Raw genomic sequence first — 56853 nt, forward strand, 5'->3', positions numbered from 1 at the left:
GCGACCAGTGTCGATCGCCGGCCCGTCGTCGACAGTGGGGGAAACCCCACATTGCATCGGGGCGTTAGGGTCGTGGCGTCAACAACCGTCGATTACGCCGGTATCCGGCGCAACGGCGCGCCCGCCCGGCGCCGTGCCGTGCCGTGCAGCGGCACATCATGGACGGCGACGCCCGGCCGGAGCGGGCCGGGGCCGGGCACCCGCCCGGCGCACGTCCCGAAAGGATGCAGGTGTCCGATGGCGAGCCTCGACGACGACCCGGAGGGTGCCGAACCGGCGTCGTTCGTGGGCCGGGCACCCCTGCTGGCGGCGGCCCGCCGGGCCGTCACCGCGGCGGCCGACGGCACGTCCACCGTCCTTGAGCTCCCCGGCTCGCCGGGGATCGGGAAGACGGCGCTGCTCGAACGCTGCGGGCGCCTCGCCCGCGCCGCCGGACTCACAGTGCTGTCCGCGGTCGGGCGCTCCCCCGCGACGTACGCGATGCTCGCCCCGCTCTGGCGCTCCCACGACGGCACGCGCGGCACCGGCCGGCGTGACCCGAGGTCACGGCTGCTCGCGGCGCTCGCCGCCGGGCACAGCCGGCAGGGCGGCCCGATGCTGCTGGTCGACGACGCGCACCTGGCCGACGCGTCCTCACTGGAGCTGATCGGCGAGCTGGTCCGCAATCCGCCGGCCGGGCTGGTCCTCGTGCTGGCGTACCGGCTGGCCCGGATGTCCGCCCCGCTCGCCGCGGCCATGGCGGTGACCAGCGGCCGGCACGAACGCCTGGAGGTGCCGCCGCTGTCGGTGGTCGAGGTCGGGCGGATGCTGGCCCAGCCGTGTCACCGCGCGGAGCGCATCCACGCGCTGGGCGGGGGCAACCCGCTGTACAGCCAGGCGTACCGGCACCTCGACGACGACTGCCTGGACCCGAGCCGGCACCAGCCGGTCGACCTGGCCGAGGCGCTGCCGCCCGAGGTGGTTCGGGTGCTCGCACCGGAACTGGCGCTGCCGCCGCCGGAACGGGCCGTGGCCGAGGCCGCCGCGGTGCTCGGAGTGACATTCGACCCGACGCTGATCGCCGCCATGTGCGAGCTGGACCCGCAGGACTGCCAGGACCTGACCGACCGGCTCGTCGCCCGCGAGGTGCTGCGCGCCGACCTGCACGAGGAGCCGGCGCTGCGGTTCCGGCACCCGGTGCTGTGCGCCGCGGTCTACCAGCAGGTGCCGCCGGGACGCCGCCGTACGCTGCACGCCACCGCCGCCCGGGTGCTGCGCGAGCTGGGCCATCCCGCGCCCGCCTACGCCGACCACCTGGCCCGATCGGCCCGCCCGGGCGACACGGACGCCGCCCGTACGCTGCTCTCCGCCGCCGGTCATCCGTTCGTGCCGGCGGCGGACACCGTGCGCTGGCTGTCGGTGGCCGCACGCCTGGCCCCGTCGGCGTCGGCGCGCTCCGGGCTGCCCCCGGCCGAAGGGCTGCACCTGGCCGACGCGCTGGTGCGCGCCGGCCGGGTTGCCGACGGGCGGGGCGTGCTCCAGGACGTCGCGGCCCGGTCGGACGGGGACGTGCGGGCGGAGGCGGTCCTGGCCCAGGCTCGGGTGGAACGGCTGCGCGGGCAGAGCCGCCTCGGATACACGCTGCTGCGTGACCTGATGCCGGAGCCGCACACCGCGCCGCTGCCCGGACGGCTGACCGCCGCCGTCGCCGCGGAGCTGGCGATCTGCGGGGCGCTGGCCGGTGAGCGGGAGGCGGCCCGCTACGCCGCGCTGGCCCGGCGCACCGGCGGGGCGGCCGGCCGCCCGGTGGAGGCGGCGTGGTTCGGGGTGGTCTCGGCGTTCGCCGCCTGCTACGTGCCGAGCACGGTGGACGTGACGGCGGCAGTGGCCGACGCCACGGCGGCCGCCGATGCCTCGACCGACGCCGAGCTGAGCACCCACCTGGACGTGCTGGCGCTGCTCGGCTGGGTGGAGTTGCTCCAGGGCCGCGAGACGCGCGCGATCCGGCATTTCGACCGGGCGCTGCGCATCGCCACCACCGCCCGCAACGACGTGCTGGTGCCGTACCTGCGCAGCGGGCGGTCCTGCGCCGCCCGCCAGCTCGGCCTGCTGGACCAGGCGCGCGCGGACGCCGTCGAGGCCGAGCGGTACGCCGACCGGCTCGAGCTGGACACCATGCACCGGTTCGCGCGCATCATGCGTACCGCCGTCGTGTACTGGCAGGACGGGCCGGCCGCGGCGCTGCGCCTGGCCGAGCCGGTCGTGCGCAGTTCGGCAGACGACTGGTTCGGCTCGGTCGTCCAGCGCATCCACGCGCAGATGCGCGACGAGTGCGCCGATCGCGCCAACACGCTGACGTTGCTGATCCGGGCCTGCGGCGGGACGACGCTGCGCGCGGTGGACGTGTGCCACCGGCCCTACTGGGCCGCGACGCTGTCCGGCGCGGCCCGCCGGCGGGGCGACACCGAGGAGGCCCGGCGCTGGGTGCAGCAGGCCGAACGGCACGCCGGCGCGTGTGACCTGCCGGGCCAGCAGGCGCACGTGGCGCTGGCCCGGGCGCGGATCGCGATGGCCACCGACCTGCCCGCCGCGGCGGCCGGCGCGGCCGGCGCCGCCGAGGCGTTCGCCCAACTCGGCTGGCCGCTGGAGGAGGCCGCCGCGCGTCTGGTGCACGCCAAGGCGCTGGACGGGCTGCACGACTGGCAGGCCGCCGAGGCGAGCCTGGCCCAGGTGCGCCGCATCGCCGAGGCTTGCGGCGCCCGGATCCTGCACCGGGCCTCGATCAGCGCGCAGAGCCGGTTGCTGGGCCGGGCCGGTCGCGCCGGGCGGCGGACCTCCGGGCCACCCGTCGACATGCCGACGCTGACCCGCCGGGAACGGGAGATCGTCCAGCTCATCGCGACCGGCATGAGCAACAGCGAGGCGGCGGAGCGGCTCTACGTCACGGTCAAGACCGTCGAGGCACACCTGACCCGCATCTTCCGTAAGGTCGGGGTGTCGTCACGCTCCGCGCTCATCGCCTCGATGATGGATCCCGGCACCGACGAGTATTGAGTCTCTGTGCTGGGCTCCGGCGATTCCGCGTTCGCCGCTTGGTGTATTGCGTCTTCTGTTCCGCTACGATGTGTCAACCGTGCTTCGACGCAAGCCGCGCACCTTACCTCCGACGCCCGGGCCGCGCCACCGCGGGACCAGAAACTCTGGACCGCAGGTGCCCGAAGAAGGCATGACATGAACGAATACATCGTCACCATCGTCCCCGTCGTCGACGAGAGCTTCGCCAGTCCGGCGGTGCAGACGCGGGTCCGCCTCGAACTCGAGGGCGGCCGTCCGACGGTCAAGGAGGTCGTGATCCAGCCGGTCGAGGGCGCCGAGATGCGCGGCGGCGAGCTTCCGTACGTCAATCTCGAACTGCTGCTGTCCGCGTTCATCCCGGGTGCCGCCGGGGACCGGCCGGGCGTGTCGGTGACCGGTGGCGCGCTCCCCCGGGTCAGCACCGGTACGGCCGAGCCGGCGCGTGCCGAACCGGCGAGCCCGACGGCCGGCCGGTCCCGCAAGGGCGGGCTGAGCCGCAAGCCGTCCGCGACCGCCCGGATCCAGGCCGGGCGGGCGTACCGGCGGGCGCCGCAGGACGACGAGCTGGAGGCCGTCTACCGGCAGACCGGCACGATCGCCGGGGTGGCCGGGCACTTCGGAGTCCCCGCGCACACCGCGCAGGGCTGGATCACCCGGTTGCGCCGCAAGCACTCCGCGGCCACCGACAGCTGAACCCCGGGCGTCAGGCCGCGGCGAGGACCATCGCGGCCAGCTCGGCCCGCAGATCCGACGCCGTACCGGCGAAGTCCTGGTGCCACAGCGCCCGGCGGTACCAGCGATGGGCCGGGTGCGCCCAGGTGAACCCGGCCGCGCCGAGCGTCTGGATCGCGGCCTCGGTGGCGGTGAGCGCCGCCGCCCGCGCGGCCAGTGCCGCCGCGACGACCTCCGGCTCCGCGCCGGGCTCCCGCTCCGCGACGCACCAGGCGGCGCGGTAGGCGAGCGACCGCGCCGTCTCGATCCGGGCGTACGCCTGGGCGAGCGGGTGCGACACCGCCTGGTTGGCGCCGATCGGGCGGCCGAACTGCACCCGGTCGCGGGCGTGGGCGACGGCGATCTCGTGGGCCCGGCGGGCGATTCCCACCGCCTCGCAGGCGAACAGCGCCAGCGCCAGCCGCCGGGTGTCGGCCAGTACCCGGCGGGCGTCCAGCCACAGATCCTCCGCCGGCGCGCCGGCGAGGTCCACCCGGCACTCGGCGCGGGTGGCGTCCCACGGTGCCGGCAGCGGGACGCGACGGGTCGCCGCGAGGTCGGCGAGGTACAGGCCGGGGCCGTCGGGCCCTCGGGCGACCACCACCGCCGAGGTGGCGGCCAGGCCGTCGACGACGCGTTCCTTGCGGCCGTGCAGCCGGACCGCGTCCCGGTCCGGTACCGCCCTGCATCCGGGCAGGTGCGCATCGTCGAGGCGGGCCCGGCCGGCGGGTGCCTCCGCCCACGCCAGCGCCACCGGGCCGGCCGGCGGCTGACCGGCGGCCCGCAGCGCCGGGCCGGCCAGCGCGACGGTGGTCAGCCAGGGCTCGCGGTGCAGCCCGTAGCCGCACTCCTCGGCGAGCACGCCCCACTCGACCGCGCCGAGGTCGGCGTCGAGCCAGCCGAGCGTGCCGAGCGTCTTCCAGGCGGCCTCGCGCCGGGCCGGGTCGGTCTCGGGGACACCGGCGGCGTCGGAGGGCTGCTGCTCGGCCAGGTACCGGCGGGCGGTCTCGGCGAGGGCGAGTTGTTCCGGGGTGAACGCGAAGCGCACGGTCCCTCCACGGGTTCAGCGTGATCGGGGCAGGCCGAGCACCCGTTCGGCGAGGACGTCGCGCAGCACCTCGCTGGTGCCGCCCTCGATGGTGTTGCCCCGGCTGCGCAGCAGGCGGTCCCGCCACAGCGCCGTGGCGCGTTCGTCGGCCGCGGCGACCTCAGCGCCCAGGTGCGCCAGCCGCTGGTTGGCCTGCGACCAGAGCAGCTTCACCACCGAGGTACGGGGACCGGGTTCGCCGCCCTCGGCCAGCTCGGCCAGCAGCCGCAGGTTGGTCCAGCGCAGCGCGGCCAGGTCCGTCCAGACGGTGGCGAGGCGGTCGCGTACGCCCGGGTCGTCGGCCAGCGGGGAGGACCGCAGCAGCGCGACGAACTGGCGCAGGTGCTCCTCCAGCCGGGCGGTGAGGGTGAAGCCGAACGTGCCGCGCTCGTGGGCCAGGGTCGTCATCGCCACCCGGAACCCGTCACCGGGCTCGCCGAGCACCGCGTCGGCCGGCACCCGCGCGCCGTCGAACGAGATCTCCGCGAAGTCCGCGCGCCCGGTGATCTGCCGCAGCGGCCGTACCGTCACGCCCGGCGTCCGCAGGTCCACCAGCAGGCAGGTGAGTCCGCGGTGGCGTTGTCCCCCGGTACGCGCCAGCAGCAGGCAGTGGTCGGCGACGGCGGCGTACGAGGACCACAGCTTCTGCCCGTCGAGGACGTAGGCGTCGGCGTCGAGTCGCGCGGTGGTGGCCACGGCGGCCAGGTCGCTGCCCGCCTCGGCCTCGGAGAAGCCCTGGCAGAACAGCAGGTCCCCGCGCATGATGCCGGGCAGGTAGTAGGCCCGCTGCGCGGGCGTGCCCCAGGCCACGACGGTCGGCCCGACCATCCCCAGCCCGATCACGCCGGCCTGTTCGGTGGCGCCCCGGCGGGCCGACTCCTCCAGGAAGATCGCCTGGTGTCCGAGCGGCAGCCCCCGGCCGCCGTACTCGACCGGCCAGCCCAGTCCGGCGTAACCGGCGTCGTGCAGCCGGCGCGCGTAGGTGGTCAGGAACTCCCTGTCGAACCAGCGGGCCCGGGCGGCGGCCGGGTCGTCCACGGCCGGGACCGCCTCCGCGAGCCAGGCACGGGCCCGGGCCCGGAAGGCGGCCTCGTCGGGCGAGTCACGCAGGTCCATGGCCGGACGCTAGCCGACCCGCCCAGCAAAGGCGAGATACACGAAGCGACAAGGCATGACAGGCGGCACCGGCTCTCCTAGGATCACTGGCGGATCCGGGCCGCCGAACGCCCCGGTCGAGAGGAGCATCGGGTGACCGACACCGAGACCGCCGGCCAGCGCCCCGGCGCCGGAACGCTGAGCTTCGCCCGCGACATCCGGCCGCTGTTCCGCGAGATGGACGTGGCCGAGATGACGTTCCTGCTGGACCTGACCAGCCTGGACGACGTCCGGGACTACGCCGAGTCCATCCTGGAGCGCGTCGCGGACGGCTCCATGCCCTGCGACGCGCCGTGGGAGGCGGAGAAGGTGGAGCTGTTCCGCACCTGGATCGCGCAGGGCATGGCCGCCTGACCGGGCCGGAGCCGGGCCGGGCCGGCTCCGGACCGCCCTACACGAACGTGAGCAGGGACGGATCGGGCAGCATCGGCAGGATCGGGTCCGCGACCGCGGGCAGCACCCCGGCCAGGACCGGCGCGGCCGCCGAGCACCACCGCCCCACCACGTCGTCGAGCCGGTCGAACTGCGACTCCAGCACGGACAGCCCGGGCACCGGCACGCTGGCGTCCAGCGCCAGCAGCAGCGGCCGCAGGTGGCTGTCGACGGCGTGCTGGTCGGCCGCGCGCCCCGCGGTCATCACCGGCACCGCCACCGTCGCGCCCAGCGCCCGCCGGGGAAGCGGGTCCACGAACAGCTTGAGCAGCCCGGTGTAGGAACCCTTGAACGTGGGCGTGGCCACCAGCAGCAGCCGAGCCGACGTCACCTGCCGGTACGCCTCGGCCAGCGCCGCCGGCGGCGGCTGCGCCCAGTCGGCGGTGGCCAGCAGCGGGGTCAGCCCCGACAGGTCCACCACGGACGGCTCGGCCAGGCGTACGCCGCGCGCGGCCAGGCACTCCACCAGCGTGTCCGCCGCCCGGCGCGCCACGTTCGCGGTACGCGACCCGGCACGCGGGTTGCCCAGCAGGACCGTCACCGGGTGCGGCCCGTTCGACTCGATCACCACACGGCTCCCCTCGCGCCACCGGCCCGGACGGGGCGACGGCGGTCCTCCGCGCCGGTGCACCCGGCGGGTTCACGTCGCTATCCTCGCCGATGACGCATCAGTGTCGATACGAGATACGGAGTGCGAGTGCCGATCGCGCGCATCCTCCAGGCCGTCGTCCGTCCCCGCGCCGCGTCACCGGCCGGGCCCCGATGAGCGCCCCCGCTCCGGTGACCGTGCCGGTGCGTCCGTTCCGGGAGCCCGGACTGGTCACCCCCGGCCGGCTCACCGAGGTGCTGGTCGCCGCCGGCGCCGCCGCGCCCGGTGACCGGGTCGACGCGGTCACCGCCACCCCTCTCGGGCTGGGCAAGCTCGGGCACAACGTCCGGTACGAGCTGGCCTGGGCCGGAGGGAGCGGACCGGCCAGCGTCGTCGGCAAGTTCCCGGCGCTGGACGAACGCAGCCGCCACACCGGGCAGGGCAGCGACGCGTACCGCCGGGAGGTGGCGTTCTACCGGGAGCTGGCCGGCGCTCTGCCGCTGCCGGTGCCACGCTGCTACGCGGCCGGGTACGACGAGTCCTCCGGCGACTTCGTGCTGCTGCTCGGTGACGCCGCGCCGGCCCGCCCCGGCGACCAGCTCACCGGCTGCACCGTCGACGAGGTGGCGACCGTGCTGACCGGGCTCGCCGCCGCGCAGGCCGTCCACTGGGACCGCCCGGCGCCCGGCTGGCTGCCGGTACGCGGCGCGGACGGCGGACGGCGGCTGGGCGCGGCGTACCGGCTCACCGCCGGAGCCTTCACGGAACGCTTCGGCGACCTGCTCTCCCCCGCCGCGCTCGGCGTCGTCGAGGCGCTGCGCACCCGGATCCGGGGCTGGGTGCGGGCGGACCGGCCGCCGCTGACGCTGCTGCACGGCGACCTGCGGGTGGACAACCTGCTGTTCACCGACGGCCCGGAACCGGCGGTGACGGTGGTGGACTGGCAGACCGTCCAGCTCGGACCGGGGCCCAGCGACGCCGCGTACCTGGTCGGCGGCAGCCTGCCGACCGACGTGCGCCGGGCGCGGGAGGCGGAGCTGTTCGCGTCGTACCACGACGCCCTGCGCGCTGCCGGGGTGCGGTGGAGCCGCGACGAGTGCTGGCGCTCGTACCGGGTGAACACCGTCGCCGGCCTGCACATGACCGTCGTCGGGGCGATGCTCGTCGCCCGCGACGGGCGCGGCGACGCGATGTTCGTGGCGATGGCCGAACGGCACGCCGCGCACGTCACCGACCTCGACGCGCTGACCCTGCTGAGCTGAGATCGGAGCGCGATGGACATCCTCACCGCCGCGGACGAGGACTTCGTCCACTTCACCCGCCCGCCCGGCCCGCGCCTGCCCCGGGCGTACCGGCACTGGCGGGAGAGCTACTTCTTCGTGGCCCACCCGGACCGGGCCCACGGCGACGTGCTGCTGGTGACGCTCGGCCACCACCCGTACCGGGGCGTCGTGGACGCGTACGTGATGGTGCGCGTGGACGGACGGCTCCGCTTCGACAGGTTCTCCCGCCCGGCCGGCGGCGACCGGCCGGACCCGGTGGCCGGGCCGGTCGCGGTGACCGTCGAGGAGCCGTACCGCCGGGTCGGCGTCCGCGCGTCCGGTCCCGGCGTGCCGGTGCCGCTGGAGCTGACGTTCACCGCGCGGACCGCGCCGCACGCGCTGCCCCGGGGCGTGCTGGACGGCCCCGGCGGCCCGGTGTGGGACCAGCGGCACATGTTCCAGTCCGGCTGGTTCGACGGCGCCTACTGGGTCGACGGGGAACGCCGGCCGGTGCGGCGGTGGTGGGGCCAGCGGGACCACTCGTGGGGCGTACGCGACCACCGCAACGTGCCGGCCTGGATGTGGTTCGCGGTGCAGCTGCCCGACGGCATGCTGGGCCTGTGGTGCTGGGAGTACCCGGACGGCTCGCGGGTGTACACCGAGGGCTGCTGGGCGCCGGCCGGTGACGCGCCGCCGGTGCCGCTCACCTCGTTCACGCACGAGCTGGACTGGACCGGCGCGGACGGCGCCCCGGCCGGCTACGGCCGCGACGGCGAGGCGGTGACCGGGCTGGCCGGCACCGTCACCGCGGCGTTCGCCGACGGCAGCACGATCCGGCTGACCGGCGCCGGCGCGTGGTCGGCACGGTACGGCCGGCTCGGCGGCGGCCAGCAGCTGATGACGGTACGCACCGACGACGGCCGGACCGGCACGGCCATCTACGAGATCACCGGTGCGCGGCACCACCGGTTCTTCCCGGTCGCCCGGGCCACCGGGGTGCCGCAGCGGTGAGTCATCCGGCGGCGCCGGCTCCCGGGTCGGCGCCGGCTCCCGGGTCGGCGTCGGAGGTGAACAGCGTCCCGTTCGACCAGACGTACCGGACCTGACCCCAGCGCATCACCGACTCGGCGTCCGGGAAGAACCCGCTGCCGCGGAAGTTGGCGCTGGTGTTGCAGAGCACCGGCACGCCGGTGCTGCGCTCGTACGCGGTCAGCAGCCGCCACATCAGCTCGTTGTCCGGTCCGACGGTCTCCAGGCGGGCGCTGTTGTCGACGTGCGCGACCGCCGGGATGCGGGAACGCCACTGCGGCCGGATCTGGTGGTCGAACAGCATGTACGGGTCGGGTGTGCCCGGGTCGAAGACCTCCGGCGCCCGGTGCTCCAGGCAGATCGGCGCGACCGGACGGTAGGGCTCCCGGCCCTTCACCGCGTTGAGCCGGTCCTTCATCGCCGCCGAGGTGGGCGGCGCGATGATGCTGCGGTGGCCCAGCGCGCGCGGGCCCAGCTCGGCGCGGCCGCTGACGACCACGACCGGTTCCCCGTGCACCTCCAGGATCTTGGCCAGTTCCTCGATCTCGCAGGGCTGCGCCGACCACCCGGGCGGCGGCTGGCCGACGTCGCGCACGCCGGGCCCGGCGAACACCGACCACTCCAGGTCGGCCCGGCCGGTGCGGCGCACCATCTCGGTGCAGGCCGCGCCGATCGCCGAACCGCTGTCGTTGGGGAACGGCGGCACCCAGACGCCGGCGAACCGGCCGCTCGCCCGCAGCCCGGCGTTCCACTTGATGTTGAGCGCGCAGCCGCCGGACAGGCAGATCGGCAGGCCGTCCAGGTCCGGCCGCCGGGACAGCAGGCCGTCGAGCCCGGCCGCGAAGACCCGGAACAGGAACTCCTGGATCGAGCCGACGAGCGCCGCGTCGGACAGGCCGAGCGGCGCGGTGCGGGTGAGCACGCGGCGGCTCCACAGGTACGCCGGGATCGCCGCGTCGACCAGGCCGATCTCCTCGGTCACGGCGGCCATCACGGCCACCGCCTCCTCGCTGACCGTGTCCAGCGCCGCGTACGCCATCGCCTTGCCCGCGATCGGCAGCAGCGCCTCCAGGCCGGGGCCGGGATCGTTGGCGCGCCGGGTGCCGTGGTCGATCTTGAACGGCGCGAAGTGCGAGCAGAAGATCGGGAACAGCGCGCCGGAGATCGAGCCGACCGGCCCCAGGCACTCCAGGCTCACCCGTTCCGGGTCGAAGACGTACAGGCACGGCACCATGCCGCCGTCCCAGACGGTGATCAGCGCGCGCTGCCGCCGGGCGGCGAACGGGCTGGTGCAGTAGCTGGACAGCGCGTGGTCGGTGGCGTGGCTGAAGCTGCGGAACGGCGTCGGCGCCCCGAGCAGCGGCGCGTTGCCGGTCACCCCGGTCAGCAACCGGCCGGCGCCCGGCTCGTCGTGGTAGCCGGCCACCTCGACCGGGTGCAGCGTGCCGGCGGCGTCGGCGACCTCGACCCAGGTCTCGCCCTGCGCGCCGCGCGCCCAGCCGTCCACCGCGACGCCGGCGAGGTCGCCCGGGGCCAGCCCGTTGGCGGCGAGCTGGGCGACGATGTCGGCCGCCTCGTGCATGGTGGCGTGCCGGGGCCGGTTCTCCAGCTTCTCCGCCTCGATCGAGAACAGCAGGCGGTTCCCCTCGATGGCGGCGACGCCGCCGTCGTGCGTGAGTTTCAGGCCGCACCACACCTCGGGCGTCGGCATGCTCAGCCCGACCGCTGCGCGCTGATGACGGACACGCACTCGTTGACAGTGGGATTCTCGAACAGCAGGAACAGATCGATGACCTCGCCGAACTCCTCGTTGATGCGGTTGCACACCTGCATCAGCTGGATGGAGTCGAGGCCGAGGTCGAAGAAGCTCTCGTCGGGCCGTACGTCGACCCCCGCGACCTCCTCGACGATGCCGTGCACGACGGTGGCGGGATCCGCCCTGTTCGTTTCCTGGCCGCTCGCCTGGTCCAAAGCCATCTCGTCTTCCCCACTCCGGTCGGTGCGACAGAACCGAGAACTCCGAGGCAACATAGGTGCCGGATCGCCGCCGCCACAAGGATCACCGACGCCGTCGTCACGCCCCTGCCCGGGCCGCCGCGGCGCTGTTAGCGTGCGCCCGTGACCGACACCCGAGCCGTACCCCGGACCCTGCCCACACTCCAGATACGAGAGCTGCGCAAGGACGACCGCCGGCCGGCCGCCGGACTGGTCGCCCGCGCGATGCGGGACAACCCCACCACGTACGCGATGTTCGGCGACGAGCCGCTGGACCGGCTGGCCGGGCTGATGCCCATCTGGACGGCGTTCTTCCACCGTCCCGCGCCGCCGCAGATCGGCGCGTTCTACAAGGGCTGCCTGGTGGGCGCCGCAGCGGCGGTCCCGCCCGGCGGCTGCATCGGCACCGCGCTCGACAGCGACGCCCGCCGGATCGCGCTCGGCGCGGCGCCGCCGGTGGGCGACCCGGCCCGGGCCGAGTACGTCCGGGCGCACTACGCGATCCACGACCTGGCCGAGCCACACTGGCACGTCGGTCCGGTCGGCGTCGAGCCGCGCTTCCAGGGCCGGGGCATCGGCGAGGCGCTCATGCAGGCGCTGCTCGACGTGATGGCCGGCGACCCGCGCCCCACCTGGGGCGAGACCGACACCGAGGCGAACGTGCGCTTCTACACCGCGCTCGGCTGGGAGCTGACGAAGACCGTCGAGGTCGTCGGCATCCCGCTGTGGTACCTGCGCCGCGACGGGCGGCCGGCCGACCGCACGGGCTGAGATCCCTCCCCCGTCAGCCGGCGGCCGCCGCCGCGCGGGCCGACGCCAGGCTGTCCCGCAGTTCCTCGAACGGATCCAGGCCCAGCGCGGTACGCCCGACGAACTCCAGCGCCTCCGGCGGCGAGTACGGCTGCATGAACCCGCCCGCGCGCACGTCCCGGTAGAGCCGGTTGAGCAGGTGCCCGGTCCGGTACGACTGGCCGCCGGTCACCGCCATCGCCCGGTCGACCACCGCGGCGGCGGACCGGTTCACGACCAGCTTCGCGACCTGGAAGTCCTCGATGGCGCGGTACGCGTCGGCCGGCTCCACCTCGGCGTCGGGGCGGGCCAGGAACGCGTCGATCGCCTCCGCGGCCCGGCCCAGCGTGGCCCGCGCGACGGCCAGCTCCACCGCCATCTCCGCCACCTGCGACCGCACCGGCGCGCGGTGTGCGAGCAACTGGCCGGAGGGCTGCTGGCGGCGCGTCACGGCAAGCTCCGTCACGTGGCTCATCGCCCGCTCGGCGATGCCCACGTACGCGGCCACGAGCGGGAAGTTCACCGCCAGCAGGCCCGGCCACTCGGTGGCCATCTCCCCCAGTGGGCGGCCGACCATCACCATGTCCCGCCCGACGACGCAGTCGGTGAAGCGGATGTCGTGGCTGCCCGAGCCCCGCATGCCGAGCGCGTCCCAGGTGCGTTCCACAGTCATCCCCGGTGTGCCGGTCCGTACCACGGCGGTGCCGGCGTTGAACCAGCCCGCACCGTCGGGCACCCGCAGGAACACCACCACCGTCTCGGCGATCTCGGCGTTCGTGGCGAAGATCTTGTGCCCGTTGATCCGGTACCCGCCGGGCACAGGCTCGGCCGTCGTACGCGGGAAGCTGATCGCCCCGCCGCCGGGCTCGGTGCCGGCGTGCGACACCACGATGCGGCCCCGGCCGAGCAGCCGCAGCAGCATGGTGAGCTGCGGCGGCGGTTGCGCCGCGGCCCGCCAGCCCCGGGCCGTGCTCCACACGAATCCCAGGTGCATGTTCGCGGCGATCGCGGTGGACGGGCAGCCGCGGGCGAGCCGGGACACCGCGACGACGAGGTCGTGCAGGGACGACACGCCGAGGCCGCCGAACTCCCGCGGTGCGGTGGCGGCGAGGAAGCCGCTGGCCTTCATCGCCTCGAAGTTCTCCCGGACGAACGTGTTGTCCCGGTCGTGGTCGGCGGCGCGGGTGGCGAAGTCGGCGGCGTGCTCCTGCGCCAGCTCCACCATCCGCCGGCCGGCCTCGGTGCGGGCGGTCAGCTCACCCGCGTCCGACCGGCACTCCTTGCCCCGCCCGTCCCCGCCGTTGACATCCGGGCCCATGCGTCCCCTCCCGTCGGATGACAGTGCCCCGGCCGGGCGGCCGGCTGTGCAACTGATGCGCATCCGCAGTCGCACCCGGTCACGACCGGGGGGACCTGCGCCCGCGCAGGATCGCAGCCTGGCCCCGCGGGCGGCAACGCTGACCGCTTGCCGGGCCGCGACGACACCGGCCAAGGTGGAGCGCACCTCGCCCGAGGCGGACGCGTCCACAGTTGACAGGGGAGTCGTGCGGTGCTGAAAGGTTGTGTCGCCTGGCCCGAGACGGACGCGGAACGCTACCGCGCCGCGGGCATCTGGACCGGTGAGCTGCTCGGCGAGATCGGCCGCGAGGGGGCGCGCCGGCATCCCGGCCGCACCGCCGTCGTCGACGCGGGCGGCCGGATGACCTACGCCGAACTCGACGCCGCCGCCGACCGGTTCGCCGCCGGTCTGCACCGGCTCGGCCTGCGCGCCGAGGACCGGGTCGTGGTGCAACTGCCGAACACGGCCGCGTTCGTGGTGGTCGCGCTCGGCCTGTTCCGCCTCGGCGCGGTACCGGTGTTCGCGCTGCCGTCGCACCGCGAGGCCGAGCTGACCTACCTGGCCCGGCACACCGAGGCACGGGCGCTGGTCGTGCCGGACCGCTTCGGCGGGTACGACCACCGGCCGCTGGCCGCGACGGTGGCCGCGTCCGCCGCCGGCCTCGACCACGTCATCGTGGCCGGGGAGCCCGGGCCGCACCTGGCCCTGAGCGAGGTACGCGACGAGCCCCGGGACCTGCCCGCGCCGGACCCCGGCGACGTCGCGTTCTTCCTGCTCTCCGGCGGCACCACCGGGCTGCCGAAGCTGATCCCCCGCACCCACGACGACTACGCCTACCAGCTGCGCCGCAGCGCCGAGGCGCTCGGCGTGGACGAGCACGGCGTCTACCTCGCCTCGCTGCCGGCGGCGCACAACGCGGCGCTGGGCTGCCCCGGCGTGCTCGGCACGCTGCGCGCCGGCGGCCGGGTCGTGCTCAGCCCGACACCGAGCCCGGACGACGTGTTCCCCCTGATCACCGCCGAGGGCGTCACGCTGACCACGCTGATGCCGCCGCTGCTGGCGGTCTGGCTCGACCTCGCCGGCGACTACGGCGTGGACCTGTCCGGCGTGCTGCTGGAGGTCGGCGGCGCGCCGCTGCGCCCGGAGGTGGCCCGGGAGATCCTGAGCCGGGGGCTGCGGCTGAGCCACTGGTTCGGGATGGCCGAGGGACCGCTGTGGTACACCCGGCTGGACGATCCGCCGGAGACGATCGCCACCACCCAGGGCCGGCCGCTGATCCCGGCCGACGAGTACCGCGTCGTCGACGAGCACGACCGGGACGTCCCGCCGGGCGGCGTCGGCGAGTTCCTGGTCCGCGGGCCGACCACGCTGCGCGGCTACTACGACGCGCCGGAGTACAACGCCACCGCGTTCACCGCCGACGGCTACCTGCGCACCGGCGACCTGGTCCGGCTCACCCCGGAGGGCAACCTGATGGTCGCCGGCCGGATCAAGGACGTGATCAACCGTGGTGGCGAGAAGATCGGCGCGGCCGAGCTGGAGAGCCAGATCGAGGCCCACCCGGCCGTACGCGCCGCCGCCGTCATCGCGGTACCAGACCCGGCGCTGGGCGAGAAGATCTGCGCCGTGGTGGTCCGGCGCGACGACGGCGGCGGCCTCGACCTGGCGGAGCTGCGCGCGTTCCTGACCGGCCGGGGGCTGGCCGCGTACAAACTGCCGGACCGGCTGGAGGTGGTGCCCGCGTTCAGCCACACCGGTGCCGGCAAGGTCGACAAGCGTGCGCTGCGCCGGTCGCTCACCGGGGACGGCGCCTGATGGCCGTACGACGGCTGGACGAGCACAGCGGTCCGCTGGAGACGCACTGCTTCGTGTGCAGCCCGATCAACGAGCACGGGCTGCGGATCCCGTTCTCCTACGACGACGAGCGCGCCGAGGTGCTCGCCTCGTTCACGTTCGCGCAGCGGCACTCCGGCGCGCCGACGTACGTGCACGGCGGGCTGAGCCTGGCCGTGCTGAACGAGGCGATGGCGTGGGCGGTGGTGGCCGGCGCCCGGCGCTTCGCGGTCACCGTCGACACCACCGCCCGGTTCGTCCGGCCGCTGCGCATCGGCGCCGACTACCGGGTGCGCGCCCGGATCGCGACGACCGCCCCCGACCGGCTCGGCACGACGGGCACGATCGTCGACGGCACCGACCGGGTGTGCGTGGAGGCCACCGCGGAGTTCCGGGTGCTGTCCGAGTCGACGGCGAGCCGGCTGAGCGCCCGGGTGGCGGCCCGCCGCGACCCGCCCGCCTGAGCCGCCTGATCCGCGGGCGGCCCGGCCGGGCCGGCCCCGTGAGGACGGCCGGTCCGGTCAGGCCGGCGGGTCCAGGCGGTAGAGGCGGTGGAACCGGTGCTCGACCGGCAGCACAGTGGTCGCGGCGAAACCGGCCCGCTCGGCGTAGCGGCGCACCGTGTCCGGCCGCATGACGGTGCCGGTGCCGGCCGGGGCACCGCCGTCGTCGCCGTCACCGGTCAGGCCGACCGGCAGGCAGTGGAGCACGCTGACCGCGTACATGAACCGCTCGACCTCACCGGCCGGCGCGGTGAACCGCTCCCCCACCCGCGGCTCCATCAGCAGCACGCAGCCGCCCGGGCGCAGCAGTTCCCGGGCGGCGGTGAGCACCCGTACCGGCCGGCTCATGTCGTGCAGCGCGTCGAACACGCACACCAGGTCGCCGCGCTCGGCGCCGGGCCGCTCGGCCACGTCGGCGACGGTGAACACGACCCGCTCGGCCAGCCCGGCCGACGCGGCGCGGTCGCGGGCCGCCCCGATCGCGGCGGCGCCCAGGTCGACACCGTGGACCGTGGCGAACGGGTACGCCTGCGCCAGCGCCAGCGAGGAGTCACCGGTGCCGCACCCGACGTCGATCACCACCGCGCCGGGCCGGGACAGCCGGGCGTGCACGTCCGGCAGGGCGGTCCGGATCCAGCGTGGCAGTTCGTGCGTGAACACCGGCCGGTTCATGCCCGCCTGCGCGGCGCGGAACTCCTCGCCGTACTCGTCGTAACCCACGCCCTCGCCCTTGGCGTACGCCTCGACCAGCCGGTCGAGCATCGGCGCCAGCCCGGCCACCGGCAGCACCGCGAGGGACAGCACCGCGAACGGGCTGGTGGCGTCGGTGAGCGCCTGCCGGTGTCCCTCCGGCAGGCGGAAGCGGCCGTCCCCGGCGGGCTCGACCACCCCGGCGGCGGCCTGCTGCTCCAGCCACTCGGTGGCGTGCCGGGCCCCGATACCGGCGCGCGCGGCCAGCTCGGCACCCGTCACGGGCCCTTCGCCGAGCACCCGGTAGAGCCCCAGCCGATGGCCGAGGTACATCGTCATCAGCTCGGCCGCGCCGAGGCTGTGCAGGAACAACCGCATCGACAGGGCCTGCGCCTGCCGCGCCGGTGAGCTGGACGGTTCCACCCTCGACCTCGTTTCACCGGCCGGATCGCATTGCGCCGGGCGTCGCCGGATCTCGATACTCCGGGGCATGGGCGTACGCGAAGTGCCGGCCTCGATCGGACAACGGTTGCTGTGGTTCCTGGAGCATTATCGGCCCGACTCGGCATCGCTCAACTGCCCCGTCGTGTGCCGCCTGCACGGCCCGCTGGACGTCGGCGAGCTACAGATCGCGCTGGACCGGCTGGCCGCGCGGCACGAGGCGCTGCGCACCACGCTGGTGCGGCAGGGGCGCAACCTGGTGCAGCACGTGCACGACCCGGCACCGGTCCGGGTCCGCCACGTCGACCTGCCGGACCCGGACGAGGAGACACTCGGCGCGGCGGTCGCGGCCGAGGTCCGCGACAACGTGGACGTCAGCGAGTGGCCGGTCCGGGTGACGCTGTGGCGGCTCGGACCGGACGAGCACGTGCTGTCGGTGAACATGCACCACCTGGTCTCCGACGCCTGGTCGTGCGGCATCATCGTCCAGGATCTGATCCGGCTGCTGGAGGCCGGCCCGGACGGCGAGCCGGACCTGACGCCGATCGGCTGGCAGTACCCGGAGTTCGCGCAGTGGCAGCACGAGCTGATGACCAGGGGCGAGCTGAAGCCGCACCAGGACTACTGGACCGGGCAGCTGACCGGGCTGACGCTGCCCGACGTGCCGATGCGTGAGCTGGACCCGCAGGCGCCGCGGCGCAGCTACCTCGAGGCCGAGACGATCGACCGCGAGACGTTCAACCGGCTGCGGCTGCTGGCCCGCACCGAGCGGACCACGCTGTTCACGGTGATGCTCTCGCTGTACTACCTGATCCTGCAGCGGGAGACCGACAGCACCGACCTGGCGGTCGCGTCGTTGTTCGCCAACCGCTCCCGCCGCGAGGTGCAGTCGACCGTCGGGTTCTTCGCCAACATGCTGATGCTGCGCACGCGGATCCCGCAGGGGGCGAGCTTCCGCGAGGTGGTGCAGGCGACCCGCCGGACCGTGGTGGACGCGTTCCTGCACGAGGGCATCCCCTACCAGATGCTGCCGGTGCGGTTCCAGACGAACGGGCGGCGCGCCGACGACGTGGTGTTCCAGATGCTGCTCACGCCACCACCGGGCACGAAGGTCACCGCGCGGGGCGTCGACTTCGACCTCTACGTGCCGGAGGCGCTGCGCAGCCGGTTCGGGCTGGAACTGGGGCTGATCCCGCAACCCGGCGGCGACTGCCGGGCGCTGCTGTTCTACGACGACCAGTTCGACCCGGAGTGGGCGCGGGCGTTCCTCACCGACTACGTCGCGCTGGCCGTGCGGGCGGCGGGCGCGCCGGACCGGCGGCCGCAGCCGGACCCGGTCTGACGCGACGGCGCTACGCCGGGCGTACCTCGCGCCAGCCCGGCGCCAGCCGCACCTCGTCGGTCAGGTGCTGCCAGAACGTCCACTGGTGCCCGCCCGGGTCGGTGACGATGTAGATCCGAGCCCCGTACGGCTGGTCCTCCGGCTCGGGCGCGTCCACACCGGCTGCGACAGTGGCCTTGTGGTGGGCGTCGACGTCCTCGACGTACACGATGCACATGTGCCCGACCGGGCCGGGCGCCGACTGCTTCGCCCAGTAGCCGGGGTCGGCGCCGTGCAGCATGATGAGCGTGTCCCCGGCGTGCAGCTCCGCCTCCCGGACCACACCGGCCTCGTCGAGGTAGCGGACCTTCTCGGTGAAGCCGAACGTGCGGACCAGCCAGTCCAGCGCGGCGCCCGCGTCCTCGTAGTAGAGATACGGACTGTAACCCCGATAGTGTGTTCCGGTGAGATCGGCCATGCGGGCAGTATGCCAGCCCCGGCCGCCGCGCCCGAGCGCACGAGCCTCCCCGCCGCCGGCGCGTCCCGGGCCGGCCCGAGCCCTTGGAGCCCGCAAGTGACGACGACAGGAAAGGCGGCGCCGGCGCCGGCCCGTGCCGCCGGCGCGCCGAGCGGGGCGATCCTCGCGGTGGTCTGCCTCGCCCAGTTCATGGTCATCCTCGACGTCGCGATCGTGAACCTGGCGCTGGACCGGATGGGCGAGTCGCTGGCCATGGGCCCGGCCGAGTTGCAGTGGGTGGTGAACGCGTACACCATCGTCTTCGCCGGGTTCCTGCTGCTCGGCGGCCGCACCGCCGACCTGTTCGGACGCAAGCGGATGTTCCTCACCGGCCTGACCGTCTTCACCGTGGCCAGCCTCGTCGGCGGCTTCGCCCCGAACGCGGGCACGCTGATCGCCGCCCGGGCGGTGCAGGGCCTCGGCGGCGCGATCCTCGCCCCGACCACGCTGACGGTGCTCGTCACCACGTTCACCGACCCGAAGCAGCGGGGGCGGGCGATCGGCCTGTGGAGCGCGGTGGCCGCGTCCGCCGGCGCGATCGGCTCGCTGGCCGGCGGCGTGCTCACCGACCTGCTCAGCTGGCGCTGGGTGCTGTTCTGCAACGTGCCGCTGGGCGTACTGCTGTTCGCCGGCGCGGCCTGGGCGCTCACCGAGTCGGCGCCGGCCGCCGGGGCGCGCCGCCGCCTCGACGTCACCGGCGCGGTCACCGTCACCGCGGGTCTGGCCACGCTCGTGTACGGCATCGTCGGCGTACGGGAGCACCCGTTCCTCTCCGCTCCCGTCCTGGTGCCGATCGGGGTCGGCGTCCTGCTGCTGGCGGTGTTCCTGGTGGTCGAGACGCGGGCGGCCGAGCCGATCATGCCGCCGGGTTTCTTCCGGCACCGCAACGTCGCGCTCGCCAACATCATCGCGCTGGTGGGCGGCACCGCGATGGTGTCGATGTTCTTCTTCCTGTCGCTCTTCCTCCAGCAGGTCCTCGGCTACCGGCCGATCGAGGCCGGGCTGGCGTTCCTGCCGCTGTCGATCGGCATCGTCGCCGGCTCCGGCGTCTCCACGAAGCTGCTGCCCGGCACCGGTCCCCGGCTGCCGCTGGTGGCCGGTGGCGTGGTCGCCGCGGCCGGGCTGCTGTGGCTGTCCCGGACGCCCGCCGACGCGACGTTCCTGGTCGACCTGCTCGCCCCGACCGTGCTGATCGGACTGGGCATCGGCATCGTGATGGTGCCGATCACCGCGGCGGCCACCAGCGGCATCCCGCCGGCCCAGGCGGGCCTGGCGTCCGGGGTCATCAGCAGCACCCGGCAGCTCGGCGGCGCGATCGGCCTGGCCACGCTGGTCACCGCCGCCGTGGCGCACGCGTCGCACCTGGCCGACGCGGGGCGGTCCCCGGCTGTCGCGCTGGCCGCCGGGTACGACCGCGGCTTCCTGCTGGCCGCCGTGCTCATCGGCGTCGGCACCGTGGTCAGCCTGCTGACGCCGGGCCGCCCGGCGACGCCGGCGACGGCGGGCTGAGCCGTGGGCCACCTCGCCGAGGACACCACCATCGAACCGGCCGGCGACGGCCAGTTCCGGGCGAAGCTGTGCCCGGACTGGGCGCTGATGGGCCCGAACGGCGGCTACCTGGCCGCGGTGGCGCTGCGCGCCGCCCAGCAGACCCTGTCCCTGCCCCGCCCGGCGAGCCTGTCCTGCCAGTTCCTGAGCCCGCCCCGGTTCGGCTACGTCGACCTGGCGGTGGTGACGTTGCGGGCGACCCGCCGGGCGGCGGCGGCCCGGGTGTCCATGACGCAGTTCGGCCGGCCGGTGCTGGAGGCGATGGTGTGGGCGGCGCACGACGGGCTCACCGGCCCGGACGGGCCGTGGACGCCGATGCCCGAGGTGCCCGGTCCGGAGGAGCTGCCCGACCTGCGGGAGCTGCTGGAGGCGGAGGGGCGGGGCGTGCCGCCCTGGCACGACTGCGTCACGCTGCGGGAGCTGGCCGGGCGGACCACGCTGGAGACGCCGGCGCCGGTGGCGTTCAGCTGGGCCCGGTTCCAGCCGCAGGCCACCTTCGACGACCCGTGGCTGGACGCCTGCCGCTCGGTGATCCTGGTGGACAGTCTCCAGTGGCCGGCGGTGATGAACGCGTTCCCGGAGCTGGAGACGCAGTTGTTCGCCCCGAGCATCGACCTTTACGTGGCGTTCCACGACAGCGCCCCGGGCGACGAGTGGCTGCTGGTGAACGCGGCCGGGGTGGCGTCGCACCGGGGCGTGCTGGGTGGGGCGGCCCAGGTCTGGGCGCCGGACGGCCGGCTGGTGGCGGCGGGGATGCAGCAGATGCTGAGCACCTCCACCCGGCGGGGCGCCGCGATGGCACCCCGCCAGGTGCAGCCGACCCGCTCGTGAGCCGCTAGGCCGGGGCCGGGGTGCTGCCGGGCTGATAGGTGCCGATGATCCAGACGTTGCCCTCGAGGTCTCGGGCGGCGTACCCGCGGGACGTGCCGAAGTCCTCGTCCTTGAGTTCCCGGATGATCTCCGCGCCGGCCGCGACGGCGCGGGCGTGGTGCGCGTCCGGGTCGTCCACCACGAGGTAGAGGCCGCCCTGCCCGACCTCGGTGGCCAGGCGGGTGCCGGTGCCGACGGAATTGACCATCACCGCTGAGCCGCGCCAGCCGAGCTCGGCGTGCGCGATGGTCCCCTCGGGGCCGGGGAACACCACGTTCTTGGTGAACCCGAACGCCTCGACCAGCCATTCGATCGCCTTTTCGGCATCCCGGTACAGCAGACACGGGTAGATGCCGACCGCATTCTCCGTCATGCCCGAACGCTACGACGCGGGCCAGCGCACCAACAGCCGTTCAGGTCCGTGGAACGAGGTGTTCGGGGCGTGACCGAAGTCCTGGCCGGGCACCAGTTCCAGCGCGGGCAGGCGGCGGGTCAGTTCCTCCAGGACGACACGCAGTTGCAGCCGGGCCAGGTGCGCGCCGAGGCAGGCGTGGTTGCCGTCGCCGAAGGCCAGGTGCCGGCGCACGCCGCGGCGGGCCGGATCGAACGTGTCCGGGTCGGCGAACATCTCGGCGTCCCGGTTGGCCGACGCCGTCACCAGCAGCAGCCGGGCCCCGGCGGCCAGCGGCACGCCACCCAGGACGGTGTCGCGGACCACCCGGCGCCGCCAGGCGACGACGGGGGGCCGCAGCCGCAGGCACTCCTCCACGGCGGCCGGGATGCCGGCCGGGTCGGCGCACAGCGCCGTCCACGCACCCGGCGTCTCCAGCAGCGTCCGCACCGCGTTGGCCGCGCCGGACGCCGTGGTCTCGTGCGCCGCGGTGGTGCCGTTGAGCACCAGCGACTGCAGGTACGAGTCGCTGAACAGCTCCGGGTTGCGGGCCTGGGCGCGAACCGCGTGGGCGATCCAGCCGGCGCCCCGGCCGCCGGTCTCCTTGAGGCCGCTCACCAGGCGGGCGGCGTACTGCCAGTACCGGCCCATCACGTCGCACGCGGCCACCTGCTCGTCGTCGGTGGGCAGCCCCCAGTTGAACACGGCCTGGGACACCGAGTAGCCGCGCACCTCGGCCAGGTCCTCGTCCGGTACGCCCATGAAGACGGCGACGACCAGGGCGGGCACCTCCCACAGCAGCTCGGCCACCAGGTCGGCGTGGCCCCGGCCGGCGAACGCGTCGATCCGCTCGCCGACGAGCGCGCGCACGCGTGGTTCCAGCCGCTGCACCCGGCGCCGGGTGAACGGCCTGGCGAGCCGGCGCCGCCGCCGCAGGTGCACCGGCTCGTCCTCGTTCGCCAGCACCGGGCCGCCGGTGAACCGCCGGCGGACCAGCTCGCGCAGGGCGGGGCGGGACAGCGGGCGGTACGGGTCCATCGCGTTGGCGGCCGAGAACGTGTCCGGGTCGCCGAACACGGCACGCACGTCCCGGTACCGGGTGACGATCCAGTAGTCGAGGCCGGGGTGGTGGAAGACCGGCCGTTCGGCGCGGGCCCCGGCCAGACTCGCCCCGGCTTCGGCGTTGTAGGCGGGGCCGAACGGCTCGAAGTCCGCGGCGCCGGTCACCGGGCAGCGGGCGGGAGCGTCGGTCCGGGCGGGTCGTGCGTCCATGGTGGCCTCCGAAGGTGCCGTCCGGTCGCGGCTCAGGCGGCGACGATCGCCTCGAACTCCCGCCGGGCCGGACCCTCGACGGCGTCGTCGGTGACGGTCCGGCCGTCGAGGAAACCGGTCACCCGGCGCACCACGTCGCGGTCGCCGAGCAGCTGGGCGGGCGTGATGAGCAGGTGCGCCATCCGGCCGAGCGCGCGGGCGACGACCTCGTCCCGCCCGGCCAGCACCTCCATGCCGGCCATGAAGCGGGCGAACGGGTCGTCGGACACCGGCGGCGGCTGGCCGCGCAGCCCGGCCGCCATCCGCCGCAGACCGGCGGTGTCGGCGGTGACCTGGGTGCGGTACCACACGCCGAGGTTGCGGACGGTCCACGCCTCGAACGCGTCGGTGAACGCCACCGAGCCCGGGTCACCCGTCGTGTCCAGGGTGCGCGCGAGCTGCTGGGCGTGCAGGAACGCGATCGAGACGCCCCGGCCGTACGTCGGGTTGGTCTGGAGCGCGGCGTCGCCGAGCAGGACCAGCCCGGCCAGCGCCGGTCCGTCGTCGTCGTGCATCCGCTGCCAGCGGTTGGCGATGCCGGACATGGTGCGTACCGGTCCCTGCGGTACGCCCCGGCGGGCCCAGCGGTGGGTGTGCGGCACCGCGGCGATGAACCGGTCCCACGTGGCCGGGCGGCGCAGGGCGTGACGCAGCTCGTCCTGGTCGGACAGCGTCACCGACAGCGAGAACGTGCCGTTGTCGGCCGGGAACGCGAGCGTGGCGGCGTACCCGAGGCTCATCGCGAGCGGCCGATCCAGCGGCGGCAGCTCGGCGCCGGGCCGCAGCCGGTAGTGCCGGGTCAGGTAGACGAACCCGCACGGATGCACCAGCGCGGGCGGGCGGCGCACGTCGATCGAGTCGAGCAGCCGGGCGTGCCGTCCGGCGGCGTCCACGACGAGGTCGGCGGACACCACCTCGCCGGAGTCGAGCCGGACGCCGTCCACCGTCGGCACGCCGCCGTCCGGGCGCCCGGTGACCAGCGCGCGGGCGGTCGCACCGGGTCGCAGCCGTACGGTCGGTTCGCGGCCGACGGCGCGGCGCAGCACCGCCTCGTGCATCAGCCGCCGGGCGGCGAGCGCGAACTCGTCGGCCGGCGGCGGCCCGGTGTGCAGGCGGCTGACCGGCACCCGCACCGCGCCGGCCGCGACGAGGTCGTCCAGGACGTCCGGCGCCTCCTCGGCCAGCACCCGGCACGACCGGGCCAGGAACTTGTGCGAGTGCCGTCCCTGCGGCAGGCCCGGCCGGTGCCAGTCGGTGAACCACCGGTCCGCGCCCGCGCCGTCCGGCGGCGCGGCGGCGTCGCGCTCCAGCAGCGTCACCTCGTGGCCCCGGCGGGCGCAGAACAACGCGGCGGCCAGGCCCGCCATGCCGGCCCCGACGACGGCGATCCGGCTCACGTCAGCGGCGGATGTTGGAGAAGAACCGGATCGCGGTACGCCGCAGCGCCGGCTCGGACCACTGCGGCGGCTCGACCGGCTCGGGAGCGCGGCCGAGGACGGTGGTGAGGGCGTCGCGCAGCGCCCGTTCCGGGTCGTCGGGCCGGGACAGGGCCCGCCACACCACGTAGCCGTCCGGCCGGACCAGGACGGCGGTGTCCGGGCCGAGGTCGTAGCGGCGTGCCGCCTCGCCGGTGTGGTCGGTCAGGTCGGCGCCGAAGGCGTACACCGGCAGTGGCACGCCCAGCGCGGCGGCCTGCTTCTCGGCGGCGGCCCGCCACGGCGTGCCGGGCGAGCCGAGCAGCAGCACGTGGTCGCGGCCGAACAGGTCCAGCAGGGAGATCTCCCGGTCTCCGTGCCGGACCGGGACGTGCGGCGCGCGGCTGCCCGGCCGGGCCTGCGCCAGTTCCGGATCCTCCAGCAGGTCGCCGTCGTCGTCGGGTTCGGTGCTGACGAACGGCGAGTGGACCCGGTAGCCCAGGTGCTCCCAGACCGGGCTCACCTCCTCGGCGAACTGCAACGTCTTGAGCTGTGGCGCCATCCGTTCGGAGAGGCGGTGCAGCTGCCGGTTGGCGGTCGACTCCCCCACCGGTCGCCGCTCGGCGTCGTAGCCGGTGAGCAGGTTCGGCCCGGCGTATCCGGCGACGACGGCGGCGATGCGCCAGGCGATGTCGTAGCCGTCCTGGATCGCGGTGGCGCCGCCCAGGCCGCCGGTCTGCGGCATGACGTGCGCGCTGTCGCCGGCCAGGAACACCCGGCCCTCGCGCATCCGGTCGGCCACCCGGTGGGCGATGACGAACGTGGACTGGTCGGTGATGGTCACCTCCAGGTCCGGCTCCACCATGGCCTTGCGGACCAGTTCCACGCAGCGCTCGTCGGTGAAGTCGTCGTCGCTCTCGCCGCGCTCGATGAAGTAGTTGATGCCGAGCAGGTGGGCGCCGGAGACGCCGAACACCTCGCGGGCGTTCTCCAGGTACGCGTACAGGCCGGTGAACTCGTCGTTCTTGAAGTACGTCAGCAGCGCCTTGCGCCCGGCCAGCAGCTCGGTCAGGTCGGCGTCGAAGAGGATGGTCCGGCACCGCCACAGCTCGCCGACGCCGTGCGTGGGCAGTTCCAGCCACTCGCGGACCGGCGCCTGCCAGCCGTCGGCGGCCACCAGGTAGTCGGCGGCCACCCGGTAGCGGCGCCCGGTGGGCAGGTCGACGAGGGTGGCCACCACGCCGTCGTCGTCCTCGTCGAAGGACTCCAGCCGGGTGGAGAAGCGCAGGTCGCCGCCGAGTTCCTCGGCGGTGCGGCGCAGGATCGCCTCGATCTTGGACTGCGGCAGGGCGCCGAAGCCGGCCGGGGTCAGCCGGATCAGCCGCGACATGGTGTCGTCGTTGCCGGCCAGCAGGACCTCCGGGTTCGGATCCTTCATGTCGGTGGCGATGGTGATGTGGGCCTCGTTGACGAAGTCGATGACGTCGGCGGCGAGGATCTTCTCCTCCAGGCCGGGGATCTGGCGCAGCAGCTCCATGCTGCGGTGCACGATGCCGAAGGCCTTCGGCTGCACCGAGGTGCTCGGATGGCGTTCGACGAGGGTCACCGGCACACCGCGCCAGGCCAGGAAGAGCGCCGCGGTGAGCCCGGCGTAGCCGGCGCCGACGACGATGACCCGGGTCCGGTGTTCGATCGCATCCTCAGACATGGGTTAGGACTACCACGAGTGTCCGGACCGGCAGTAGAGCGCAGATAGCAGATACGCCCATAGACTCCTCGCCATGTCGTACACGGAGATCCCGGCCTCCATCGGTCAGCGGCTGATGTGGTTCCTGGCGCACTACCGAGCCGAGACGGCGTCGGTCAACTGCCCGGCCGGCTTCCGCATCCGCGGGCCGCTCGACCCCGGCAAGCTGGCCGGCACCGTCGACATCCTGATGCGGCGGCACGAGTCGCTGCGCACCACGCTGCACCGGCGCGGGCGCGACCTGGTGCAGCGCGTCCACGAGCCCGGCCCGACCCGGGTCGAGTGGACCGAACTGCCGGCCGGCGCGGAGGCGGAGGTCCAGCGGCAGTACGCCGACGAACTGCGCGCCCCGATCGCCGTCGAGCAGGCCCCGGTCCGCTGGCGCGCCTGGCGGATCGGCGCCGACGACCACGTGCTCTGCGCCAACATGCACCACCTGGTCTCCGACGCCTGGTCCTGCGGGGTGCTGATCAACGACGTGATCGCGCTGCTCGGTGACGGCGCGCCACCGGCACCGGTCGGCTGGCAGTACCGGCAGTTCTCCGCCTGGCAGCACGAGCAGAGCGCCTCCGGGCAGTTGCGCGCCGACCACGACTACTGGGCCGCCAAGCTCGACGGGATGCGGGTGCCCGACCTGCCCGCGCGGCGCCCCGGTCAGGGCGCGCCGCGCCCCGGGCTGGCGCTGCACGAGTTCGGCGACGTGGACGCGGCGGCGCTGCGCGCGTTCGCCAAGGCCGAGCGGACCACGCTGTTCCCGGTGATGCTGGGCCTCTACTACCTGCTGCTGCACACCGAGACCGGCGCCGACGATCTGGCGGTGGCCTCGCTGTTCGCCAACCGCACCCGGCCGGAGGTGCAGCTGACCGTCGGCTTCTTCGCCAACATGCTCGTGCTGCGCACCCGGCTGGCCGACGGCGGCTCGTTCCGCGACCTGCTCGCCGCGACCCGCCGTACCGTCCTGGACGCCGTCGTGCACCAGGGCGTGCCCTACCAGACGGTGCCGGTGCCGGCGCTGCGCGAGGCCGGCGGCCGGGTCAACGACGTGGTCTTCCAGATGCTGCCGGACCGGGCGCCGGACTCCTGGTCGCCGACGGCCGTGCGCAACGGGCTGGAGATCGACACGTTCCGGCCCAGCCAGGGGCTGAGCCGCTTCGGCCTGAGCCTGACAGTCATCCCCCGCGCCGACCGGTTCGACGCCCGGCTGTCCTACGCCGAGGACCAGTTCGAGCCGGCCTGGGCGCAGGACTTCGTCCGCCGCTACGCGGAGCTGGCCGGGCGCGTCCTGGCCGACCCGGACGCGCCGCTGCGCCGCCTGGTCGCCGCCGCCGGCCGCTGAGCCGCCGCCGGCGCACCCGGCCTCGGCGCCGGGCGCACGGTCGCGGCGCAGGGCGCACGGTCGCGGCGCAGGGCGTGCGCGGCCGGGCCGACCGCCGACACGGGACGGGCCGGCCCTCGTCGAGGGCCGGCCCGGTCGCTCGGTACGTCTCAGGCGCTCGCCGCCTGCTTACGCGGCTCGGCCACGACAGTCGCCCCCTCGGACGGGGTGAGCAGCACGTGCGAGGTCTTCTGCGCCTCCGGACCGGCGCCGTCCGGGCGGCGCAGGTCCATCCGCTTGATCACCTCGGGGATGACCGCCTTCATCTCGATCATGGCGAACTGCGCGCCCAGGCAGTGCCGCCGGCCGCCGCCGAACGGCAGGAACGCCGACTTCGGCACGTCCTCGCCGAGGAACCGGTCCGGCCGGAACTCCTCCGGCGACTCGAACGACTCCTCCCGGCCGTGCAGCAGCGGCACCGACGGCGCCACCCACCAGCCGCCCGGCACGGTGTAGCCGCCGATCTCCAGCGGGCCGGACAGCGCCCGGGGCATCACCGGCACGATCGGCCGGGTCCGCATGGTCTCCTTGATGACGGCCTCCAGGTACGTCTCGTCGCCGTCCTTGGTCTCCTCCAGCAGTCGCCGGTAGACGTCGGGGTGACGGACGAGCCGCTCGAAGACCCAGGCCATCGCCGCGGCGGTCGTCTCGTATCCCGCCTCCAGCAGCGTCATGAGCGCGTCGCGCAGCTCCAGGTCGGTCATCGGCGTGCCCTCGTCGTCCGCGGCACGCAGCAGCTGGGACATGATGTCCTTGCGCTCGGCGTTGTCCGGCTCGGCCCGCCGCCGCCGGATCTCGTCGTAGAGGATCGCGTCGCAGTCCGCGCGCGCCTGGGTGAACCGGGCCGCCGCGCTGCCCGGGATCTTGCGGAAGATCGGCTCGATGCCGGCCCACGCCGAGCGGGACAGCACGAACGCCAGCGTCTCCATGCTGGACGCCGACGCGGTCAGCCGGGGCAGCATCTCCCGCAACTGGGCGACCCGTTCCAGGTCGCGGATGCCGAACACGACGCGCAGGAGCACGTCCAGCGCGATGGTCTGCATCTTGGGCCGGACCGGGAACGGCGTGCCGACCGGCCAGGTGGCCACCGACTCGACCGCGATGCGGCGGATCTCCTCCTGGTAGCTCTGCAGGTAGCGGGTGTGGAACGCCGACCCGATCATCTTGCGCTGCCGCAGCCACTCGTCGCCGTCGAGCACCAGGATCGAGTAGTCGCCCACCATCCGCTGCAGGAAGTCCTGCCGGGTACGGCCGGCGTTGCCGACGCTGCGGTCGGTGGCGAACACCTGGCGGGCGAGGTCCGGGTTGGCGACGTACACGATCGGCGGCATGCCGATGAGCGACACCGTGAAGATGTCGCCGTACTTGCGGTGGTTCTGGTCGAGGTAGTCGATCGGACCCCGGACGAACGACGCGGTCTGTACGAACCGCGGCGCGTTCGACCCCGGTGGAGTCTTCGAGGTGGTCGACCTGGTCGGAGCGGAAGTCATGCCAGTCTCCCCTGTGGGCAGGCGACGATCGCCACGGATGCACGCGTGGACGCTGCGGCGGCCGCCCCGTAACGAGGCCCGTTGCCCGCCCGGAGCACGCTCGCGGTGTCCCCGGCAGCGTCGCCCGCCGCGCCGCCGCGGCACAAGCGTTCAGGACGCCGCGCAACTGCGACCGGTCCGCAGTCGACCGGCCGGGCGGTACGGTGCCACGACCGTACCCAGCCCGTGCGGCCGGCGCAGTCGGCGCGGGTGCGGCCGGGAGGTGCGATGGAGGACCTGGCCACGGTGAGCGCGACCGCGTTGCTGCGCGCCCTCGACGCCGGCGCCGTGTCCAGCGCCGACCTGGTCCAGGCCCACCTGGACCGGATCGAACGGCTCAATCCGGCGATCAACGCGGTGGTGGCGGTGGACCGGGACCGGGCGCTCGCGGCGGCGGCAGCCGCCGACCGGGCCCGCGCCGCCGGGGAGCCCCGCGGCCCGCTGCACGGCCTGCCGATGACCGTGAAGGACGTGTTCGAGACCGCCGGTCTGGTGACCACCGCGGGCGCGCCCGAACTGGCCGGGCACCGGCCGGACCGCGACGCCGAGGCGGTCGCCCGGCTGCGCGCCGCCGGCGCCGTCGTGGTCGGCAAGACCAACGTGCCGCCGTACGCGGGCGACTTCCAGACCGACAACCCGGTGTACGGGCTCACCCGTAACCCGTGGGATCCCGGGCGCACCGCGGGCGGTTCCTCGGGCGGCTCCGCCGCCGCGCTCGCGGCCGGGCTCACCCCGCTCGAGCTGGGCAGCGACATCGCCGGGTCGATCCGGCTGCCGAGCCACTTCTGCGGCGTGTACGGGCACCTGCCGACCTTCTCGGCGGTGCCGACGCGGGGGCACATCCCCGGGCCGCCCGGCACGCTCGGCGCGTCGCCGCTGGGCGCTGTCGGCCCGATGGCCCGGCACCCGGCCGACCTCGACCTGGCGCTGGGCGTGCTGGTGGGCGGCGACGCGGGCGGCGTACCGGGCGGGACGCTGCCCCCGGCGCCCCCGGCGACGCGGCGGATCAGCGGCTGCCGGATCGCGGTCTGGCTGGACAACCCGCTGATGCGCACCGACCGGGAGACGCTGCGGGTGCTCCGGGAGTTCGTGGCGCGCCTGGCCGGCGCGGGCGCGCTGGTCGAGGACCGGCTCCGGCCGCCCCGGCCGTTCTACGAGTCGTACGAGATCTACCTGGAACTGCTGCTGGGCGTGCTCAGCACCGACTTCTCCGACGCCGACTTCGCCAAGCTGGCCCGGATCGCCCGCCGGGCCCGCCCCGACGACGACCGCCCGGTGGTGCGGCTCGCCCGGGGCCTCGCCCAGCCGTACCGGGCCTGGCACCGCAGCGCCGAGCGGCAGGCGCGGTCGGCCGCCGCGTGGCAGGCGGTCTTCGAACGGGTGGACCTGGTGATCACCCCGTCCGCGCCGCTTCCGGCGTACCCGCACCAGACCGACGCTCCCCCGCTGGCCCGGCAGCTCACAGTGGACGGCCGGCCGGCGCCGTACGCCGGGCAGCTGGTGTGGGCGAGCCTGGCGAGCCTGGCCCGGCTGCCCGCCACCGCCGTGCCGGTGGGCCGCACCGCGGCCGGGCTGCCGGTCGGGGTGCAGGTGATCGGGCCGCGCTGGGGTGACCGGGGCACGCTGGCCTTCGCCGCGGCGGTGCACGAGCTGACCGGCGGCTACACGGCCCCGCCCGGCTACTGAGCCGAGCGGCCGCCGGCCGCGCGGCGGACCTGGTCGCCCACCTCGACGACCGCGTACCAGCAGACGCTGCACGCGGCGCGGGCGCTGCCGTGGGCCTGCCGGAGGCGCTCGTGCGACTCGGCGCCCGGGGTGGAGCCGGCCGGCCACCGGGCCGCCACCTCGACGAGGTCGCGGGCCGCGTCGAGCACCGCCGCGAGCGCGTCGCCGAGCGGGTCGGCGCGGGGTCCGACCAGGTCGGCGACGGCGGACAGCAGCGCGTCGGCCCGTTCCACGGGGACGGGACGCGCGGCCGGGGCGGCGTCGGTGACCGGCCACCGGCCGTTGGCGACGGTCAGCCTGGTGCCGTTGGTCCGCGCGCCCGCCGGTTCGCCGGTCATGCCGTCACCGCGGCGCCGGGGCGGTCCGGGTCGTGTTCCCGTCCCGCCGGGACCGTCCAGCGGCCGGGCGGCCGGTGGTGCCGGACGCCGCCCACGTCGATCTCCACCGGCACCGGGGACTCCACTGTCACCTCCGTGCCCACGTCGACAGTGAGCGGGCCGTGCGGCGTCGGCACCGCCCCGCGCGCCCAGTCCAGGTCACCCAGGCGCGGCGCGACCCGGGCCCGGGCGAAGCCGGGTGCCGCCGGGCCCGCGCCGAGCGTGTACAACGGCAGGTCCCGGCTCGGCGTGGCGGACCAGCCGTGGCAGAGCGAGCCGCCCGACCAGGTCTCCGGCCAGGTGTCCGTCTCCTCCGTCAGCAGTGCCCGCCAGTCCCGGCACAGCCGGGCCACGTGCTCCGCGCCGCCGAGCGCGGCGACCGCGTCGTGCACCACGTACCGGAAGAACGGTTGTGCCGCGACCACCTGGCGGTCCACGTCCCAGTCCGGCTGCGGCGGGCCCATCGCGGCCCGCAGCGGCATGACGCCGAAGGACCACGCGCTGGTCACCCGGTCCTCCCGCGCCAGCAGGAACCGCAGCACCGCGGCCCGCGACGCGGCCGGGACGAGGCCGCCGACGACTGCCGCCGCGGCGGCGTGGTCGCTGAGGCCCGGAGCGGCCACGCCGTCGCGCGCCCAGTCCCGGTAGCCGCCACGCTCGGGGTCGAAGAAGATCCGGTACGCCTCGGCGAGGCGGCGGTGCTGCGCGCGCGCCCAGCGGGCCCGGCCGTGGTCGCCGAGCCACGCGGCCATCTCGGCGAAGTCGGTCAGGGCACGTCCCCACAGCCCGTTGAGCACCGCGCCGGCGCCGCGTCCCTGCACGCTGGCCCAGTCCAGCAGCACCCAGCCGGTGACGTCGGTGAGCAGCCCGTCGCGGGCGAACTCGGCGAACCAGCGCAGCACGCCCTCGGCCACCGGCAGCAGCGCGGCGACCTCGTCCCGGTCGCCGGCCCACCACCACAGGTTGCGTACCGACCGGATCCAGTGCAGCGACCAGTCCGGGATGGTGGTGGTGGCGCGGTGCTCGAAGTCGCAGGCCACCGCCATCGGCAGCAGCCCGTCCGGGCCGGGGACGGCGGCCAGGCGCGGATGCCAGCGGGCCAGCCGCCAGTCCGGGTTGGTGACCAGGTCGACGGCCTGGTGCACCACCGAGTCGCCGGTCCAGGCGCGCTGCTCCCGGGTCGGGCAGTCGATGTACGCGTCCTGCGCGGTCAGGTCGACGGTCCGCAGGCCGACCCGGTGGATCTCGTCCAGCAGCGGATCGCTGCACGTGAAGAACGGGCCGGCCGGCCGTGGGCGCAGCCGTTCGTACACGGTGACGGCGTCCACCGTGACCCGGCCGGACCCGGTCAGGCGCAGCACCGCGTACCGGCCGCCGCCCGGGTCGGCGGTCTCGAACGTGTCGGCGTGCCCGCGCAGGGTGTAGGAGAACGCGGCGCTCGGCGGCGACGGCGCGCCCTCGCCGTCCAGGCGTTCGCCGAGCGAGCCGTCGGCGACCACGCCGGCCGGGCCGGTCAGCCGCAGCGCGAGCGTGCCGGCGACGACCCGGCCGAAGTCGGCGGTGAGCACCTCCGGCGACCCGGCGTCCAGGTCGACCGTCAGGGGCAGCGTCACCGGCTCACCGGGCGTGCCGGGCCGGTGCCGCCGCAGCCCCGCCGGGATCCTCGGCGTCACGGCCGGCGGCGCGGTGGCACGCGGCGGCATCGGCCCGTACGGATCGGTGGGCGGGACCGCCCGGCCGATGCCCCCGAGGTGCAGGGCGGTGACCACGCGGGGCGCCGACCAGCCCTCGTCCGGGTGGCCGGGCCGCAGCCAGTCCGGGTCGAGCCGGCGGCCGTCGAGCACCTCCGGGCGGGCCTGGCCGAGACCGGACGGGCGCTGGCGCGTCCACGCGTCACTCACCCGGCAGCGCCAGGTCCGGTCGGTGCCGAGGACGCCGCCGGGCAGGTCGACCTCGGCGACGAGCACCCCGGCGCCGTGGCTGAACGTCGGCACCGCCGGCATCCACCAGGCGGTCGGTTCGCCGTAGAAGCGCACCAGCACCCCGACGACGTTGACGCCGGGACGCAGCGCGGGGGCCACGTCGACGGTGTCGTGGAGCAGGCGGCGGGGATGGCTGCGGGCCGGGCCGCGGGCCAGCTCCACCCCGTTGACCCACAGCACGTACCGGGAGTCGGCGGTGATCCGCATGGGCGCCCGCCCGGGCACCCGGTCGAGCGTGAACTCGCGCCGGAACAGCACCCGCCGGTCGTGGACCCGCTCGTCGACCTCCGGGATGCTCTGGAACTCGCCGGTGCGGCGGATGCCGGTGTCCTGGCACCAGATCCACCGGCCGGTCCACGGCCGGCGCCCGTCCGTCGTCACATCATCCATGGGTCCGGCACCGGCACGCCGAGCAGCGCCCGGCCCACGCGGGTCTCGTGGTATTCCGAGAAGTAGCCGTGGTGGCTGCCGGCGTTGATGTCGCGCCAGCACCGTTGCAGCGGCGACCGGTTGTAGAGGGCGCTACCCCCGGCCAGCCGGAAGATCGAGTCGACGGCGGCGGTCCCGGCGCGCATGGCGTTGCCGGTGGCCAGCCGCACCGCGACCCGGTCGTCCATGGTCATCTCGTCGCCGGCGAGCGTACGGTCCCACGCCCGGCCCAGCGTGTCCTGCACGTACGCGTGCGCGGAGCGCAGCTGCCCCTCGGCCCGCGCGACGGTCAGCTGGACCGACTGTTCCTCGGCCAGCGGCCGGCTCCCCCGCGACTTGTGCGGGGCCACGGTGACGAACTCGTCGATCGCGCGCCGGGCGATGCCCAGCGGGAACCCGGCGAACAGCACGCCCATGAGCGCGAAGAAGGACCAGCGGAAGATGGTCCCGTCCAGCTTGGCCGACTCGAAGATCGGGTTCGCGGTGTACTCCGGCGGCACCCGTACGCCGGTCATGCGCACGTCGTTGCTGCCGGTGCCGCGCAGCCCGGCGACGTCCCAGGTGTCGAGCACCTCGACGTCCGCGGCCGGGACGAAGACCAGCCGCCAGTCGGGGCGCCCGGGCGGGACGACGGCCGGCTTGTCGCCGTCCATCACCATCACGCCGTTGGCGAACCAGGAGGCGTTGCGGCAGCCGCTGTTGAACGGCCAGCGGCCCTCCACGACCAGCCCGCCGCCCGGATCCGGCGTCGCCTTGCCCAGCGGCGCGAACACGGTGGCGATGGCGCGTGGCCGGTCGGCCAGCACCGAGCGGGCGACGTCCGGCTCCAGCCAGGCGACGAAGAACGTGGCGTTGAGGCTGAGGATGGTGAAGCCGACCGAGCCGTCCGCGCGGGACAGCTCGGTGATGACGTCCACCACGGCCATCGGGTCGAGTTCGAGGCCGCCGAACGCCTGCGGCAGCATCAGGTCGATCAGCCCGGCCCGGGAGATCCGGTCCAGCAGATCGGGGGGTACGCAGCCGAGGCGTTCGCCTTCGGCGGCCCGGTCCGCGATCGTCGGCGCCAGTTCCCGGGCCGCCTTGAGGGCGTCGATCGTCACGGGGGTGGTCGAGGTCATTTGACGTTCCTCCACATTCGACACGCGTGCGGATCGGCCGTCGCCGGGTCAGTCTGCCAACGCCGGTACGGCCGGAACAACGATGTGCGCCGGCACAGCGGCCGGCTGGGTGCGGCCGAGCGGCGCGACCGCCTCGGCCAGCGCCGCGAACAGCTCGAACCGGCGCTCGTCGGCGTCCGCGCCCAGGTCCACGACCGCCACGTCGACGCCGAGTTCCGCGAGGTCCTGGAACCGCCGGTGCGCCGCCCGCGGGTCGGCCACGTCCTCGGCGCGCAGCGCGCCGAACGTGGTCCGCAGGATGTCGTCGTAGGGGCGGCCGGCCTGCTCGCAGTTGCGCCGCAGCAGGTCCAGCTTGAGCCGCAGCATCGGCAGCCCGCCCGCCTCGAACAGGTTGCAGGCGTCGGCGTAGCGGGCGACGAGCCGCAGCACCCGCCGCTCGTGCGCGCCGCCGACCAGGATCGGCGGGCGGCGCAGCGGCGGCGGGCACAGCCGGGGCCGGTCGAGCCGATAGTGCTCGCCGGCGAACGGGGTGGTGTCGCCGTCCCACACCTGCCGGGTCAGCCGCAGGATCTCCTCCAGCCGGGCGAAGCGCTCCGGCCACGACCCGACCGGGATGCCCATGTCCCGCTGCTCCCGCTCGTGCCAGGGCGGCCCGATGCCGAGCCAGGCCCGCCCGCCGCTGAGTACGTCCAGCGTGGCGACGGTCTTGAGCAGCACGCCCGGGTGCCGGTACGTCGCCGAGGTGGTGAGCGTGCCCAGCTCGATGCGGCTGGTCCGGGCCGCGACGAACGCCAGCGCCGTCCAGGACTCCGGCACCGGGTCGTCCTCGCCGCCGAACATGGGGATCTGGAAGAGGTGGTCGTTGAGCCAGAGGCTCGCCGCGCCGGCCCGTTCGGCCCGTACGGCGAACGCGGCCAGTCGTTCGCCCAGCGCCGCCGTCCCGCCGGGACCGGTGAAGTCGCCGACGAACACTCCCATCCGCATCCTGGTGCTCCCTCCACTGCGGTCCGGCCGGGTACGTGTGTGCCCGTCAGCAGCGCTGCAGGATCGAGGCGGTGCCCTGCGAGCCGCCGCAGCACATGGTGATCAGGGCCAGCTCCGTGCCGGTGCGTTCCAGCTCGTGCAGCGCGGTGGTGACCAGCCGGGCGCCGGTGGCGCCCATCGGGTGCCCGAGCGCGATGGCCCCGCCGTTGACGTTGACCCGGTCCAGGTCCGCGCCGAGGCGCCCGGCCCAGGACAGCACCACTGCGGCGAACGCCTCGTTGACCTCGTACCTGTCGATGTCACCGAGGCTCATCCCGGCCCGGGCGAGGATCCGGCCGGTGGCCTCCACCGGGCCGTCGAGCAGGTAGTACGGGTCGGCGCCGGTCACCACCTGGTGGGTCAGCCGGGCGCGGGCCGGCAGGCCGAGCGCCCGGGCCCGGCCGGCTGACATCCACAGCACCGCCGCGGCGCCGTCGGAGACCTGCGAGGTGGTGCCGGCGGTGTGCAGGCCGCCGTCGACAGTGGGACGCAGCGCGGCCAGCCCTTCCGGGGTGGAGGCGCGCAGCCCTTCGTCGACTGCGACCGGTGCGCCGCCGGGCACCGGCACCGGCACGACCTCACGGTCGAAGTGCCCGGCGGCCCAGGCCGCCGCGGCCCGCCGCTGCGAGCGCAGGCCGTACGCGTCCAGTTCGTCCCGGGTCAGCCCCTGCCGCGCGGCGATCCGCTCGGCCCCGCCGAACTGCAACCGGGGCGGGTCGTCCCACGGGTAGTCCTCGGTGCGGAAGTCGGCCGCACCGGTGAAGTTGCTGCCCACGGGCACCCGGCTCATCGACTCCACGCCGCAGGCGATGCCGACGTCGATGGCCCCGGCGTGGATGAGCGCGGCCACCAGATGGTTGGCCTGCTGGGCCGAGCCGCAGCTCACATCCACTGTGGTCGCCGCGACCCGGTGGTCCAGGCCGGTGGACAGCCACGCGTTGCGGGTCACGTTGAGGCCCTGCTCGCCGACCTGGGTCACGCAGCCGCCGATGATCTGGTCGACGTCCGCGGGCGCGACGCCGGTGCGCTCCAGCACGGCCAGCAGCACGTGGCGCAGCAGGACCGCGGCGTGGACGCCGCTGAGCGCGCCCCGGCGGCGGCCGATCGGGGTGCGGACCGCCTCGACGACGACCGGGTCGCGGTCGGGCGGGGTCACCGGGGCACCAACCGCACCGGCAGGCTGGTCCGGCCGCGCAGCACCAGGCTGCGGGTCAGCACCGGCTCCCCAGCCGGCTCCACCCGGATCGCGGCGGCGAACAGCTCGTGCAGCACCGCCGCGACCTCGGCGGTGGCCAGCCGCGCCCCGAGGCAGAAGTGCGGGCCCGCGCCGAAGCCGACGTGGTCGTTGGGGCGGCGGTCCGGCCGGAACTCGTCCGGCTGGTCGAACCGGCGGCCGTCGCGGTTGGCCGCGCCCCAGACCAGCAGCACCCGGGCGTCGGCGGGCAGCGTACGGCCGTGCAGCTCCACCGGCTCGCGGGTGCCCCGCCACAGCGCCTGCACCGGGGTGTCGTAGCGGATCGCCTCGTCCACGGCGGTCGGCACCAGGCCCGGGTCGTCGCGGATGCGGTCCTGCAACCCGGGGAAACGCAGCAGCGCGGCCATCAGGTTGGTCAGCAGGTTCGTGGTGGTCTCGATGCCGGCGACGAGCAGGAACGCGCAGAACGCCAGCAGCTCCTGCTCGGACACCCCGGCGGAGCGGGCGGTGGCGATCGCGTCGAACAGGTTCGCCCGGCCGGGCGTGGCGCGGCGGAGCTGACGGCTGAAGTAGCGGAACATCTCGATCCCCCGGCCCACCCGGGGCGGCCCGGACGCCTGGTCGAGGTCCTTGGTGATGACAGTGGACCAGTCCCGGAACTCCTCGTGCATGTCCGCCGGCACGCCGAGCAGGTCGGCGAGCACGAGCACCGGCAGCGGCTCGGCCAGGTCGGTGAAGAAGTCGCCGCACCCGGCCTCGCTGCGTTCCCGCAGCACCCGTACGCGCTCGCGGGCCAGTGCGCGGATCCGGGGCGTCGCCGCGGTCACCGAGGCGGGGGTGAAGGCGCCGGCCACGGCGCGCCGGAAGATCTGGTGCTCGGGCGGATCGGTGGCGATGAGCACCCGTACCGACGGCGCGCCGATGCGGTAGCTGACGCCGGTCTGCGGGCCGCCGGCGACCGCGAAGTCCGGGCTCATGCCGATCTTCGAGGAGAACCGGGCCGGGTCGCGGGCGATGGCTACCACGTCGTCGTACCGGGTCACCATCCACACGTCGTACTCGGGCAGGTAGCTGACCGGGTCGTGGTCGCGCAGCCGCGCGTAGGCCGGGTACGGGTCGGCCAGGACGGCGGGGTCGAACGGGTCGAACAGTCGCGCCGACTCCCGTGCGCTCGCGGTCATCCGCAGCCTCCCGCCGTGTCGGTGTCGTACGCCCCGATCCGCCGGGCCGCGCCGGCCGGGGCGGGCCGCCGCACCGGGGTGGGGTGTTCCAGCTCGGCGACGAAGTCGTCCACCCGGTCCAGGCCCCAGAACCGGTGCCGGCCGACGCGGAAGTACGGGATGCCGAAGATGTCGTCGTGGTACGCCTGTTCCAGGCAGTCGACCGCCTCGGCCCGGATCAGCGGGTCGTCGGTGGCCCGGGCCGCCGGTCCGGGGTCGAGCCCCGCCTCCCGGGCGATGCGCTCGACCGCCTCGACGGTGCAGATGTCCTCGCCGCGCTCCCAGCGGGCCGCGCACGCCGCCTCGTAGAACTGCCGGGCGCGGCCGGCCCGGCGGGCAGCCAGCCAGGCCAGGTGCGGCAGCTCCCACCACGGGTCGTCGTCGATCGGCCAGCGCATCGGCACGCCGACGCGGGCCGCCTGCCGTTTCGTGTCGTGCAGGATGTAGAGGTGCTTCGCCTTGCTCATCGGGGCGTAGTGCAGTTCCGCGCCACGTTCCCGCAGCGCCGCCTCGGTGACCGCGTCCGGGTTCCAGAACGGCACGAAGGTGACCCGGTCGTCCAGGTCCGGTACCCGCCGGCGCAGGACGGTGATCGCCAGCCAGCTGAACGGGCTGCGGAAGGAGAAGTGCACGCGCGGCTGCGTCTTCGGTGTCATCGGGCCGGCCTCTCCGCGTCGGTGCCGTACCTGGCGAACCGGTCGATCGACCGGCCGAGCCGGTGGGCGTGTCGCCGGTGGCAGAAGTGGTCGTAGTCGGGTTCGCAGGCGAGCAGGCCCAGCGGCAGCCGGTCGGTGAGCGCCCGCAGGTGGTCCCGGTTGAGCCCGGGGTCGCGTTCACCGCCGACCACCAGCACCGGGATCTCCACCGTCTGCACCGGCAGGTGGCCGCTGGCCAGGTACTGCTCGAAGACCGCCAGGAACGCGCTCGGGCCGGTGCGCTCCCACGCCCGTTCGAGCATCGACTCGAGGATGTCGGGTTCCAGGGACGTCTTGCGGGCGGTCAGCCGCGAGCGCAGCCCGTCGCTGATCTGGCGCTGGAAGATCCGCCGCGACCTGTCGAACGCGCGCCAGGTCACCGGCGCGTCGTGCGGCCGGTAGAACGGCGTGGTCAGCACCGCCGTGCGGGCCGGCGGTTGCGGGCTGGTGGCCAGCAGCTCCAGGATCGCGTTGGCGCCGAAGGAGTGCCCGACCAGGACGGTCGGTGGCGCGGGCAGCTTCGACAGCCCGGCCGCCACCCACTCCCCCGGCCGCCCGGCGTACCGCCAGGAGTAGTCGTTGCCGGCGTGCCAGGGCACGCACATCGCCAGCGTCCGCCACTGCGGTCCGAGGCTGCGGGCGAGCGCGGTCCAGCCCCGGCAGTCGTCCTCCATGCCGTGCACGAACACCGCGACCGGGCCGTCGCCGTCGGCGGCAGTGGCGTCCCGGTCGTCGGCGGTGAGGCCGTGCAGTCGCGGTGGGATCATCGCCGGCTCCGGCCCCGGACCACCGCGGCGCCGACGCCGCCCTCCGGCGTCCGCGCCACGAGCAGCGAGTACGCGCCGTCGCGGCCCGGGTCGGCGCGGTGCCGGGCGAGCACCGCGGCCAGTTCCCAGGCCCCGGTCGCCGCCTGGCAGTCCCCGACCACGTCGTCGACGTGCAGCCGCTCGGCCGGCGAGCGCCCGCCGAGCCCGTCGTCCACCGCCGACCAGACCTCGGCGTCGTCGCGCGCGTCGCCACGCCGGCCGCAGGCGACCGTGGTCACGTCCGCGCCGTCCACGCCGGCCTCGGCCAGCGTCGCCCGGACGAGTGCGGAGAGCGCGGCGGGCCGGGACTGGCCGGCCGGGCAGAAGCCGGCCCGCACGGCGAGGACGGCGCCGTCGGCCGGCCCGTCCGGTTCGCGGCGCAACACGAACGCGGCGCCGCCCTCCCCGGCGAGGGTCCCGCCGGTGCGTCGCACGGTCCAGGCGGCGTGCGGGGTGAACTCCTCCACCGTGGCGGCGAGCAGCACGTCCGCACGGCCCCGCCGGAACAGGTTCGCGCTGTAGCGCAGCCCGGTCAGGAAGGCCAGCGGCCCTCCGGCGACGGTCGCGTTCGGGCCGTGCAGCTTGTACCAGATGGCCGACTGACCGGCCGCGCAGTTCATCACGGTGTTCGGGAACAGCGCCGGGTTCACCAGGTACGGCGGCTGCTGGGTGAACGTCTCCGCCGCGTAGTCCACGCTCGACTTGACGCTGCCGGCGGTGGTGCCGGTGACGATGCCGATCCGGTCCCGGTTGTCGTCGGTCACCACCAGCCCGGCGTCCTCGATCGCGCGGCCGCAGGCGACCACGGTCAGCGAGGTGCGCCGGTCGAAGAAGGCGGTGCCGCGGCGGCGCAGGTGCGCCTTGACGTCGAAGCCGACCAGGGCGTGCGCCCGCGCGTCGGGCAGTTCGTCGGCGTACATGCCGGTGACCGGCACCGGCTGCGGCGCGGCGCCGAGCGCCGTGGCGAGCGCCTCCGGGCTGTCCGCGGCCGGGCCCACGACGCCCCAGCCGGCGATCGTCAGCGCGGTCACGACGGCGCCCCGAGCAGGACGATGGCGTTGTTGCCGCCGAACGCGAAGCCGTTGTTCTGGGCCACCCGTACCGGCGCCGGGCGGGCCCGGTTCGGGATCGGGTCGAGCCACGACATGGCCGGGTCCGGCGACGCCCAGTTCACCGTCGGCGGCAGGAACCCCCGGGCGATGGCGACGGCGGACGCGATCGCGCCGAACGCGCTCGCCGCGCCCATGGTGTGGCCGAGCATCGACTTGATCGAGCTGACCGGTGGCACCTTCCCGTCGAACGCCTCGAACAGCGCCTCCGCCTCGGTGGCGTCGTTGGCGGCGGTGCCGGTGCCGTGCGCGCAGACGTAGTCGACGTCCGACGGGCTGATCCCGGCGCTGTCGAAGGCCAGGCGCATGCACGCGGCGATGGTGGCCGCGTTCGGCGCGACCATGTGGCTGGCGTCGCAGTTCAGGGCGTAGCCGAGCACCTCGGCGTAGGGCCGGGCACCACGCGCGGCGGCGTGGTCGGCGGACTCCAGCACCAGCATCGCGCCGCCCTCCGCGGTGACCATGCCGGAGCGGTTCAGGTCGAACGGCGCGCAGGCGGTCTCGGCGACGGCACCGAGCCGCACGAACCCGGCGTGCGCCCACCGGCACACCGAGTCGGCGCCGCCGGTGAGCATCACCTCGGCGTCGCCGGCGGCGATCGCGTCGTACGCGTAGCCGATGGCGTAGTTGCTCGCCGAGCAGGCGGTCGCCAGCGTCACCGACTCACCCGTCACGCCCAGCTCCTCGTTCACGGCGAAGGCCAGCCGCCCGGCCGGCAACCCCGCCAGCAGCGCCGGCTCCACGGCGGCGAACCCGGCGTCGACCACCCGCCGGCCGAACTCCTCGGTCAGCTTCGACTCACCGCTGGTGGTGCCGACCACCACGCCGACCCGGTCCGGTGCCAGCGCACCGGCGTCGAGCGCCGCGTCCAGGCCGGCGTCGCGCACCGCGAGCCGGGCCGCGGCGGCCGCGAACAGGGACGAGCGGCCCCACGCCGCGACGTCGAGCCGGCGCAGCAGGTCCGCCGGGACGAAGTCGCGGACCTCACCGGCCATGGTGCGCGGGAAGCCGGTGGTGTCGAAGCTGCGGATCGGCCCGACACCCACGCGCCCCTCGCGCAGCCCCTGCTCGAAGGCGCGGGCCCCGATGCCGATGTTGGAGACCGGCCCGACGCCGGTGATCACGACACGGTTCATCGCACTAGCTGTCCCAGCCCGCGTAGGTGGCGGTGATCTCGTACACCGCCTTGAGGTTCTCCATCCCGGCCAGCTCCCGCTGCGGGATCTCCACCTTGTAGCGCTTCTCGATCCGCGCCAGCATCTCGATCGCCCGCAGCGAGTCGGCCTCGTACTCGTCCTGGAAGTCGGCGGTGTCCGTCAGCTCCGACGGCTCGACCTCGAGCACCTCCGCGACCAGCTCGCGCAGCTCCTCGAGGTGGGTTTGCTTGTCCGACATGACACTGTTCCTCTCCTGGTACGACGGTCGGTGGGGCACGGCACGGGCGTCACAGGACGATCCCGCCGTCGACGTGGAAGACCTGGGCGGTGATGTACGACGCAGCGGGCGACAGCAGGAAGGCCACCAGCGGCGCCACGTCGTCCGGTACGCCGAAGCGCCGCAGCGGGATGGCGGCGAGCGCCTTGGCGCGCGACTTCGACGGCAGCGCCGAGGTCATGTCGGTGTCGATGAACCCGGGCGCGACCACGTTGGCCCGCGACCCGTAGGGCGCCATCTCCTTGGCCAGCGAGCGGGTCAGGCCGATGATGCCGGCCTTCGCCGCCGCGTAGTTGGTCTGACCGGCGTTGCCGTAGACACCGGCGACCGAGGAGATGTTGACGATGTCGCCGGCCCGCCGCTTGAGGAAGCGGAACCCGACGGTGCGGCACAGGTTCCAGGTGCCGGTGAGGTTGACGTCCAGCACGTCCCGCCACTGGTCGGCGCGCATGAGCACGGCCGGGGCGTCCCGGGTGATGCCGGCGTTGTTCACCAGCCCGGTCAGCGGACCGACCTTCTTCTCCGCCAGCGCCACCAGATCCTCGACGGCGTCCGGGTCGGACACGTCGCAGGACTGGAACAGGCAGCGCACGCCGTGGGCGGCGACCTCCGCCTCGGCCGCCTCGGCGTCCTCGCCGTCGCGCCGGTAGCAGCCGGTGACGTCGTAGCCCAGGCCGGCCAGGTGCACCGCGACGGCGCGGCCGATGCCCCGGGAGGCGCCGGTGACCAGGACGTGCCCGGCGGACTCGGAGCCGCTCATTCCGGCGTACCCCCTTCCCCGGCGCCCGGCCGGAACTCGACGTAGGCGAACCCGCCCGGCAGCGCCACCGGCGCGGCCGGATGCACGGCCCGCAGGCCGGCCACCGCCCCCAGCGCCGCCAGTTGCGCGGCGGTGCGCTGGCGGCCGGCGAAGAGGGTGAGCATCTTCAGGTCGGCGGCGACCGACCACCGGTCCGGTTCGCCGGCCGGGATGTCCTCCACCACGAGCACCCGGTGGCTCACCGCGGCGCAGCGGCGCAGGATCGCCGCGGCGGTCGCGTCGTCCCAGTCGTGCAGGATGTCGAACAGCAGATGGGTGTCGCCCTCGGGCACGGCGTCGTCGAGGAAGCTGCCGGCGACCACGTCGCACCGGTCGGCCAGGCCCGCCTCCCGCACCGCGGCGCGCGCCCCGGCCGCCGGTCCGGGCAGGTCGAACACGGTGCCGCGCAGACCGGGGTGGGCGCCCAGGACGGCGATCATCGTGGCGCCGCGACCGCCGCCCACGTCGACCAGGTGCCGGGTGCCGTCCCAGGGCACCACGGCGGCCAGGTCGGCGGCGACGCGCCGGGACTTGCCGGCCATCAGCGCGTCGAAGGCGTCACCGCGGGCCGGGTCGGCGGCCAGATCGTCCCAGAAGGAGCGGCCGTGGACCCGGTCGTAGCCGGGTTCGCCGGTGCGCACCGCGTGCAGCAGCCCGGCCAGCGCCAGGTCCATCCGCCCGCCCGGCCCGTCCAGGTCCAGCCAGGCCCGCAGGCCCGACGGGTGGGCGGTGGCGAGCATCCGGCCGGCCGGGGTGACCGCGTACGTACCCGGCTCGGGCTCGGTGTAGAGGCCGAGCTGGACCAGGTAGCGCAGGAGCCGGCCGAGCGCGTCCGGGTCGGCTCCGCCGGCCCGGGCGAGCGCCTTGAGCCCGGTGTGACCGTCGGCGATGTGGTCGGACAGCCGCAGCGTGGCGGCGACCCGCACGGCGAAGGGCGGGAGCATCTCGAGCATCGCCGAGATGTCGGCGCGACGGGCCACCATGGTCAGCGGTCCGCCGTGTACAGCCGGCCCCGCGACCAGACCCGCGGCACGCCGCCCCAGCGCATCGCGGAGGCGGCGTCGGGGAAGAAGCCGCGTCCGGGGTGGTTGGCGCTGGTGTTGCAGAGCACCGGGATGCCGGAGTGCCGCTCGTACGCGGTGAGCAGTTCGAACAGCAGCGGATGGGCCGGGCCGACGGTCTGCAGCCGGGCGCTGCCGTCGGCGTGCACCACCGCCGGCACGCGGTCCCGCCACCCGGGCCGGATGTGGTGCTCGAAGAGCATGTACGGGTCGGGTGTGCCGGGGTCGAACACCTCCGGCGCCCGCTCCTCCAGGCAGATCGGTGCCACCGGCCGGTACGACTCGCGCAGCTTGATCTCGTTGAGCCGGTCCTTCATCGCCGGGTCGTGCGCCGGGGCGATGATGCTGCGGTGGCCCAGGGCGCGCGGGCCCAGCTCGGCCCGGCCGTCGACCACCACGACCGGCTCGCCGGTGCGGTGCAGCAGCTCGGCGAGTTCGGCGACGCTGCACGGGCGGCCGGTCCAGCCGGGCGGGACCGGCGAGTCGACGAGGTCCGGGCCGTCGAACACCGACCAGCGCAGCGCGGCGCGGCCGGTGCGGCGGAACAGCTCCGCGCAGGCGGTGCCGATGGCCGAGCCGGCGTCGTTCGGGAACGGCGGCACCCACACGTCGCTGAAGTCGCCGCTGGCCCGCAGCCCGGAGTTCCACTTGATGTTCAGCGCGCAGCCGCCGGACAGGCAGAGCGGCTCGCCGGCCCGCACGTACGCGGCGCCCGGGCCGGTACGCAGCCCGCGCAGCAGCAGCCGGAACAGGAACTCCTGGAACGAGGCGAGGATCGCCGCGTCCGAGAGCCCGAGCGGCGCGAGCCGGCGCCGCGCCTGATGACTCCAGAGGAACGCGCCGGTGATGCCGATCGGCAGCATCGACTCGGCCAGCTCGGTCATCACCGTGATCGCCTCCTCGCTGGCCGGGGCCAGTGAGGCGTACGCCATCGCCTTGCCGGAGACCGGCAGCAGCGCCTCCAGCTGGGCGAAGTCGCCCAGCCCGCCGAGCCGGCGGCGCTCGTCGGCGGGGACGCCGAACGGCGGGAACAGCGAGGCGAAGATCGGGTAGAGGGCACCGACGATCGGGACCACCACGCCGAGCGAGTGCAGCGCGGGCGTGGCGGGGTCGAACCGGTAGAGGGTGGCGGGCATGCCGCCGTCCCACACCAGGATCAGCGCGGCCCGGTCCGCCGCCGCGTACGGGCTGGTGCTGTAACCGGCGAACGCGTGGCCGGTGGCGTGCGGGTAGCTGGAGTAGTCGAAGGTCTTCGAGCCCAGCGGCAGGCCGCTGCCGGTGGTGCGCGGGTGGGCCGGCAGCGGGTTGCCGGGCTCGGCGATGACCGCGTAGCCGGCCAGGTCGATCATCTGCCGCCCGCCGTCGGGCAGCTCGATCTCCGCCGCGGTACGCCCGTCGCCGGACTGCACCCAGCCGTCGACGCTGATCGCGTCGATGTCGCCGATGCCCAGGCCGTGGCGTTCCAGCTCGGCCACCACGCCGCTCAGGTCGGTGAGGCGGGCGTGGCGGCGGCGGTTGCCGACCTTCTCCTCCTCGACCGACCAGAGCAGACGGTCGCCCCGGATCAGGGCGTGCGCGCCGTCGTGGGTCAGTTTCAGCCCGCAGATGACCTCGTCGTGCTCGGACAAGTCCGCACCTCCACCGATCGTTGCCAGCCCTCGCACGGTCCGTGGTGGACCGTCACTCCGTCGTGGCGGCCAGCGGCTCGGCGTCCTTGCTCTCCAGCTGCCGCACCACGTGGTTCTCGATGTCGGCGGCGGTACGGATGTTCTGCACGCTCTGCTCGTCGATCGGCGGCAGGTCGAACTCGTCCTCCAGGGCGAAGGCGAGCTCCAGGAGGGCCAGGGAGTGGTACTCCAGGTCCTCGACGAGGAGCACCTCGTCCTGGTCGCCCTTCTCCGGGTTGGGGGCCAGTTCGAGGACCAGCTCCCGCACCCGCTTCCGCGTCTGCTGCTCATTCGGAATCGGCACGGGGGCACCGTAACCCCGCCCCGAGCGCCCCCGGAAGCGTGCGCGAACTCGACCGCGGACACCCTCCGGAGGCGGGTTCAGAGGCGCTCGTAGAGCACGTCGTCGGACCACACGTACCGGGTGCGGCCCCAGGACATGGCGGTGCCCGGGTCGGGGAAGAAACCGCGTCCCGGCAGGTTCGCACTGGTGTTGCAGAGCACCGGTACGCCGCTGAGGCGCTCGTAGGCGCGCAGCAGGTCGTGGACCACCCGGTTGCCGGCGTCGACGGTCTGCAGCCGGGCGCTGCCGTCGACGTGCACCACAGCCGGGATGCGTTCCACCCAGCCGGCCCGGACGTCGTGGTCGAAGAGCATGTACGGGTCGCGGGTGCCGGGCGCGAACACCTCCGGCGCCCGCTCCTCCAGGCAGATCGGCGCCACCGGCCGGTACCACTCCCGGCCCTTGATCTCGTTGAGCCGCTGCTGCATGTCCCGGCTGGTGGCGGGCGCGATGAGGCTGCGGTGCCCGAGCGCGCGCGGGCCCAGCTCGGCCCGCCCGGTGAGCACGACGACCACCTCGCCGCGCTCGTGCAGCAGCGCGGCCAGGTCCTCGACCGGGCACGGCCGCGACGTCCAGCCCGGCGGCACCACGCCGTCCCAGCGCAGCTCCGGCCCGGCGAACTCGCTCCACTGCAGGCCGGTACGCCCGGTCGTGCGGGCCATCTCGGCGCACGCGGCGCCGATCGCCGAGCCGGCGTCGTTGGGGAACGGCGGCACCCACACCCGCGGGAAGTGCCCGCTGCTCCGCAGGCCGGAGTTCCACTTGATGTTCAGCGCGCAGCCGCCGGACAGGCACAGCGGCAGCGCCCGCAGCTCCGGGTGCCGGTCGAGCATCGCCACCATGCCGGTGACCAGGGCCCGGAACAGGTACTCCTGGAACGAGGCCAGCAGCTCGGCGTCGGTGGCGCCGAGGCCCCGGGCGAGCTGGAGCACCCGCTGGCTCCACTGGAACGAGCGCATCGGCGTGTCGACCGCGCCGAACTGCGCGGTGACGGTGCCCATCACGTCGATCACCGCCTCCACCGGTTTGCCCAGCCCGGCGTACGCCATCGCCTTCCCGGAGACCGGGAGCAGCGCCTCCATCCCGAACCGGCGGTCCGGGTCGGCGCTGCGCCGGTCGACCCGGAACGGGTCGAAGTGCGAGGCGAAGATCGGGTACAGGCCGCCGATGAACTCGTTGACCCGGCCGACGCCGCGTACCCGGGGCCCGTCCGGTTCGACCAGGTAGAGGAAGGGCGGCATCCCGCCGTCCCAGACCAGGCCGAGCGCCGGCTCGCCGCGCTGCGCGAACGGGCTGGTGCTGTAGCTGGCGAACAGGTGCCCGGTGGCGTGGGTGTAGCTGGCGAAACCGGCCGGGCCGAACCGCTGCGGCAGCGGGCCGTGCCGCGCGTCCAGGGGCCGCGCCGCGTCGGTCACCGGGTCCTCGTAGCCGGCCACGTCCAGCGGGTGCGGGCGCGCGCCGTCGAGCAGCCACACGTACGAGGTGCCGTCCCGGTCCCGGGCCCAGCCGTCGACGGCCACGCCGGTCAGCTCGCCCGCCGACAGGCCGTGCCGGCGCAGTTCGTCGTGGATCACGTCGATGTCGTGCAGTTCCGAGTGGCGGTTGTGGTTGCCGAGCTTCTCCGCCTCGGTGGAGAACAGCAGCCGACCGTCGTCAATCACGGCCACCGCGCCGTCGTGCGTGACCTTCAGTCCGCAGATCAGGGATCGTCCAGGCACCTTCGCAGCCTCCTCGCCGGGTCCGTTCAACTGGGCAGAATGCCCAGTTGCCCGCACCTGACCGGGCAGGCGTGCCAGGGACATCGCGCCCACGTCACACGTCGAGCGCATGCTCGCGCCGGGCCGGCCGGCACCGCAAGCGTGCCCGCCGGCCGGCTCGCGCGGGCCTGCCGCCGTCGCGTGGCACCGCGTTACGCTCCGCCCACCCGTGCCCAGGAGGTCCCCGATGGACGGACAGGATCGCGCCGCGGCGGCAGGCTCGCCGCTGACCGACTGGGTGCACCGGCCGCGCCCGGACGCGGCGGTCCGCTTCGCCGGGCCCGGCGACGGGTGGGACGAGTGGAGTTACGAGCGGCTCGCCGAGGGCGCCCGCCGGGTCGCCGCCGGGCTGCGCTCGGCCGGGACCGCCGACGGCGACACGGTGGTGATCGTGGAGCCCACCGGGCCCCGGTTCATCCAGCTCTACTTCGGTGCGATGGTCGCCGGCGCGGTGCCGGTGCCGACCGCGCCGCCCGCGTTCGGCCAGGACCTGACCGGGTACGCGCGGGCGCTGGCCCACCTGGTCGGCCGGGCCGCCCCGCGGATGGTGGTGACGTCCGCCGCGCTGGCCGGGCAGCTGGCCGGGCTGGTGCCGCCGCCGGTGCCGGTGCGGGTCGACGACGACGTGATCGCCACCGCCGACCCGGGCCCGTGGCCGGGCTGGGCCGCGGCCGAGCTGGCGATGCTCCAGTTCACCTCCGGCTCGACCCGGGCGCCGCGCGGGGTCCGGGTGCCGGTGCCGGCGCTGGAGGCCAACGTGGCCGCTATCGCGCGGTGGCTGCGGATGCGGCCGGAGGATCCGACCGCGTCGTGGCTGCCGATGCACCACGACATGGGGCTGATCGGCTGCCTCATCACGCCGGTGGTGCGGCAGAGCGACCTGTGGCTGCTCTCCCCCGAGCAGTTCGTCCGGTCCCCGCTGCGCTACCTGCGCTGCTTCGGCGTCCACGGCGCACGGCTCACCGCGATGCCGACGTTCGGGCTGGAACACGTCGCGCGCAAGGTGCGCCCGCAGGACCTGGAGGGCATGGACTTCTCCGCCTGGCGGGCGGTCATCGTCGGCGCCGAGCGGGTCGGCACCGGCGCGGTGGAGCGCTTCGTGCGGCTGCTGGCCCCGTACGGGCTGGACCCGCGCGCCATCCTGCCCGCGTACGGGCTGGCCGAGGCGACACTCGCCGTCACCGGTCTGCCGCTGGACGAGCTGTGGACGTCGGTGCCGCTGGACCCGCGGCGGGTGGTACTCGACGGGCCGGTGCCGCTGGCGCCGGAGGCAGGCGGCGCGCTCGTCGGATCCGGCCGCCCGCTGAACGGGATCCGGGTCACGATCGTGGACCGGGACGGCCGGGAACTGCCGGAGGACCACGTCGGCGAGATCGTGGTGGACGGTCCCTGCCTCACCGACGGCTACCACAACGAGCCGCCGGACGCCGACACCGGACGCCGGAACGGACCGCTGGTCACCGGCGACGCCGGTTTCCTGCACGACGGCCAGCTGTTCGTGCTGGGCCGCATCGGCGACAGCGTGAAGGTGCGCGGCCGTACGCTGCTGGCCGAGGACGTGGAGGCGGCGCTGGAGTCGGCCGGGCTGCCGCGGCACCGGCAGACCGTCCTGCTGGGCATGCGCGGGGACCGGCCGACCGCGGTGGTCGTGGTCGAACAGGCCGACCCGCTGCGGCTGGAGGCGGCGCAGGGGCTCGTCGGCCGGGTGACCGAGGGTGCCGACCTGGTGTTCGTCCGGACCGGCGTCGGCACCATCCCGCGAACCACGAGTGGCAAGCCGAAGCGGCGTGAGCTGTGGAGAATCTTCCTGACAGGACAGCTGACCACAGCCGCCGCACACTCGGAGGATCCTTCATGACCGCACGTCCGGACGTCGTCGTCCTCGGTTCCGGTGTCACCGGTCTCAGCACCGGCATCCGGCTGGCCGAGGGAGGCGCGCGGGTGCTGATCCGTACCGCGGAACCGCCCGCGCGGACGACCTCGATACAGGCCTCGGCGCTGGTCGGCCCGAACCTGTCACCGCCGGACGACCCGCAGCGCGCCTGGACCGACGAGACGCTGCGGGTGCTGCGCGACGAGCCGATGCCGGGCGTGACGCTGCGCGAGGGCGTACTCGCCGCCCGGCCCGCCGGTGCCACCCCGCCGTTCGTGGAGCAGACCCCGGGGTTCCGGCCGCTGGACGAGCACGAGCGCCCAGCCGGCTTCGGCACCGCGTTCACCGTCCGGCTGCCGCTCGTCGACATGCCCGTCTACCTCGCGTACCTCCAGCAGCGTTTCCTGGACGCCGGCGGCGAGCTGCGCACCGAGCCGGTGGCCTCGCTCGACGAGGCGGCGGCTGTGGCGCCGGTGGTGGTCAACTGCACCGGGCTGGCCGCGCGGGCGCTGACCGGCGACGACGAGCTGTACCCGGTGCGCGGCCCGAAGATCGTGGTGCGCAACCCGGGGATCGAGCGGTTCTTCCTGGAGGCGCCGATGACGCCCACCTGGGCGTCCATCTTCCCGCACAGCGACCACGTGGTGCTCGGCGGCGCGCAGCGGCGCAGCGACGACACCACGCCCGACCCGGCCGAGGAGCGGGACATCGTCGCGCGGTGCGCCGCGATCGAGCCGGCCCTGGCCGGCGCCGAGGTGCTCGCGCACTCCGTCGGGCTGCGGCCCGGCCGCCCGGCCCCGCGGGTGGAGGCCGAGCGCCGGGGGGACGCGCTCGTCGTGCACAACTACGGCCACGCGGGGAACGGCGTCATGCTCTCGTGGGGATGCGCCCGCGACGCCGCCGCGCTGGCGCAGGGCGGCGGGACCACCGACCGGCCTGACGAGTGAGCCGGCGCCGCCGGGCGCCGGCCTGACCGGAGGGACACCATGTCCACTGCCACCTGGGCGTCCGGCGCCGACGCGTCGGCCCTGTTCCGCACCGCCGCGGACCGGGTCCGCGCGATCGACGTGCAGCACATCCGGGACGCGCTGTACGCGCCCGGCGGCTCGTACCGGTGGCCCCGGCACCGGATCAACGAGGTGGAGCTGGAGTGGCGGCGCTGGCGGCTGCGTCACCACCTCGGACTGCGCGACGAGCCGCCGGCCTCGATCCGGCTGTACGAGCGCCTGGCCGTGTCGGCCGGGGTGCCGCCGGCCGACGTGTCACCGCTGGCCGGCGGTGGCCCGCTGGTCGACGCGACGTACGACCAGATGTTCCCGCAGGGCCCGCTGATCATCCGGGCGGTGAAGTCGCGGGTGGTGCGGCGGCCCACCGACCACGAGGTGGACGAGGAGTACGCGGCGCTGCTGCGCGAGTCCAGCGGCCGGCGCAGCGACTACCTGTCCATGCTGGACCCGTCCGGGTACTACTGGCACATGCCGGACCTGATCTCGGCTGCCACCGCGCGGGAGTGCATGAAGGACGTCGAGGTGCTGCTGGCCGCCCCGCGCGGCGAGTCGTTCGCGGGCGGGCCGCAGCCGGGCTGGGACGTCGAGCACGACGCGCTGGTGAGCCGGTCGATGAACGCGTACCTGGGCGCAGGGCCGACACTCATCAAGATCCACGAGGATCCGGCGCTGGTCGCCGAGATCAGCGCCCGGATGGGCCGGCCCATGCACCCGACCCGGTGCACGTACCTGCGCTACGAGAAGGGCGACTACCTGGGCGTGCACACCGACCAGCCGACGTGTGAGGTGTCGCTGCTGTTCACCATCGCCGGCGACCCGGGGCCGATGCGCTCGTACCTCGACGAGACCGGCCACGACCCGGCCTGGCTGGACCGGTGGGTGCGGGAGGCGGGCAACTTCCCCGACGGCGGGCTGGACTTCATCTACCAGCCGCGCGAAGGGCTGGCGCTGACCGGCCGGGCGGTGCCGCACGCCCGCCTGCCGCAGGCGGAACGGGCCGTCATCGGCGCGTTGTTCTACAGCGGCCTGACCTGACCCGCGCTCCGGGCGCCCCGGACAGGGCGCCCGGACGGCGGCTCACCGGGGACGGTGACGCACCTGCGCGCCGGTGTAGCCGTGCAGCCCGGCCACACCGCCCTCCACGCCCAGCCCGCTGCACTTCAGGCCGCCGTACGGCTGGTCCGGGGCCAGTTCGGCGTGCGAGTTGACCCACACCGTGCCCGCGTCCAGCCGCGCGGCGACGTCCCAGGCGCGCTGCGGGTCCGCCGACCACACCGAGGCGCCCAGCCCGTACGGGCCGGCGTTCGCGGCCCGGACCGCGTCGTCGAGATCGGTGTACGGCACCACGGGCAGCACCGGCCCGAACTGCTCCTGCGTCACGACCGCCAGGTCGTCGGTGGCGCCGGCGAGCACGGTGGGGGCGTAGAACCGTCCCGGGCCGGGCAGCGGCGCGCCGCCGGCCGCGACCCGCGCTCCCCCGGCGGTGGCCGCCTCGACCAGCGCGGTGACCCGGCGCAGCTGCGCCCCGGTGGTCAGCGGCCCCAGCTCGGTGCCCTTCACCGCGCCGTCGCCGACCCGGGTGGCCCGGGCCCGGTCGGCCAGCGCGTCGACCACGCGACCGTGCCGCGACGCCGGTACGTACAGCCGTTTCACCAGCATGCACGCCTGCCCGCTGTTGGCGAACGCCTCCCAGAACAGCTTCTCGGCGATCGCGTCCGGGTCGGCGTCGTCGAGCAGGATCGCCGGGTCGTTGCCGCCGAGTTCGAGGGTGACCCGCTTGAGCCCGGCGCCGGCGGAGGCGGCGACCCGGCGCCCGGCGGCCACCGACCCGGTGAACGACACGTGCGCCGGCACCGGATGCGCGACCATCGCCGCGCCGAGGTCGTCCCCGCCGGACACGACGTTCACCACGCCGGGCGGGAACAACGGCGCCAGCAGCCGCCCCAGTTCCAGCACGGCCAGCGGCGCGTACGGCGAGGGCTTGAGCACGACCGTGTTGCCGGCCCGCAGCGCCGGGGCCAGCTTGGCCGCGGCGATCGCGACCGGGAAGTTCCACGGGGTGATCGCGGCGACCACGCCCAGCGGGCGGCGGGCCAGCTCGACGTGCCCGCGCCGGTCGTCGCGCAGCAGCTCGGCACCGAGGTCGAGCCCGGCGTGGTAGCGCAGCGCGCCGGCCGCGCCGTACGCCTCGGCGATCGCCATCGCCGCCGGTTTGCCCTGCTCGGCGGTGACCAGCGCGCCGAGGCGGGACGCGGCCCGCGACACCTCCTTCGCGGCGGCGAGCAGCGCGGCACGCCGGGCCTCGTCGTCGGCGGCCCAGCCGCCGGCGGCGGCGAGCGCCGCGTCCATCGCCCGGTCGAGCTGCCGGCCGGAGCAGACCGGGGCGGCGCCCAGCGGCGCGCCGGTCGCCGGGTTGTCGACCGGGAGGACGGCGGCCGCCTCCTCGGCCACGCCGCCGATCGTCATCGCCGGGGCGTGCTCAGCGGTCGCGGTCATGGTGGCGTCCTCCGTCACATGCGGCCCGCGCGGCGGGCGTCCTCGATCGATGGGTAGGCGGGCCGGAAGCCCAGATCCCGGCGGGCGGCGGTGGTGTCCACGACGCAGCCCAGCGGGCCGCCCTCCTCCGCGTCGCCGGATCCGGCGCCGCGCGCGGTGAACTCATCGGCCAGTGGGCGCAGCAACGCCGCCGGGGCCGGCTCGTCGTCGGCCAGGTTGTACGTGTGCCCGGCCGCGGCCGGGCTGCGCAGCGCGGCGAAGATGCCGGCCCGCACGTCGGCGTGGTGCACCAGGTGCAGCCGCTCGTCGTCCGGCCGGTGCGCGGCCCAGCTCAGCGCGTCGGCGAGATGCGGGTCGCCCTCGCCGTAGGTGAACGCGACACGCAGCACGCACACCTCCAGCTCCCCGCCGGTGAACTGGCGCAGCGCCGCCTCCGCGCCGAGCTTCGCGGCCGGGAACGACGACTCCGGCGACTCCAGCAGCGGGTCGTCCTCGCGTACCGGCCGGTCGCCGGCGGGCGCGTAGACGAGGTAGCTGCTCATCTGCACGAACCGGCGCACCCCGGCGTCGAGCGCGGCGCGGGCCAGCGCCGCGGTCGCGGTCCGGTTCACCTCCTCGGCGCCCGGCCCGTCCAGGCCGACGAACGCGGACGCGATGTGCACCACCGCGTCGACCCCCTCGACCGCGCTGCGGCACACCGCCGGGTCGCGCAGGTCGCCGGTGACGAGCCGGCCGCCGCCCGGCCCCGGGCCGGGGCCGGGGCCCCACACCAGCAGGCGCGCCTCGCCGCCGAGCCGCTTGAGGTGGGGCAGCAGCCGGGCGCCGACCCGGCCGGTCGCGCCGGTGAGCAGGATCCGGCCGAGCGGCGCCGGCTCGGCGTCGACGGTCTCCAGGGGTACGCGCATGGCTGTCGCCTCTCTGCGAGGTGGCCGCGCGAACAGGTGCGGGCGTACGCGGCCGGGATCCGTCCTATGCGGCCGCGCGCAGCGGCCGGCGCTCCTCGGCCAACCGCTCCAGCAGCTCGATGCCCCGTTCCACGCCGGGCATCCCGGCCATCTCCGCCTGGAGCCGGGCGGCGTTGCGCCGGTAGAGGTCGTCGTCCAGGGTGGCGCGCACCGCGTCGCGGATGCGTTCCGGCGTGGCCGCTGCCTCGTCGAGGCGGATCGCCACCCCGGCCGCGCTGAGCCGGTGGGCGTGGTACGGCTGGTCGACGGCGACCGGGACGACCACCATCGGCAGGCCGTGCCGCAGCGCGCCGACTGTGGTCAGGTAGCCGGCGTGGTGCAGCACCACTGCGGTGCGGCGCAGCACCTCGTCCTGCGGGATGTACGTGGCCAGCCGTACGTTCGGCGCGTCGATGCCGGTGGCGGTGAGGTCGACGCCGGAGCCGAGCGTCATGACCACGTCGACGTCCTCGTCGCGCAGGCCCCGCGCGGCGGCGCGGAACAGGTGCGGCGTCTGGTTGAACGCCGTGCCCATGGTCATGTAGATCAGCGGCCGGGTGGCCGGGGCGGTGAGCCAGTCCGGCACCGGGCCGTCCACCTGGTACAGCGGCGGCATGATCGGGTGCACCACCTCGTCCTCGGCCCGTCCGCCGAACCACAGCAGCGGGTCGTCGGACAGCGGCTGCATGCTCGGCAGGTACGCGTCGAGGTAGAGGTACGGGTAGAGCCGCGCCATGCCCGGGTCGGCGGGCAGTCCGAGGCGGGTGCGGGCCTGGCTCCAGCCCGCGCCCATCGTCTGCGCCGTGACCGCCCGGGGCAGGCGCGGGAGCTGGCCGAGCGCCGCGTAGGGCACGCCCACCGCGTCGGCGGCGAGCGGCCCGGCCCACTCCAGCGACTCGTGCAGCAGCACGTCGGCGCGGGTGTCCCGGAGCACCTCGACGATGCCGGGGATGAGCGCGGCGGTGGCCATGGCCATCAGCCGCAGCCGCCGGCGCTCGTCGTCGAACGCCGACGTCCTCGGCCCGTCGGCCAGCCACGCCGGGCCCACTTCCACCACGTCCAGCCCGGCCCGGGTCACCCAGGGGCCGAGGCCCCATCCGGTGACCACCGTGACGTCGTGCCCGGCGCTGCGGGCGGCGAGCGCGAGCGAGGCGATCGCATGGAAGTGCCCGACCGCGGGCTGGCAGGTCACCACGACTTTCATGAGGGCCATCCACCTCCGGATAATGGGTGACGGAGCCCTGGCCCCCGGTATTCTCGCCCAGCCGATCCGCAGGCACCACAGTCGACGGAGGCCACCGATGACCACCTCCTCCCCGCCCGGAATCGCGGCGGATTTCCTCGCCACCGTCACCGGCGCCGCGTACGCCGACGACCCGTACCCGTTCCTGCGCCGGCTGCGCGACGAGGCGCCGGCGGTACGCACCAACGCGGGCATCTGGCTGGTGTCCCGGTACGACGACGTCCGCGCCGGGCTGCGCGACCCGCGACTGAGCTGCGACCTGGGCCAGCTCACCGCGTACGACGAGTACTTCCGTACCCGGGGCATCGACGCCCGGTTCCCGCTGCCGCTCAATGCGCTCGACGCGCCGGACCATCCGCGCATCCGCTCGGCGATGAGCCACGAGTTCGTGCCGCAGGCGGTGGACGCCATGCGCCCGGCGATCGACGCGGCCGTCGCCGAGGTGGTGGGCGCGCTGCCGGACCGGGGCGAGATCGACCTCGTCGCCGACGTCGCGTACCCGGTACCGATCGCGGTGATCGGACGCCTGTTCGGGCTGCCCCGGGCGGACTGGCCGCTGCTGGAGCGGTGGTCCCGCGCGTTCGGCGCCGCCTCCGACCCGGACGCGCTGCTCAGCGACGCGCAGCGGGACGCGGCGGCCGAGGCGACGCGGGAGGCAGGCGACTACTTCGGCCGGCTGCTGACCCGCCGCCGGCGCGAGCCGACCGGCGACCTGATGAGCAGGTGGCTGGCCGCGCAGCGCGCCGAGCGGACGATGACGCTCGCCGAGCTGCTGGTGAACGGCGTCTTCCTGCTCATCGTCGGGCACCACAACACGGTGAGCCTGATCGGCAACGGGATGCTGGCGCTGCTGCGGCACCCGGAGCAGCTCGACCGGCTCCGCGCCGACCCGGCGCTGATGGCGGGCGCGGTGGACGAGCTGCTGCGCTACGACAGCCCGGTGCAGACCGCGACCCGGGTCACCACCGGGGAGCACCGGGTCGGTGACGTCACGATCCCGGCCGGGCAGCCGGTGATGCTGCTCGTCGGCTCCGCCAACCGGGACGAGCGGGCTTTCCCCGACCCGGACCGGCTCGACGTGGACCGGCCCGGCGCGAACCGCAACCTCGGCTTCGGGCGGGGCGCGCACGCCTGCGTGGGCGGCTACCTGGCGCGGCTGGAGACCGCAGCGACGCTCACCGCGCTGCTGCGCGCCCGGCCCGGACTGGCGCTCGCCGGTGCGCCGCGCCGGGCGGTGCCGAGCTTCAGCCTGCGGGCGCTGACCGCGCTGCCGCTGCGCGTCGACCGGGCGCCTCACTCCTCCCGGTAGCCGCGCGACGCGACCTCGGCGACCAGGCCCGGCAGCACGGCCAGGGACGGGCAGCGCGCCTGGTCGCCGGTCTCGGCCAGCTCCGCCACGGCACCGGCGACGGCCGCCACGACAGTCGTCACCAGGTCGTCGCCGACGTCCCGGAACGCCAGGTCGTTGGTGCCGAACCGCAGCCCGCTCGTCTGCCCGACCGGTCGCGGGTCGTCCGGCACCGGATTGCGGTTGGCGAGCACACCGTGCGCCTCCAGCACGTCGCAGACGTACCGGCCGGACACCGGGGCGTGCCGCAGGTCGACGAGCACCATGTG

50 protein-coding genes (1 of these 50 cut by a window edge) are annotated in these 56853 nt (G+C 75.0%); 17 read left to right on the forward strand and 33 right to left on the reverse strand.

Annotated features, from left to right (window positions below):
- The first annotated feature begins 237 nt into the window (after positions 1-237).
- The gene (locus tag NMK34_RS22195; RefSeq protein WP_318335036.1) at positions 238-3033 is read left to right on the forward strand and encodes a helix-turn-helix transcriptional regulator; all 2796 of its coding nucleotides are present in this window, start codon (positions 238-240) and stop codon (positions 3031-3033) included.
- 177 nt (positions 3034-3210) lie between these two features.
- Positions 3211-3747, forward strand: coding sequence for a hypothetical protein (locus NMK34_RS22200; RefSeq protein ID WP_318335037.1), 537 nt, complete (start codon positions 3211-3213; stop codon positions 3745-3747).
- A 10-nt stretch (positions 3748-3757) separates the two neighbouring features.
- Here the strand turns inward: NMK34_RS22200 and NMK34_RS22205 are convergent, their stop codons facing one another.
- Together NMK34_RS22205 and NMK34_RS22210 are read right to left on the reverse strand one after the other, a co-directional pair.
- Positions 3758-4813 carry an acyl-CoA dehydrogenase family protein gene (locus NMK34_RS22205; RefSeq protein ID WP_318335038.1) on the reverse strand — a complete coding sequence of 352 codons (1056 nt, stop codon included), beginning with the start codon at positions 4811-4813 and terminating at the stop codon, positions 3758-3760.
- A 15-nt stretch (positions 4814-4828) separates the two neighbouring features.
- Positions 4829-5968, reverse strand: a complete 1140-nt coding sequence (locus NMK34_RS22210) for an acyl-CoA dehydrogenase family protein (protein WP_318335039.1) — start codon at positions 5966-5968, stop codon at positions 4829-4831.
- Between the two features lie 132 nt (positions 5969-6100).
- Between NMK34_RS22210 and NMK34_RS22215 the strand changes: the two genes are divergently transcribed.
- The gene (locus NMK34_RS22215) at positions 6101-6361 is read left to right on the forward strand and encodes a hypothetical protein (protein ID WP_318335040.1); all 261 of its coding nucleotides are present in this window, start codon (positions 6101-6103) and stop codon (positions 6359-6361) included.
- 37 nt (positions 6362-6398) lie between these two features.
- Here the strand turns inward: NMK34_RS22215 and NMK34_RS22220 are convergent, their stop codons facing one another.
- Complete coding sequence (locus NMK34_RS22220) at positions 6399-7007, reverse strand: NAD(P)H-dependent oxidoreductase (RefSeq protein WP_318335041.1); 609 nt, start codon at positions 7005-7007, stop codon at positions 6399-6401.
- 194 nt (positions 7008-7201) lie between these two features.
- Here NMK34_RS22220 and NMK34_RS22225 point away from each other — a divergent pair, with 194 nt between their 5' ends.
- Together NMK34_RS22225 and NMK34_RS22230 are read left to right on the forward strand one after the other, a co-directional pair.
- Positions 7202-8290: a phosphotransferase family protein gene (locus NMK34_RS22225; protein ID WP_318335042.1), complete on the forward strand. Its 1089-nt coding sequence runs from the start codon at positions 7202-7204 to the stop codon at positions 8288-8290.
- A 12-nt stretch (positions 8291-8302) separates the two neighbouring features.
- Positions 8303-9301, forward strand: coding sequence for a hypothetical protein (locus tag NMK34_RS22230; RefSeq protein ID WP_318335043.1), 999 nt, complete (start codon positions 8303-8305; stop codon positions 9299-9301).
- A gap of 1 nt (position 9302) precedes the next feature.
- On the opposite strand, the gene NMK34_RS22235 is transcribed toward NMK34_RS22230, so the two are convergent.
- Positions 9303-11069 carry a carbamoyltransferase C-terminal domain-containing protein gene (locus NMK34_RS22235; RefSeq protein ID WP_318335044.1) on the reverse strand — a complete coding sequence of 589 codons (1767 nt, stop codon included), beginning with the start codon at positions 11067-11069 and terminating at the stop codon, positions 9303-9305.
- Positions 11033-11296, reverse strand: a complete 264-nt coding sequence (locus NMK34_RS22240) for an acyl carrier protein (protein WP_167796881.1) — start codon at positions 11294-11296, stop codon at positions 11033-11035. The genes NMK34_RS22235 and NMK34_RS22240 overlap by 37 nt, the downstream gene beginning before the upstream one ends.
- Positions 11297-11437: 141 nt before the next feature.
- Here NMK34_RS22240 and NMK34_RS22245 point away from each other — a divergent pair, with 141 nt between their 5' ends.
- On the forward strand, positions 11438-12085 hold the full coding sequence (locus NMK34_RS22245) for a GNAT family N-acetyltransferase (RefSeq protein ID WP_262014472.1): 648 nt from the start codon (positions 11438-11440) through the stop codon (positions 12083-12085).
- Positions 12086-12098: 13 nt separating this feature from the next.
- Here NMK34_RS22245 and NMK34_RS22250 read toward each other — a convergent pair whose 3' ends face one another.
- Entirely contained in the window at positions 12099-13421 is a 1323-nt protein-coding gene (locus NMK34_RS22250) for an acyl-CoA dehydrogenase family protein (protein WP_318335045.1), read from the reverse strand.
- A gap of 231 nt (positions 13422-13652) precedes the next feature.
- On the opposite strand from NMK34_RS22250, the gene NMK34_RS22255 reads away from it, so the two are divergent.
- The gene (locus NMK34_RS22255; RefSeq protein ID WP_318335046.1) at positions 13653-15257 is read left to right on the forward strand and encodes a (2,3-dihydroxybenzoyl)adenylate synthase; all 1605 of its coding nucleotides are present in this window, start codon (positions 13653-13655) and stop codon (positions 15255-15257) included.
- Positions 15257-15739 (forward strand): PaaI family thioesterase, encoded by a 483-nt coding sequence (locus tag NMK34_RS22260; protein ID WP_318335047.1) that lies wholly within the window; start codon positions 15257-15259, stop codon positions 15737-15739. The genes NMK34_RS22255 and NMK34_RS22260 overlap by 1 nt, the downstream gene beginning before the upstream one ends.
- Positions 15740-15796: 57 nt before the next feature.
- Here NMK34_RS22260 and NMK34_RS22265 read toward each other — a convergent pair whose 3' ends face one another.
- The gene (locus tag NMK34_RS22265) at positions 15797-16891 is read right to left on the reverse strand and encodes a class I SAM-dependent methyltransferase (RefSeq protein ID WP_318335048.1); all 1095 of its coding nucleotides are present in this window, start codon (positions 16889-16891) and stop codon (positions 15797-15799) included.
- A 67-nt stretch (positions 16892-16958) separates the two neighbouring features.
- Here NMK34_RS22265 and NMK34_RS22270 point away from each other — a divergent pair, with 67 nt between their 5' ends.
- Complete coding sequence (locus NMK34_RS22270) at positions 16959-18251, forward strand: condensation domain-containing protein (RefSeq protein ID WP_318335049.1); 1293 nt, start codon at positions 16959-16961, stop codon at positions 18249-18251.
- 10 nt (positions 18252-18261) lie between these two features.
- On the opposite strand, the gene NMK34_RS22275 is transcribed toward NMK34_RS22270, so the two are convergent.
- A complete protein-coding gene (locus NMK34_RS22275) occupies positions 18262-18708 on the reverse strand; it encodes a VOC family protein (protein ID WP_135239725.1) in 447 nt (148 codons plus the stop codon).
- Positions 18709-18804: 96 nt separating this feature from the next.
- Here NMK34_RS22275 and NMK34_RS22280 point away from each other — a divergent pair, with 96 nt between their 5' ends.
- Both NMK34_RS22280 and NMK34_RS22285 read left to right on the forward strand, forming a co-directional pair.
- Entirely contained in the window at positions 18805-20256 is a 1452-nt protein-coding gene (locus NMK34_RS22280) for an MFS transporter (protein WP_318335050.1), read from the forward strand.
- Between the two features lie 3 nt (positions 20257-20259).
- On the forward strand, positions 20260-21126 hold the full coding sequence (locus NMK34_RS22285; protein WP_318335051.1) for a thioesterase family protein: 867 nt from the start codon (positions 20260-20262) through the stop codon (positions 21124-21126).
- A gap of 4 nt (positions 21127-21130) precedes the next feature.
- On the opposite strand, the gene NMK34_RS22290 is transcribed toward NMK34_RS22285, so the two are convergent.
- Genes NMK34_RS22290 through NMK34_RS22305 form a run of 4 tightly spaced genes read right to left on the reverse strand, consistent with a single transcriptional unit; the run spans position 21131 to position 25990 of the window.
- A complete protein-coding gene (locus NMK34_RS22290) occupies positions 21131-21538 on the reverse strand; it encodes a VOC family protein (RefSeq protein ID WP_269696771.1) in 408 nt (135 codons plus the stop codon).
- A 9-nt stretch (positions 21539-21547) separates the two neighbouring features.
- Positions 21548-22828: a cytochrome P450 gene (locus NMK34_RS22295; protein ID WP_318335052.1), complete on the reverse strand. Its 1281-nt coding sequence runs from the start codon at positions 22826-22828 to the stop codon at positions 21548-21550.
- Between the two features lie 32 nt (positions 22829-22860).
- Positions 22861-24264, reverse strand: coding sequence for an FAD-dependent oxidoreductase (locus NMK34_RS22300; protein ID WP_318335053.1), 1404 nt, complete (start codon positions 24262-24264; stop codon positions 22861-22863).
- 1 nt (position 24265) lies between these two features.
- Positions 24266-25990, reverse strand: coding sequence for an FAD-dependent oxidoreductase (locus NMK34_RS22305; RefSeq protein ID WP_318335054.1), 1725 nt, complete (start codon positions 25988-25990; stop codon positions 24266-24268).
- Positions 25991-26063: 73 nt separating this feature from the next.
- On the opposite strand from NMK34_RS22305, the gene NMK34_RS22310 reads away from it, so the two are divergent.
- Positions 26064-27365 (forward strand): condensation domain-containing protein, encoded by a 1302-nt coding sequence (locus NMK34_RS22310; RefSeq protein ID WP_318335055.1) that lies wholly within the window; start codon positions 26064-26066, stop codon positions 27363-27365.
- Between the two features lie 149 nt (positions 27366-27514).
- Here the strand turns inward: NMK34_RS22310 and NMK34_RS22315 are convergent, their stop codons facing one another.
- Positions 27515-28894: a cytochrome P450 gene (locus NMK34_RS22315; protein ID WP_216933403.1), complete on the reverse strand. Its 1380-nt coding sequence runs from the start codon at positions 28892-28894 to the stop codon at positions 27515-27517.
- Between the two features lie 267 nt (positions 28895-29161).
- Between NMK34_RS22315 and NMK34_RS22320 the strand changes: the two genes are divergently transcribed.
- The gene (locus tag NMK34_RS22320) at positions 29162-30619 is read left to right on the forward strand and encodes an amidase (RefSeq protein WP_318335056.1); all 1458 of its coding nucleotides are present in this window, start codon (positions 29162-29164) and stop codon (positions 30617-30619) included.
- Here NMK34_RS22320 and NMK34_RS22325 read toward each other — a convergent pair.
- The 16 genes from NMK34_RS22325 to NMK34_RS22400 all read right to left on the reverse strand — a co-directional run bounded on the left by NMK34_RS22325 (position 30613) and on the right by NMK34_RS22400 (position 47634).
- On the reverse strand, positions 30613-30996 hold the full coding sequence (locus NMK34_RS22325) for a hypothetical protein (RefSeq protein WP_318335057.1): 384 nt from the start codon (positions 30994-30996) through the stop codon (positions 30613-30615). The two genes, NMK34_RS22320 and NMK34_RS22325, sit on opposite strands and share 7 nt — an antisense overlap.
- The gene (locus NMK34_RS22330; protein WP_318335058.1) at positions 30993-33407 is read right to left on the reverse strand and encodes a hypothetical protein; all 2415 of its coding nucleotides are present in this window, start codon (positions 33405-33407) and stop codon (positions 30993-30995) included. Before NMK34_RS22330 ends, NMK34_RS22325 begins: the two co-directional genes overlap by 4 nt.
- Entirely contained in the window at positions 33395-34564 is a 1170-nt protein-coding gene (locus tag NMK34_RS22335) for an acyl-CoA dehydrogenase family protein (protein WP_318335059.1), read from the reverse strand. Before NMK34_RS22335 ends, NMK34_RS22330 begins: the two co-directional genes overlap by 13 nt.
- Before the next feature lie 48 nt (positions 34565-34612).
- On the reverse strand, positions 34613-35548 hold the full coding sequence (locus NMK34_RS22340; protein ID WP_318335060.1) for a TIGR03560 family F420-dependent LLM class oxidoreductase: 936 nt from the start codon (positions 35546-35548) through the stop codon (positions 34613-34615).
- A 46-nt stretch (positions 35549-35594) separates the two neighbouring features.
- On the reverse strand, positions 35595-36743 hold the full coding sequence (locus NMK34_RS22345; protein WP_318335061.1) for a steroid 3-ketoacyl-CoA thiolase: 1149 nt from the start codon (positions 36741-36743) through the stop codon (positions 35595-35597).
- On the reverse strand, positions 36740-37963 hold the full coding sequence (locus NMK34_RS22350; RefSeq protein WP_135239710.1) for a cytochrome P450: 1224 nt from the start codon (positions 37961-37963) through the stop codon (positions 36740-36742). The genes NMK34_RS22345 and NMK34_RS22350 overlap by 4 nt, the downstream gene beginning before the upstream one ends.
- A complete protein-coding gene (locus tag NMK34_RS22355; protein WP_318335062.1) occupies positions 37960-38658 on the reverse strand; it encodes a 2-hydroxychromene-2-carboxylate isomerase in 699 nt (232 codons plus the stop codon). The genes NMK34_RS22350 and NMK34_RS22355 overlap by 4 nt, the downstream gene beginning before the upstream one ends.
- Positions 38655-39464 carry an alpha/beta hydrolase gene (locus NMK34_RS22360; protein ID WP_318335063.1) on the reverse strand — a complete coding sequence of 270 codons (810 nt, stop codon included), beginning with the start codon at positions 39462-39464 and terminating at the stop codon, positions 38655-38657. Before NMK34_RS22360 ends, NMK34_RS22355 begins: the two co-directional genes overlap by 4 nt.
- Complete coding sequence (locus tag NMK34_RS22365) at positions 39461-40534, reverse strand: beta-ketoacyl synthase N-terminal-like domain-containing protein (protein WP_318335064.1); 1074 nt, start codon at positions 40532-40534, stop codon at positions 39461-39463. Before NMK34_RS22365 ends, NMK34_RS22360 begins: the two co-directional genes overlap by 4 nt.
- Positions 40531-41748 (reverse strand): beta-ketoacyl-[acyl-carrier-protein] synthase family protein, encoded by a 1218-nt coding sequence (locus tag NMK34_RS22370; RefSeq protein WP_318335065.1) that lies wholly within the window; start codon positions 41746-41748, stop codon positions 40531-40533. Before NMK34_RS22370 ends, NMK34_RS22365 begins: the two co-directional genes overlap by 4 nt.
- A 4-nt stretch (positions 41749-41752) precedes the next feature.
- Positions 41753-42007, reverse strand: a complete 255-nt coding sequence (locus NMK34_RS22375) for an acyl carrier protein (RefSeq protein ID WP_135239705.1) — start codon at positions 42005-42007, stop codon at positions 41753-41755.
- Between the two features lie 49 nt (positions 42008-42056).
- Positions 42057-42806, reverse strand: a complete 750-nt coding sequence (fabG, locus tag NMK34_RS22380; protein WP_318335066.1) for a 3-oxoacyl-[acyl-carrier-protein] reductase — start codon at positions 42804-42806, stop codon at positions 42057-42059.
- Positions 42803-43798, reverse strand: coding sequence for a methyltransferase (locus NMK34_RS22385; protein ID WP_318335067.1), 996 nt, complete (start codon positions 43796-43798; stop codon positions 42803-42805). Before NMK34_RS22385 ends, fabG begins: the two co-directional genes overlap by 4 nt.
- Before the next feature lie 32 nt (positions 43799-43830).
- Positions 43831-45534, reverse strand: coding sequence for a carbamoyltransferase N-terminal domain-containing protein (locus NMK34_RS22390; RefSeq protein WP_318335068.1), 1704 nt, complete (start codon positions 45532-45534; stop codon positions 43831-43833).
- A gap of 52 nt (positions 45535-45586) precedes the next feature.
- Positions 45587-45877 (reverse strand): phosphopantetheine-binding protein, encoded by a 291-nt coding sequence (locus NMK34_RS22395; protein ID WP_216933389.1) that lies wholly within the window; start codon positions 45875-45877, stop codon positions 45587-45589.
- 77 nt (positions 45878-45954) lie between these two features.
- On the reverse strand, positions 45955-47634 hold the full coding sequence (locus NMK34_RS22400; protein ID WP_318335069.1) for a carbamoyltransferase N-terminal domain-containing protein: 1680 nt from the start codon (positions 47632-47634) through the stop codon (positions 45955-45957).
- Between the two features lie 226 nt (positions 47635-47860).
- Here NMK34_RS22400 and NMK34_RS22405 point away from each other — a divergent pair, with 226 nt between their 5' ends.
- Genes NMK34_RS22405 through NMK34_RS22415 form a run of 3 tightly spaced genes read left to right on the forward strand, consistent with a single transcriptional unit; the run spans position 47861 to position 51588 of the window.
- On the forward strand, positions 47861-49531 hold the full coding sequence (locus tag NMK34_RS22405; RefSeq protein WP_318335070.1) for an AMP-binding protein: 1671 nt from the start codon (positions 47861-47863) through the stop codon (positions 49529-49531).
- Positions 49528-50493, forward strand: coding sequence for an FAD-dependent oxidoreductase (locus NMK34_RS22410; RefSeq protein ID WP_318335071.1), 966 nt, complete (start codon positions 49528-49530; stop codon positions 50491-50493). The genes NMK34_RS22405 and NMK34_RS22410 overlap by 4 nt, the downstream gene beginning before the upstream one ends.
- Positions 50494-50532: 39 nt before the next feature.
- Complete coding sequence (locus NMK34_RS22415; protein WP_135239698.1) at positions 50533-51588, forward strand: hypothetical protein; 1056 nt, start codon at positions 50533-50535, stop codon at positions 51586-51588.
- Between the two features lie 42 nt (positions 51589-51630).
- Here NMK34_RS22415 and NMK34_RS22420 read toward each other — a convergent pair whose 3' ends face one another.
- The 3 genes from NMK34_RS22420 to NMK34_RS22430 all read right to left on the reverse strand — a co-directional run bounded on the left by NMK34_RS22420 (position 51631) and on the right by NMK34_RS22430 (position 55197).
- On the reverse strand, positions 51631-53049 hold the full coding sequence (locus NMK34_RS22420; RefSeq protein ID WP_318335072.1) for an aldehyde dehydrogenase family protein: 1419 nt from the start codon (positions 53047-53049) through the stop codon (positions 51631-51633).
- Between the two features lie 14 nt (positions 53050-53063).
- A complete protein-coding gene (locus NMK34_RS22425; RefSeq protein ID WP_318335073.1) occupies positions 53064-53954 on the reverse strand; it encodes an NAD-dependent epimerase/dehydratase family protein in 891 nt (296 codons plus the stop codon).
- A gap of 64 nt (positions 53955-54018) precedes the next feature.
- Positions 54019-55197: a glycosyltransferase gene (locus NMK34_RS22430; RefSeq protein WP_318335074.1), complete on the reverse strand. Its 1179-nt coding sequence runs from the start codon at positions 55195-55197 to the stop codon at positions 54019-54021.
- 97 nt (positions 55198-55294) lie between these two features.
- On the opposite strand from NMK34_RS22430, the gene NMK34_RS22435 reads away from it, so the two are divergent.
- Positions 55295-56545 (forward strand): cytochrome P450, encoded by a 1251-nt coding sequence (locus NMK34_RS22435; RefSeq protein ID WP_318335075.1) that lies wholly within the window; start codon positions 55295-55297, stop codon positions 56543-56545.
- Here the strand turns inward: NMK34_RS22435 and glyA are convergent.
- Positions 56530-56853 carry the final stretch of a serine hydroxymethyltransferase gene (glyA, locus tag NMK34_RS22440; protein WP_318335076.1) on the reverse strand. 1068 nt of this gene lie beyond the right edge of the window, so 324 of the gene's 1392 nt are visible here — the last part of the coding sequence; its start codon lies beyond the right edge, outside the window; its stop codon occupies positions 56530-56532. The two genes, NMK34_RS22435 and glyA, sit on opposite strands and share 16 nt — an antisense overlap.

Origin of the sequence: Micromonospora sp. BRA006-A, from assembly GCF_033433935.1 — a bacterium.
Classification (GTDB): domain Bacteria; phylum Actinomycetota; class Actinomycetes; order Mycobacteriales; family Micromonosporaceae; genus Micromonospora; species Micromonospora aurantiaca.

What these genes read in the sequence shown, in the direction of transcription:
- fabG (WP_318335066.1), bottom strand. Translation starts at nt 42,806, where the DNA reads ATGAGCGGCTCCGAGTCCGCCGGGCACGTCCTGGTCACCGGCGCCTCC.
- NMK34_RS22340 (WP_318335060.1), bottom strand. Translation starts at nt 35,548, where the DNA reads ATGCGGATGGGAGTGTTCGTCGGCGACTTCACCGGTCCCGGCGGGACG.
- NMK34_RS22250 (WP_318335045.1), bottom strand. Translation starts at nt 13,421, where the DNA reads ATGGGCCCGGATGTCAACGGCGGGGACGGGCGGGGCAAGGAGTGCCGG.
- NMK34_RS22435 (WP_318335075.1), top strand. Translation starts at nt 55,295, where the DNA reads ATGACCACCTCCTCCCCGCCCGGAATCGCGGCGGATTTCCTCGCCACC.
- NMK34_RS22310 (WP_318335055.1), top strand. Translation starts at nt 26,064, where the DNA reads ATGTCGTACACGGAGATCCCGGCCTCCATCGGTCAGCGGCTGATGTGG.
- NMK34_RS22350 (WP_135239710.1), bottom strand. Translation starts at nt 37,963, where the DNA reads ATGACCGCGAGCGCACGGGAGTCGGCGCGACTGTTCGACCCGTTCGAC.
- NMK34_RS22260 (WP_318335047.1), top strand. Translation starts at nt 15,257, where the DNA reads ATGGCCGTACGACGGCTGGACGAGCACAGCGGTCCGCTGGAGACGCAC.
- NMK34_RS22320 (WP_318335056.1), top strand. Translation starts at nt 29,162, where the DNA reads ATGGAGGACCTGGCCACGGTGAGCGCGACCGCGTTGCTGCGCGCCCTC.
- NMK34_RS22270 (WP_318335049.1), top strand. Translation starts at nt 16,959, where the DNA reads ATGGGCGTACGCGAAGTGCCGGCCTCGATCGGACAACGGTTGCTGTGG.
- NMK34_RS22210 (WP_318335039.1), bottom strand. Translation starts at nt 5,968, where the DNA reads ATGGACCTGCGTGACTCGCCCGACGAGGCCGCCTTCCGGGCCCGGGCC.
- NMK34_RS22315 (WP_216933403.1), bottom strand. Translation starts at nt 28,894, where the DNA reads ATGACTTCCGCTCCGACCAGGTCGACCACCTCGAAGACTCCACCGGGG.
- NMK34_RS22240 (WP_167796881.1), bottom strand. Translation starts at nt 11,296, where the DNA reads ATGGCTTTGGACCAGGCGAGCGGCCAGGAAACGAACAGGGCGGATCCC.
- NMK34_RS22375 (WP_135239705.1), bottom strand. Translation starts at nt 42,007, where the DNA reads ATGTCGGACAAGCAAACCCACCTCGAGGAGCTGCGCGAGCTGGTCGCG.
- NMK34_RS22295 (WP_318335052.1), bottom strand. Translation starts at nt 22,828, where the DNA reads ATGGACGCACGACCCGCCCGGACCGACGCTCCCGCCCGCTGCCCGGTG.
- NMK34_RS22410 (WP_318335071.1), top strand. Translation starts at nt 49,528, where the DNA reads ATGACCGCACGTCCGGACGTCGTCGTCCTCGGTTCCGGTGTCACCGGT.
- NMK34_RS22420 (WP_318335072.1), bottom strand. Translation starts at nt 53,049, where the DNA reads ATGACCGCGACCGCTGAGCACGCCCCGGCGATGACGATCGGCGGCGTG.
- NMK34_RS22290 (WP_269696771.1), bottom strand. Translation starts at nt 21,538, where the DNA reads ATGACGGAGAATGCGGTCGGCATCTACCCGTGTCTGCTGTACCGGGAT.
- NMK34_RS22355 (WP_318335062.1), bottom strand. Translation starts at nt 38,658, where the DNA reads ATGACACCGAAGACGCAGCCGCGCGTGCACTTCTCCTTCCGCAGCCCG.
- NMK34_RS22430 (WP_318335074.1), bottom strand. Translation starts at nt 55,197, where the DNA reads ATGAAAGTCGTGGTGACCTGCCAGCCCGCGGTCGGGCACTTCCATGCG.
- NMK34_RS22230 (WP_318335043.1), top strand. Translation starts at nt 8,303, where the DNA reads ATGGACATCCTCACCGCCGCGGACGAGGACTTCGTCCACTTCACCCGC.
- NMK34_RS22325 (WP_318335057.1), bottom strand. Translation starts at nt 30,996, where the DNA reads ATGACCGGCGAACCGGCGGGCGCGCGGACCAACGGCACCAGGCTGACC.
- NMK34_RS22335 (WP_318335059.1), bottom strand. Translation starts at nt 34,564, where the DNA reads ATGACCTCGACCACCCCCGTGACGATCGACGCCCTCAAGGCGGCCCGG.
- NMK34_RS22370 (WP_318335065.1), bottom strand. Translation starts at nt 41,748, where the DNA reads ATGAACCGTGTCGTGATCACCGGCGTCGGGCCGGTCTCCAACATCGGC.
- NMK34_RS22405 (WP_318335070.1), top strand. Translation starts at nt 47,861, where the DNA reads ATGGACGGACAGGATCGCGCCGCGGCGGCAGGCTCGCCGCTGACCGAC.
- NMK34_RS22330 (WP_318335058.1), bottom strand. Translation starts at nt 33,407, where the DNA reads ATGGATGATGTGACGACGGACGGGCGCCGGCCGTGGACCGGCCGGTGG.
- NMK34_RS22305 (WP_318335054.1), bottom strand. Translation starts at nt 25,990, where the DNA reads ATGTCTGAGGATGCGATCGAACACCGGACCCGGGTCATCGTCGTCGGC.
- NMK34_RS22195 (WP_318335036.1), top strand. Translation starts at nt 238, where the DNA reads ATGGCGAGCCTCGACGACGACCCGGAGGGTGCCGAACCGGCGTCGTTC.
- NMK34_RS22200 (WP_318335037.1), top strand. Translation starts at nt 3,211, where the DNA reads ATGAACGAATACATCGTCACCATCGTCCCCGTCGTCGACGAGAGCTTC.
- NMK34_RS22275 (WP_135239725.1), bottom strand. Translation starts at nt 18,708, where the DNA reads ATGGCCGATCTCACCGGAACACACTATCGGGGTTACAGTCCGTATCTC.
- NMK34_RS22360 (WP_318335063.1), bottom strand. Translation starts at nt 39,464, where the DNA reads ATGATCCCACCGCGACTGCACGGCCTCACCGCCGACGACCGGGACGCC.
- NMK34_RS22225 (WP_318335042.1), top strand. Translation starts at nt 7,202, where the DNA reads ATGAGCGCCCCCGCTCCGGTGACCGTGCCGGTGCGTCCGTTCCGGGAG.
- NMK34_RS22425 (WP_318335073.1), bottom strand. Translation starts at nt 53,954, where the DNA reads ATGCGCGTACCCCTGGAGACCGTCGACGCCGAGCCGGCGCCGCTCGGC.
- NMK34_RS22385 (WP_318335067.1), bottom strand. Translation starts at nt 43,798, where the DNA reads ATGCTCGAGATGCTCCCGCCCTTCGCCGTGCGGGTCGCCGCCACGCTG.
- NMK34_RS22415 (WP_135239698.1), top strand. Translation starts at nt 50,533, where the DNA reads ATGTCCACTGCCACCTGGGCGTCCGGCGCCGACGCGTCGGCCCTGTTC.